General features: G+C 72.8%; 49 protein-coding genes, 1 tRNA gene and 1 rRNA gene (1 of these 51 cut by a window edge). 22 read left to right on the top strand and 29 right to left on the bottom strand.

All coding sequences use genetic code 11. From position 1 onward, the window contains the following. Nucleotides 1-174: 174 nt before the first annotated feature. Nucleotides 175-291, top strand: a 5S ribosomal RNA gene (gene rrf, locus ACGF12_RS05325). A 78-nt stretch (nucleotides 292-369) separates the two neighbouring features. On the opposite strand, the gene ACGF12_RS05330 is transcribed toward rrf, so the two are convergent. Continuing rightward, complete coding sequence (locus ACGF12_RS05330; protein ID WP_393025767.1) at nucleotides 370-831, bottom strand: GNAT family N-acetyltransferase; 462 nt, start codon at nucleotides 829-831, stop codon at nucleotides 370-372. A 101-nt stretch (nucleotides 832-932) separates the two neighbouring features. Continuing rightward, nucleotides 933-1,724: a VOC family protein gene (locus ACGF12_RS05335; RefSeq protein WP_393025770.1), complete on the bottom strand. Its 792-nt coding sequence runs from the start codon at nucleotides 1,722-1,724 to the stop codon at nucleotides 933-935. A gap of 231 nt (nucleotides 1,725-1,955) precedes the next feature. On the opposite strand from ACGF12_RS05335, the gene ACGF12_RS05340 reads away from it, so the two are divergent. The 3 genes from ACGF12_RS05340 to ACGF12_RS05350 all read left to right on the top strand — a co-directional run bounded on the left by ACGF12_RS05340 (nucleotide 1,956) and on the right by ACGF12_RS05350 (nucleotide 6,975). After that, a complete protein-coding gene (locus ACGF12_RS05340; protein ID WP_393025773.1) occupies nucleotides 1,956-4,199 on the top strand; it encodes an ATP-dependent RecD-like DNA helicase in 2,244 nt (747 codons plus the stop codon). 225 nt (nucleotides 4,200-4,424) lie between these two features. After that, a complete protein-coding gene (locus ACGF12_RS05345) occupies nucleotides 4,425-5,714 on the top strand; it encodes a citrate synthase (RefSeq protein WP_393025776.1) in 1,290 nt (429 codons plus the stop codon). A gap of 541 nt (nucleotides 5,715-6,255) precedes the next feature. After that, the gene (locus ACGF12_RS05350; protein ID WP_393025779.1) at nucleotides 6,256-6,975 is read left to right on the top strand and encodes an SDR family NAD(P)-dependent oxidoreductase; all 720 of its coding nucleotides are present in this window, start codon (nucleotides 6,256-6,258) and stop codon (nucleotides 6,973-6,975) included. Nucleotides 6,976-7,040: 65 nt separating this feature from the next. Here the strand turns inward: ACGF12_RS05350 and ACGF12_RS05355 are convergent, their stop codons facing one another. The 3 genes from ACGF12_RS05355 to ACGF12_RS05365 form a co-directional block, all read right to left on the bottom strand. Continuing rightward, on the bottom strand, nucleotides 7,041-9,353 hold the full coding sequence (locus ACGF12_RS05355; RefSeq protein ID WP_393025781.1) for a heavy metal translocating P-type ATPase: 2,313 nt from the start codon (nucleotides 9,351-9,353) through the stop codon (nucleotides 7,041-7,043). Nucleotides 9,354-9,423: 70 nt separating this feature from the next. Then, nucleotides 9,424-9,642 carry a heavy-metal-associated domain-containing protein gene (locus ACGF12_RS05360; RefSeq protein WP_387622602.1) on the bottom strand — a complete coding sequence of 73 codons (219 nt, stop codon included), beginning with the start codon at nucleotides 9,640-9,642 and terminating at the stop codon, nucleotides 9,424-9,426. A gap of 117 nt (nucleotides 9,643-9,759) precedes the next feature. Further along, entirely contained in the window at nucleotides 9,760-10,701 is a 942-nt protein-coding gene (locus ACGF12_RS05365) for a PrsW family intramembrane metalloprotease (protein WP_393025784.1), read from the bottom strand. A 169-nt stretch (nucleotides 10,702-10,870) separates the two neighbouring features. Here ACGF12_RS05365 and ACGF12_RS05370 point away from each other — a divergent pair, with 169 nt between their 5' ends. Next, nucleotides 10,871-12,040, top strand: a complete 1,170-nt coding sequence (locus ACGF12_RS05370) for a PP2C family protein-serine/threonine phosphatase (protein WP_393025787.1) — start codon at nucleotides 10,871-10,873, stop codon at nucleotides 12,038-12,040. 188 nt (nucleotides 12,041-12,228) lie between these two features. Here the strand turns inward: ACGF12_RS05370 and dhaL are convergent, their stop codons facing one another. Next, on the bottom strand, nucleotides 12,229-12,870 hold the full coding sequence (dhaL, locus tag ACGF12_RS05375; RefSeq protein ID WP_393025790.1) for a dihydroxyacetone kinase subunit DhaL: 642 nt from the start codon (nucleotides 12,868-12,870) through the stop codon (nucleotides 12,229-12,231). A gap of 19 nt (nucleotides 12,871-12,889) precedes the next feature. After that, nucleotides 12,890-13,885 (bottom strand): dihydroxyacetone kinase subunit DhaK, encoded by a 996-nt coding sequence (gene dhaK, locus ACGF12_RS05380; RefSeq protein WP_393025793.1) that lies wholly within the window; start codon nucleotides 13,883-13,885, stop codon nucleotides 12,890-12,892. Between the two features lie 234 nt (nucleotides 13,886-14,119). Here dhaK and dhaM point away from each other — a divergent pair, with 234 nt between their 5' ends. After that, entirely contained in the window at nucleotides 14,120-14,512 is a 393-nt protein-coding gene (gene dhaM, locus ACGF12_RS05385) for a dihydroxyacetone kinase phosphoryl donor subunit DhaM (RefSeq protein WP_393025795.1), read from the top strand. 3 nt (nucleotides 14,513-14,515) lie between these two features. Here the strand turns inward: dhaM and ACGF12_RS05390 are convergent, their stop codons facing one another. Continuing rightward, nucleotides 14,516-16,243 (bottom strand): bifunctional 3'-5' exonuclease/DNA polymerase, encoded by a 1,728-nt coding sequence (locus tag ACGF12_RS05390; RefSeq protein WP_393025798.1) that lies wholly within the window; start codon nucleotides 16,241-16,243, stop codon nucleotides 14,516-14,518. A gap of 155 nt (nucleotides 16,244-16,398) precedes the next feature. Here ACGF12_RS05390 and ACGF12_RS05395 point away from each other — a divergent pair, with 155 nt between their 5' ends. Beyond that, entirely contained in the window at nucleotides 16,399-18,423 is a 2,025-nt protein-coding gene (locus ACGF12_RS05395; RefSeq protein WP_393025800.1) for a M3 family metallopeptidase, read from the top strand. Between the two features lie 3 nt (nucleotides 18,424-18,426). Here the strand turns inward: ACGF12_RS05395 and ACGF12_RS05400 are convergent, their stop codons facing one another. Continuing rightward, on the bottom strand, nucleotides 18,427-19,878 hold the full coding sequence (locus tag ACGF12_RS05400) for a cellulase family glycosylhydrolase (RefSeq protein WP_393025803.1): 1,452 nt from the start codon (nucleotides 19,876-19,878) through the stop codon (nucleotides 18,427-18,429). Between the two features lie 115 nt (nucleotides 19,879-19,993). Beyond that, nucleotides 19,994-20,620 (bottom strand): TetR family transcriptional regulator, encoded by a 627-nt coding sequence (locus tag ACGF12_RS05405; protein ID WP_393025806.1) that lies wholly within the window; start codon nucleotides 20,618-20,620, stop codon nucleotides 19,994-19,996. A gap of 146 nt (nucleotides 20,621-20,766) precedes the next feature. Here ACGF12_RS05405 and ACGF12_RS05410 point away from each other — a divergent pair, with 146 nt between their 5' ends. Next, nucleotides 20,767-21,993, top strand: a complete 1,227-nt coding sequence (locus ACGF12_RS05410; protein WP_393025809.1) for an acyl-CoA dehydrogenase family protein — start codon at nucleotides 20,767-20,769, stop codon at nucleotides 21,991-21,993. Nucleotides 21,994-22,010: 17 nt separating this feature from the next. Here ACGF12_RS05410 and ACGF12_RS05415 read toward each other — a convergent pair whose 3' ends face one another. The 3 genes from ACGF12_RS05415 to ACGF12_RS05425 form a co-directional block, all read right to left on the bottom strand. After that, nucleotides 22,011-22,613: a hypothetical protein gene (locus ACGF12_RS05415; RefSeq protein ID WP_393025812.1), complete on the bottom strand. Its 603-nt coding sequence runs from the start codon at nucleotides 22,611-22,613 to the stop codon at nucleotides 22,011-22,013. 127 nt (nucleotides 22,614-22,740) lie between these two features. Beyond that, nucleotides 22,741-23,550 (bottom strand): enoyl-CoA hydratase/isomerase family protein, encoded by an 810-nt coding sequence (locus ACGF12_RS05420; protein WP_393025815.1) that lies wholly within the window; start codon nucleotides 23,548-23,550, stop codon nucleotides 22,741-22,743. 35 nt (nucleotides 23,551-23,585) lie between these two features. Further along, complete coding sequence (locus ACGF12_RS05425; protein ID WP_393025818.1) at nucleotides 23,586-24,275, bottom strand: TetR family transcriptional regulator; 690 nt, start codon at nucleotides 24,273-24,275, stop codon at nucleotides 23,586-23,588. Between the two features lie 187 nt (nucleotides 24,276-24,462). Between ACGF12_RS05425 and ACGF12_RS05430 the strand changes: the two genes are divergently transcribed. Further along, a complete protein-coding gene (locus tag ACGF12_RS05430; RefSeq protein WP_393025821.1) occupies nucleotides 24,463-25,989 on the top strand; it encodes an MFS transporter in 1,527 nt (508 codons plus the stop codon). A gap of 162 nt (nucleotides 25,990-26,151) precedes the next feature. Here the strand turns inward: ACGF12_RS05430 and ACGF12_RS05435 are convergent, their stop codons facing one another. Continuing rightward, a complete protein-coding gene (locus ACGF12_RS05435) occupies nucleotides 26,152-26,703 on the bottom strand; it encodes a GNAT family N-acetyltransferase (RefSeq protein WP_393025824.1) in 552 nt (183 codons plus the stop codon). 77 nt (nucleotides 26,704-26,780) lie between these two features. Here ACGF12_RS05435 and ACGF12_RS05440 point away from each other — a divergent pair, with 77 nt between their 5' ends. Continuing rightward, on the top strand, nucleotides 26,781-27,389 hold the full coding sequence (locus tag ACGF12_RS05440) for a TetR/AcrR family transcriptional regulator (RefSeq protein ID WP_393025827.1): 609 nt from the start codon (nucleotides 26,781-26,783) through the stop codon (nucleotides 27,387-27,389). A 219-nt stretch (nucleotides 27,390-27,608) separates the two neighbouring features. On the opposite strand, the gene ACGF12_RS05445 is transcribed toward ACGF12_RS05440, so the two are convergent. After that, nucleotides 27,609-27,684 (bottom strand) — tRNA-Arg (locus ACGF12_RS05445). Nucleotides 27,685-28,318: 634 nt separating this feature from the next. On the opposite strand from ACGF12_RS05445, the gene ACGF12_RS05450 reads away from it, so the two are divergent. The 5 genes from ACGF12_RS05450 to ACGF12_RS05470 all read left to right on the top strand — a co-directional run bounded on the left by ACGF12_RS05450 (nucleotide 28,319) and on the right by ACGF12_RS05470 (nucleotide 33,942). After that, complete coding sequence (locus tag ACGF12_RS05450; protein ID WP_393025830.1) at nucleotides 28,319-28,912, top strand: single-stranded DNA-binding protein; 594 nt, start codon at nucleotides 28,319-28,321, stop codon at nucleotides 28,910-28,912. Nucleotides 28,913-29,266: 354 nt separating this feature from the next. Next, nucleotides 29,267-30,703, top strand: a complete 1,437-nt coding sequence (locus ACGF12_RS05455; RefSeq protein WP_393025833.1) for a Cys-Gln thioester bond-forming surface protein — start codon at nucleotides 29,267-29,269, stop codon at nucleotides 30,701-30,703. 278 nt (nucleotides 30,704-30,981) lie between these two features. Next, nucleotides 30,982-32,646 carry an energy-dependent translational throttle protein EttA gene (gene ettA, locus ACGF12_RS05460; RefSeq protein ID WP_393025836.1) on the top strand — a complete coding sequence of 555 codons (1,665 nt, stop codon included), beginning with the start codon at nucleotides 30,982-30,984 and terminating at the stop codon, nucleotides 32,644-32,646. A gap of 109 nt (nucleotides 32,647-32,755) precedes the next feature. Continuing rightward, on the top strand, nucleotides 32,756-33,199 hold the full coding sequence (locus ACGF12_RS05465; protein ID WP_393025839.1) for an acyl-CoA thioesterase: 444 nt from the start codon (nucleotides 32,756-32,758) through the stop codon (nucleotides 33,197-33,199). Between the two features lie 50 nt (nucleotides 33,200-33,249). Beyond that, on the top strand, nucleotides 33,250-33,942 hold the full coding sequence (locus ACGF12_RS05470) for a hypothetical protein (RefSeq protein WP_393025842.1): 693 nt from the start codon (nucleotides 33,250-33,252) through the stop codon (nucleotides 33,940-33,942). A 60-nt stretch (nucleotides 33,943-34,002) separates the two neighbouring features. Here the strand turns inward: ACGF12_RS05470 and ACGF12_RS05475 are convergent, their stop codons facing one another. The 11 genes from ACGF12_RS05475 to ACGF12_RS05525 form a co-directional block, all read right to left on the bottom strand. Next, nucleotides 34,003-34,407, bottom strand: a complete 405-nt coding sequence (locus ACGF12_RS05475) for a globin (RefSeq protein WP_393025845.1) — start codon at nucleotides 34,405-34,407, stop codon at nucleotides 34,003-34,005. 123 nt (nucleotides 34,408-34,530) lie between these two features. Next, nucleotides 34,531-35,985, bottom strand: coding sequence for an IS607 family element RNA-guided endonuclease TnpB (gene tnpB / locus ACGF12_RS05480; protein ID WP_393025848.1), 1,455 nt, complete (start codon nucleotides 35,983-35,985; stop codon nucleotides 34,531-34,533). Nucleotides 35,986-36,146: 161 nt separating this feature from the next. After that, entirely contained in the window at nucleotides 36,147-37,292 is a 1,146-nt protein-coding gene (locus ACGF12_RS05485; RefSeq protein ID WP_393025851.1) for an ABC transporter permease, read from the bottom strand. Then, nucleotides 37,289-38,206 carry an ABC transporter ATP-binding protein gene (locus ACGF12_RS05490; RefSeq protein ID WP_393025854.1) on the bottom strand — a complete coding sequence of 306 codons (918 nt, stop codon included), beginning with the start codon at nucleotides 38,204-38,206 and terminating at the stop codon, nucleotides 37,289-37,291. Before ACGF12_RS05490 ends, ACGF12_RS05485 begins: the two co-directional genes overlap by 4 nt. Before the next feature lie 156 nt (nucleotides 38,207-38,362). Next, entirely contained in the window at nucleotides 38,363-39,574 is a 1,212-nt protein-coding gene (locus ACGF12_RS05495; protein ID WP_393025857.1) for an FHA domain-containing protein, read from the bottom strand. Nucleotides 39,575-39,647: 73 nt separating this feature from the next. Further along, nucleotides 39,648-41,003, bottom strand: a complete 1,356-nt coding sequence (locus ACGF12_RS05500) for a VWA domain-containing protein (protein ID WP_393025860.1) — start codon at nucleotides 41,001-41,003, stop codon at nucleotides 39,648-39,650. Nucleotides 41,004-41,100: 97 nt separating this feature from the next. Next, nucleotides 41,101-42,429 (bottom strand): PP2C family protein-serine/threonine phosphatase, encoded by a 1,329-nt coding sequence (locus tag ACGF12_RS05505; protein WP_393025863.1) that lies wholly within the window; start codon nucleotides 42,427-42,429, stop codon nucleotides 41,101-41,103. A 3-nt stretch (nucleotides 42,430-42,432) separates the two neighbouring features. Continuing rightward, a complete protein-coding gene (locus ACGF12_RS05510; RefSeq protein WP_393025866.1) occupies nucleotides 42,433-44,946 on the bottom strand; it encodes a tetratricopeptide repeat protein in 2,514 nt (837 codons plus the stop codon). A gap of 5 nt (nucleotides 44,947-44,951) precedes the next feature. Beyond that, the gene (locus tag ACGF12_RS05515; protein ID WP_393025869.1) at nucleotides 44,952-46,313 is read right to left on the bottom strand and encodes a hypothetical protein; all 1,362 of its coding nucleotides are present in this window, start codon (nucleotides 46,311-46,313) and stop codon (nucleotides 44,952-44,954) included. Nucleotides 46,314-46,525: 212 nt separating this feature from the next. Continuing rightward, nucleotides 46,526-47,470 (bottom strand): glutamate ABC transporter substrate-binding protein, encoded by a 945-nt coding sequence (locus ACGF12_RS05520; RefSeq protein WP_393025872.1) that lies wholly within the window; start codon nucleotides 47,468-47,470, stop codon nucleotides 46,526-46,528. Nucleotides 47,471-47,483: 13 nt separating this feature from the next. Then, complete coding sequence (locus ACGF12_RS05525) at nucleotides 47,484-48,809, bottom strand: hypothetical protein (protein ID WP_393025875.1); 1,326 nt, start codon at nucleotides 48,807-48,809, stop codon at nucleotides 47,484-47,486. Nucleotides 48,810-49,296: 487 nt separating this feature from the next. Between ACGF12_RS05525 and ACGF12_RS05530 the strand changes: the two genes are divergently transcribed. Further along, nucleotides 49,297-49,872, top strand: a complete 576-nt coding sequence (locus tag ACGF12_RS05530; protein ID WP_393025878.1) for a nucleosidase — start codon at nucleotides 49,297-49,299, stop codon at nucleotides 49,870-49,872. 268 nt (nucleotides 49,873-50,140) lie between these two features. On the opposite strand, the gene ACGF12_RS05535 is transcribed toward ACGF12_RS05530, so the two are convergent. Next, nucleotides 50,141-51,058 (bottom strand): sigma-70 family RNA polymerase sigma factor, encoded by a 918-nt coding sequence (locus ACGF12_RS05535; protein WP_393025881.1) that lies wholly within the window; start codon nucleotides 51,056-51,058, stop codon nucleotides 50,141-50,143. 210 nt (nucleotides 51,059-51,268) lie between these two features. Here ACGF12_RS05535 and ACGF12_RS05540 point away from each other — a divergent pair, with 210 nt between their 5' ends. The 5 genes from ACGF12_RS05540 (at nucleotide 51,269) to ACGF12_RS05560 (ending at nucleotide 54,366) form a co-directional block, all read left to right on the top strand. Further along, entirely contained in the window at nucleotides 51,269-51,790 is a 522-nt protein-coding gene (locus ACGF12_RS05540) for a hypothetical protein (RefSeq protein ID WP_393025884.1), read from the top strand. Between the two features lie 202 nt (nucleotides 51,791-51,992). Continuing rightward, the gene (locus ACGF12_RS05545; RefSeq protein WP_393025887.1) at nucleotides 51,993-52,478 is read left to right on the top strand and encodes an SRPBCC family protein; all 486 of its coding nucleotides are present in this window, start codon (nucleotides 51,993-51,995) and stop codon (nucleotides 52,476-52,478) included. 44 nt (nucleotides 52,479-52,522) lie between these two features. Further along, nucleotides 52,523-52,984: an alpha/beta fold hydrolase gene (locus ACGF12_RS05550; protein WP_393026322.1), complete on the top strand. Its 462-nt coding sequence runs from the start codon at nucleotides 52,523-52,525 to the stop codon at nucleotides 52,982-52,984. A 43-nt stretch (nucleotides 52,985-53,027) separates the two neighbouring features. Further along, entirely contained in the window at nucleotides 53,028-53,447 is a 420-nt protein-coding gene (locus tag ACGF12_RS05555) for a hypothetical protein (protein WP_393025890.1), read from the top strand. A 448-nt stretch (nucleotides 53,448-53,895) separates the two neighbouring features. Then, a complete protein-coding gene (locus ACGF12_RS05560; protein WP_393025893.1) occupies nucleotides 53,896-54,366 on the top strand; it encodes a hypothetical protein in 471 nt (156 codons plus the stop codon). 6 nt (nucleotides 54,367-54,372) lie between these two features. Here ACGF12_RS05560 and ACGF12_RS05565 read toward each other — a convergent pair whose 3' ends face one another. Continuing rightward, a complete protein-coding gene (locus tag ACGF12_RS05565; RefSeq protein WP_393025895.1) occupies nucleotides 54,373-54,717 on the bottom strand; it encodes a DoxX family protein in 345 nt (114 codons plus the stop codon). 96 nt (nucleotides 54,718-54,813) lie between these two features. On the opposite strand from ACGF12_RS05565, the gene ACGF12_RS05570 reads away from it, so the two are divergent. Further along, nucleotides 54,814-55,719, top strand: coding sequence for a LysR family transcriptional regulator (locus tag ACGF12_RS05570; RefSeq protein WP_393025898.1), 906 nt, complete (start codon nucleotides 54,814-54,816; stop codon nucleotides 55,717-55,719). A 128-nt stretch (nucleotides 55,720-55,847) separates the two neighbouring features. Here ACGF12_RS05570 and ACGF12_RS05575 read toward each other — a convergent pair whose 3' ends face one another. After that, nucleotides 55,848-56,464, bottom strand: partial view of a TIGR03086 family metal-binding protein gene (locus tag ACGF12_RS05575; RefSeq protein ID WP_393025901.1) — the 3' portion only. It continues 1 nt past the right edge of the window; only the last 617 of its 618 coding nucleotides appear in the window; the start codon is cut by the window's right edge — 2 of its three bases fall inside, at nucleotides 56,463-56,464; its stop codon occupies nucleotides 55,848-55,850.

Raw genomic sequence — 56,464 nt, forward strand, 5'->3', positions numbered from 1 at the left:
GGCTCCCAGTAGACGACTGGGTTGATAGGCCGGATATGGAAGCCCTGTAAGGGGTGGAGTTGACCGGTACTAATAGGCCGAGGGCTTGTCCTCAGTTGCTCGCGTCCACTGTGTTGTTCTGAAACAACGACCCCAACCCGATGGTGGTTGGTGCGGTTGACAGTTTCATAGTGTTTCGGTGGTCATAGCGTGAGGGAAACGCCCGGTTACATTCCGAACCCGGAAGCTAAGCCTCACAGCGCCGATGGTACTGCAGGGGGGACCCTGTGGGAGAGTAGGACGCCGCCGAACAATCATTCAGAAAAGGCCCCACCCGGTTTCCGGGTGGGGCCTTTTCGCTTTTTCGGGGTTTGATTCAGAGGGCTTGATTCAGAGCTTGAGCTTGAATCCGAGGTGCGAGGCCACGAAGCCGAGCCGCTCGTAGAAGCGGTGCGCATCGGTCCGCGTCGCGTTCGAGGTCAGCTGGACGAGGTCGGCCTCCAGCGCGCGGGAGCGTTCGACGGCCCACTGGATCAGTTCGGTGCCGAGCCCGCTGCCGCGTTCGTCGGCGTGGATGCGGACGGCCTCGACGATCGTGCGGGTGGCGCCCGCCCGGGAGAGGCCCGGGACGATCGTGAGCTGCAGGGTTCCGACCACGCGGCCGGCGCGTTCGGCCACCACCAGGTGCTGGTGCGGGTCGCCGTTGATGCGGGCGAAGGCGGTGCGGTACGGGGTGAGGTCGTCGGGGCTCTCCCGCGTGGCGCCCAGTGGGTCGTCGGCGAGCATGGCCACGATTGCCGGCAGGTCGCCTTCGGTGGCCCGTCGAATCGTCAGAGCAGCCGTTTCAGTCATGATCAGAGACTAGAGCGGCCCCGGGAGGCGGACCCACCCCTGTCTACGCCCGTAGCACCCCTTCATGGCCTTTCTGAGGGGCAATGCGCGGTAATGCGGAGTCAGTCCCCGGGCCCGGCACTCGTGATGACGGCGAAGACGGCGCCGTGCGGGTCGAGCAGCTGGGCGAGGCGGCCGACGCCGTGGACGTCCGTCGCGGGGATCCGTACCTTCGCGCCGAGGGTGTCGGCGATGGCGAGGCTGGCGTCCACGTTGGGGACCTCGAAGTAGGGGAGCCAGTGCGAGCCGGTGCCGCGCGCGGTGTGTTCGGGGCCGAGCTGCATGATGCCGCCGTGGGCGTCGTCGGTGCCGCCGCCCGCCGGGGTGAGAACGGTGTAGATCACCTCGCCGAGCGGGACGTCCTGCTCCTGCCAGCCGAAGACCACGCGGTAGAAGGCCTTGGCCCGCTCGGCGTCGATGCTGTAGCACTCGGCCCAGCAGAAGCTGCCCTCGTCGTTGACGAGGTCCAGACCGCGGGTGTCGCGGGGTTGCCAGACCGCGAAGTCGGCACCGGTCGGGTCGGTGTAGCCGGCCATCCGGCCCGCCGTGAAGACGTCGAAGGGGGTGAACCGGACCCGGCCGCCGGACTGTTCCACGAGTTCGGTGGTGCGGTCGGCGTCGAGGGTGGCGAAGTACAGGGTCCAGCCGGGCAGGGCGCCCTCCTCGGCGAGCGGGCCGAGGGCGGCGACCGTGCGGCCGTCGAGCTGGAAGAAGCCGTAGCCGCCGGCCTCGGGGCCGGCCGAGTCGAAGGACCAGCCGAACAGCGCGGTGTAGAAGTCCACGGAGGCCCTGGTGTCGGGGCTGCTCAGGTCGAGCCAGTCCGGGGAACCGGGGCGGAAGGCGGTGTTGAGCATGGCGGCACTGCTCCTCGGACGGGGCCCGTGCGGTCGCGGGCGCGGTCGAGATCCCCTGGACCTCCCAGCCTGACACCTCGGAGGGGCCGGTGCACGGCGGGCTTCCGTGGGATTGCCGGGCTTCCCGGCCGGCCCTCCCGCCGGCTTCCGCGCGGTTCCGGGCTTGTCGGCGGGGGGCGGTACGGTGCGTAACGGAAGGGTCCACCCGTACTGGTCGAAGAGGGGGCTCCGGTGGGCAAGCAGCCGCAGTCGGGGCAGCAGACGCAGCAGGCGCCGCGCCAGCTGGCGCAGGTCGAGGGCGTGCTGGAGCGGATCACCTACGCCAATGAGGAGACCGGCTACACCGTGGCCCGAGTGGACACCGGCCGGGGCGCGAACGACCTGCTGACGGTGGTGGGCGCGCTGCTGGGGGCGCAGGTCGGGGAGTCGCTGCGGCTGCACGGCCGGTGGGGCTCGCACCCGCAGTACGGGCGGCAGTTCGTGGTGGAGAACTACACCACGGTGCTGCCGGCCACCGTGCAGGGCATCCAGCGCTACCTGGGCTCGGGGCTGATCAAGGGAATCGGGCCGCGGTTCGCCGAGCGGATCGTGGAGCGCTTCGGGGTGGACACCCTGGAGGTGATCGAGAACGAGCCGGGTCGGCTGATCGAGGTGCCCGGACTGGGACCGAAGCGGACCAGGAAGATCGCCGAGGCCTGGGAGGAGCAGAAGGCCATCAAGGAGGTCATGGTCTTCCTGCAGGGGGTCGGGGTGTCGACCTCGCTGGCGGTGCGGATCTACAAGCAGTACGGCGACGCCTCGATCGGCGTGGTGAAGAACGAGCCGTACAAGCTGGCGGCGGACGTCTGGGGCATCGGCTTCCTGACGGCGGACCGGATCGCCCAGGCGGTGGGCATCCCGCACGACAGCCCGGAGCGGGTGAAGGCGGGGCTGCAGTACGCGCTGTCGCAGAGCAGTGACCAGGGGCACTGCTACCTGCCGGAGGAGCGGCTGATCGCGGACGGCGTGAAGCTGCTGCAGGTGGACGTGGGGCTGGTGATCGACTGCCTGGCCGAGCTGGTCGCCGCCGAGGGTGTGGTGCGCGAGACGGTGCCGGGCGAGGCGGGCGAGCCGATCACTGCGGTCTACCTGGTGCCGTTCCACCGGGCGGAGATCTCGCTGGCCAACCAGCTGCTGCGGCTGCTGCGTTCGGACTCCGACCGGATGCCGTGGTTCGCCGGGGTGGACTGGCCGGTGGCGCTGGAGTGGCTGGCGAAGCGGACGGGGGCGGAGCTGGCGCCGGAGCAGGAGCAGTCGGTGCGGCTGGCGCTGACGCGGAAGGTCGCGGTGCTGACGGGCGGTCCGGGCTGCGGGAAGTCGTTCACGGTGAAGTCGATCGTGACGCTGGCGCTGGCCAAGCGGGCGAAGGTGGTGCTGGCGGCGCCGACCGGCCGGGCGGCGAAGCGGTTGTCGGAGCTGACCGGGGTGGAGGCCTCGACGGTGCACCGGCTGCTGGAGCTGAAGCCGGGCGGGGACGCCGCGTACGACCGGGACCGGCCGCTGGACGCGGACCTGGTGGTGGTGGACGAGGCCTCGATGCTGGACCTGATCCTGGCGAACAAGCTGGTCAAGGCGGTCCCGCCGGGCGCTCACCTGCTGTTCGTGGGGGACGTGGACCAGCTGCCCTCGGTGGGCGCCGGGGAGGTGCTGCGGGACCTGCTGGCCGAGGACGGGCCGATCCCGTCGGTGCGGCTGACCCGGATCTTCCGGCAGGCCCAGGAGTCGGGGGTGGTGACCAACGCGCACCGGATCAACGAGGGGAAGCCGCCCCTGACGGAGGGTCTGGCGGACTTCTTCCTGTTCGTGGAGGACGACGCGGAGCGGGCGGCCGGGCTGACGGTGGACGTGGTGGCGCGCCGGATCCCGCAGAAGTTCGGCTTCGACCCGCGCCGGGACGTCCAGGTGCTGGCGCCGATGCATCGCGGCCCGGCGGGGGCGGGGAACCTGAACACGCTGCTGCAGGCGGCGGTGACGCCGGCCCGGGAGGGGCTGGCGGAGCGGCGTTTCGGCGGGCGGACGTTCCGGGTGGGGGACAAGGTCACCCAGATCCGCAACAACTACGACAAGGGGCGGAACGGCGTCTTCAACGGCACAGTGGGAGTGGTGACCGCCCTCAGTGCGGACGACCAGCGGCTGACGGTGGTCACCGACGAGGACGAGGAGGTGGTGTACGACTTCGACGAACTGGACGAGCTGGCCCACGCGTACGCGGTGACGATCCACCGCTCGCAGGGCAGCGAGTATCCGGTGGTGGTGATTCCGGTCACCATGTCCGCTTGGACGATGCTCCAGCGAAATCTGCTTTACACCGCGGTGACCAGGGCCAGAAAACTCGTCGTGCTGGTCGGGTCACGGAAGGCGATCGCGCAGGCCGTGCGGGCCGTCAGCGCAGGTCGGCGGCACGCGGCCCTCGATCATCGGCTTGCTTCTGGATGATTATCCAACAGGATGGTTGCCTCTAAGGTTCTCTTGACGTGAAGAGATTTACGGCAGAGCCTAGGGTGGTGCCGATCTTGTCCGGTTCGTACCGGCTGCGGCGGCAGGTTTTGTAGGGGCGGGCCCTTCCGGGCCACCCCGGGTGCGCGACTGTCCTCCGGATGGGGGATGGTAGAGACAGTCAGGGCACCTTGGAAGAGGATTCATTTCGTCGGTGAGGAAGACGTGAGCGACAACTCGGTAGTACTGCGGTACCAGGACGGCGAGTACGAGTACCCCGTCGTCGAGAGCACTGCGGGCAACTCCGGCTTCGACATCTCGAAGCTGCTCCCGCAGACCGGCCTGGTCACCCTGGACAACGGCTTCGGTAACACCGCTGCGTACAAGTCCGCGATCACCTTCGTGGACGGCGACAACGGCATCCTTCGGTACCGCGGCTACCCGATCGAGCAGCTCGCAGCGCAGGGCGGCTTCATCGAGACCGCGTACCTCCTGATCAACGGCGAGCTGCCCAACGCGGACCAGCTGGCGGAGTTCAACCGCGAGATCACCCAGCACACGCTGCTGCACGAGGACGTCAAGCGCTTCTTCCAGGGCTTCCCGCGGGACGCCCACCCGATGGCCATGCTGTCCTCGGTGGTCGGTGCGCTCTCCACGTTCTACCCGGAGAGCCACAACCCCTTCGACGCGGCCCAGCGCCACCTGTCGACCGTCCGCCTGCTGGCCAAGCTGCCGACGATCGCCGCGTACGCGTACAAGAAGGCGATGGGCCAGCCCTTCGTCTACCCGCGCAACGACCTGAGCTACGTCGAGAACCTCCTGCGGATGACCTTCGCGGTCCCCGCCGAGAACTACGAGCTCAACCCGGTCGTCGTCAACGCCCTGGACAAGCTGCTCATCCTGCACGCGGACCACGAGCAGAACTGCTCGACCTCCACCGTGCGCCTGGTCGGCTCCAGCCACGCCAACCTGTTCGCCTCGATCTCGGCCGGCATCTCGGCCCTGTGGGGCCCGCTGCACGGCGGCGCCAACCAGGCCGTGCTGGAGATGCTGGAGAGCATCCAGAAGGACGGCGGCGACGTCGACGCGTTCATCACGAAGGTGAAGAACAAGGAAGCTGGCGTCAAGCTGATGGGCTTCGGCCACCGCGTCTACAAGGCCTTCGACCCGCGCGCCGCGCAGGTCAAGCTGCTCGCGCACGAGGTCCTCGGCCAGCTCGGCAAGAACGACGAGCTGCTGGAGATCGCGCTCAAGCTGGAGGAGCACGCCCTCAAGGACGACTTCTTCATCTCGCGCAAGCTGTACCCGAACGTGGACTTCTACACCGGCCTGATCTACCGCGCCATGGGCTTCCCGACCAGCATGTTCACCGTGCTGTTCGCCCTCGGCCGGCTGCCCGGCTGGATCGCCCACTGGCACGAGATGATCAACGACCCGACCAGCCGCATCGGCCGTCCGCGTCAGATCTACACCGGCACCGCGATCCGCGACTACGTCGCGCTCGACCAGCGCTGACGCACCGCGACTGAACGGAGAGGGGCCCGGCCGCTGCTGAGCGGCCGGGCCCCTTCGCCGTCCCCGCGCCCCGGACCCGGAAGGGCCCGCGCGGGGACGGAACCGTACAGCGCACGACTCCGGGGCTGGCCGCAGCCGGGGACGGCCGCTCAAAGCGTCCCTGGCCCGCCACAACCCCGGCGCCGTGCGCGAAGGCCGTCGAGACCGACGACCGTTCCCGGGGCCCGCCGGAGCCCCGTCGGCGACAGCCGCTGGATGAGGGACGCATTGCCGTTAGTCGCGCCCCGGCCCATCGGAAAAACTGCCGCACTACCAACCTAAGACGTATCAGCGTGCGAGAAGTTACGGCCGAGAGGTGTGAGCTGCCTCTCGCCACGCTCCGTAGGCGCGTCGTTCCGCGCTCATATCACACCTTCCCTCGCGCCTGACGTCACCCTCCCCGCAGTCACGGCAACCGAGCGTGATAGGAATCGTGGCATTCCGGTACGGACCGTCGTGCACCCTTGCAGTGCGGCGGCGGAACTGGGGAGGGAGTGCGCAGATGGCCAGGAACGTCGTCGTCACCGGCGGTGGCACGGGAATCGGGTACGAAGTCGCGCGGCGGTTCGCCGAGGCGGGCGAGCACGTCGTGATCGTCGGTCGGCGCCGGGAGGTCCTGGAGAAGGCCGCGGCCGAGCTCGGACCGAAGGTGACCCCGCTGGTGTGCGACCTCGCCGACCCGGACGCGGTCGAGGCGGCGCTCGGCGGACTGCCCGAGCGGATCGACGTGCTGGTGAACAACGCCGGCAGCCGGGAGACCGTGGTCGGCGGCGGACCGCACGCCCTGCTGGCCCGCTGGCGCGGCGACTTCGAGCGCAACGTGCTGACCGTGGTGCTGCTCACCGAGTCGATCCGGGACCGGCTCACCCCCGGCTCCGGCCGGGTGGTCACCATCAGCTCCATCGCCGCCCTGCGCGGGGCCGGCTCGTACGGCGCCGCGAAGGCCTCGCTGCACGCCTGGAACCACTTCCTGGCCGCCCAGTTGGGGACCTCGGGGATCACCGCCAACATCGTCGCGCCGGGGACGGTCAGCGGCACCGAGTTCTTCGGACCGCGGCTGGACGATGCCGAGGTGGCCCGCCGGGCGGCGCGCACGCTGCTCGGCCGGATCGGCGAGACCGGTGAGGTCGCGGCGGCGGTGCACTTCCTGGCCTCGCCGGAGGCCGGGTTCATCACCGGCGAGATCCTGCACTGCAACGGCGGCGAGCTGCTGGGGCGTTGAGGCACGGCGAAGGCCCCGGACCGGTCGTCGGTCCGGGGCCTTCGTGCTGTTCGGGCTCGGTGTCGTCAGGCGGACTGGAAGCGGCGCAGCCGGAGGCTGTTGGTGACCACGAAGACCGAGGAGAAGGCCATCGCGGCCCCGGCGATCATCGGGTTGAGCAGTCCGGCGGCGGCCAGCGGGATCGCCGCCACGTTGTAGCCGAAGGCCCAGAACAGGTTGCCCCTGATGGTGGCGAGGGTGCGGCGGGAGAGCCGGATCGCGTCGGCTGCCGAGCGCAGGTCGCCGCGGACCAGGGTGAGGTCGCCGGCCTCGATGGCGGCGTCGGTGCCGGTGCCCATGGCCAGGCCCAGGTCGGCCTGGGCGAGCGCGGCCGCGTCGTTGACGCCGTCGCCGACCATCGCGACCGTCCGGCCCTCGGCCTGCAGCCGCTTGACGGTGTCCACCTTGTCCTCGGGCAGCACCTCGGCGACCACGTCCTGCGGGTCGATGCCGACCTCGGCGGCCACCGCTTCGGCCACCGCCCGGTTGTCGCCGGTCAGCAGCACCGGGCGCAGGCCGAGTGCCCGCAGCTTGGCGATCGCCTCGGCGCTGGTCGGCTTGACCGCGTCGGCGACCTCCAGGACGGCCCGGGCCTCGCCGTCCCAGCCGACCGCGACCGCGGTGCGGCCGGCCGCCTCGGCCCCGGCCTTGGCGCGGGCCAGGACGGGCGGCAGGTGCTGCGCGCGGTCGGCGAGCAGGGCCTCGCGCCCGGCCGTCACCGTACGGCCGTCCACGACACCCTCCACGCCCTGCCCGGGCACGTTGCGGAAGTCCTCGACCACCGGCAGCGCACCGGTCCGCTCGGCGGCGGCGGCCGCGATCGCGCGGGCGATCGGGTGCTCGGAGGCGTGCTCCACGGCGCCGGCCAGGCGCAGCGCCTCGGCCTCGGTGACGCCCTCGGTGGTGTGCACGGCGAGCAGGGTCATCCGGCCGGTGGTGACGGTGCCGGTCTTGTCCAGCACGACGGTGTCGACCTTGCGGGTGGACTCCAGGACCTCCGGGCCCTTGATCAGGACGCCGAGCTGGGCGCCGCGGCCGGTGCCGACCAGCAGCGCGGTCGGGGTGGCCAGTCCGAGGGCGCACGGGCAGGCGATGATCAGCACGGCCACGGCGGCCGTGAACGACTCGGTGGGACTGCTGGTGGCGAGCAGCCAGCCGACCAGGGTGGCGAGCGCGATCAGGATGACCACCGGGACGAAGACGGCGGAGATCCGGTCGGCCAGGCGCTGGGCGGCGGCCTTGCCGTTCTGGGCCTCCTCGACCAGCTTGGCCATCCGGGCCAGTTGGGTGTCCGCGCCGACCCGGGTCGCCTCGACCACCAGGCGGCCGCCCGCGTTGACCGTGGCGCCGGTGACGGCGTCCCCGACGGTGACCTCCACCGGGACGGACTCGCCGGTGAGCATCGAGGCGTCCACGGCGGAACTGCCCTCGACCACCGTGCCGTCGGTGGCGACCTTCTCGCCGGGGCGCACCACGAAGCGCATGCCGACGGCCAGCCGGTCCACCGGCAGCCGGACCTCGCGTCCCACCCGTCGCCCACCACCACCCTTGTCCGAGGCCGCTTCGCGGCCGCCCCCCTCAAACTGAAGGACGGCGACGTCCTTGGCGCCGAGGTCGAGCAGGGCGTGCAGGGCGGCGCCGGCCCGGCGCTTGGAACGGGCCTCCAAGTAGCGGCCGAGCAGGATCAGCACCGTGACGGCGGCGGCGGTCTCCAGGTAGAGGGTGGAGGAGGCGTCGGTGTCGCCGATCGACAGCGAGAAGTCGTGGCGCATCCCCGGCATGCCGGCGTGGCCCCGGAACAGCGCCCAGCAGGACCAGCCGAAGGCGGCCAGGGTGCCGAGCGACACCAGGGTGTCCATGGTCGCGGCGCCGTGCTTGAGGTTGGTCCAGGCGGCGCGGTGGAAGGGCAGGCCGCCGTAGACCACGACCGGGCCGGTGAGTGCGAAGGCCAGCCACTGCCAGTTGGTGAACTGCAGGGCCGGGACCATCGACAGCAGGACCACCGGGACGCTGAGCACGGCGCTGATCAGCAGCCGGTCGTAGCGGGGGTCCTGGTCGGCGGGCCGCTCGGTGGCGGTGGCGGCCGGCTCGGGGGCCGGGGGCGGCGGGAGCTCGGCGGTGTAGCCGGTCCGCTCGACGGTGGCGATCAGGTCCTCCACCGAGACGCCGGGGCCGTAGTCGACCCGGGCCTTCTCGGTGGCGAAGTTGACGGTGGCCTCGACGCCGTCCAGCCGGTTGAGCTTCTTCTCGATACGGGCCGCGCAGGAGGCGCAGGTCATCCCGCCGATCGACAGCTCGACCCGGTCCCGGGCCCCGACATCCGGGGCGGACGTGCTCATGCGGATCAGCTCCTTGGTGGGGGCGTACGGCGGGGGCCGTTCGGCCGGGACCCCGCCGTACCGTGGTGGCTCAGGCGCTGTGGCCGACCAGCTCGTAGCCGGCCTCGTCGACGGCGGCGCGGACCTGCTCCTCGTCCAGCGGGGCGGCGGAGGAGACCGTCACGGTACCGGCCTGGGCGTCGGCGGCGACCTCGGTGACACCGGCCAGCGCGGAGAGCTCCTCGCTGATCGCCTTCTCGCAGTGGCCGCAGCTCATGCCGGACACGGTGTAGGTGATGGTGCTGGACATCGGGGGCCTCCGGAGGGTCGGTGCGGGTCTTGCTGTCTCTCGAACAACACAATACCCCTCTGGGGTATTTCTGGGAGGGGTGGGTGAGGTGGATCGCATCGTAGACGACCGGGGTGGTCAGGCCGGGGAGGAGGGGTACTGGGCCGGGATCGGTGCCGTGGGCTCGCGTCGCAGCAGCAGGCGCAGCCAGAGCAGCCCGACCAGGGACACCAGGAGCAGACCGGCCGTGTCGTAGGCGGTGTACAGGTGCACCTGCTCGCTGGTCGGGTCGGGCATGTAGCCGAGGTCGAACAGCGCGCGCTGGAAGGCGCTGGTGGTGGTCCGGGCGACCAGCCAGACGGCGATGCCGCCCGTGGAGTCCCAGAGGGCGTGCAGCAGCGACACGCCCAGGTAGGTGAGCAGGGCCGGGACGGTGAAGCGGAAGTGGCCTCCGTGCCGCTCGCGGAACAGCACCCCGCCGATGATCGCGGTCCACAGGATGTGGCCGACCGGCGCGAGCACTCCGCGCAGGATCTCGGTCTCCACCAGGTCGTTCAGTGAGAGGCCCTGGATGCTCAGCACCGCGTTGAAGGCGTACCCGGCGCTCTCGAAGGCGGCGAACCCGGCACCGACGGTGGCGCCCAGCACCAGCCCGTACCGCAGGCCGCCGACCCGCAGCCGTCGGCTGACCGTCACCAGGGCGGCCAGCTTGACCGCCTCCTCGATCAGGCCGACGCCGACGTACATCCACACCGAGGGCGAGAGCAGATAGCTCTCCAGTACCGAGGCGCCCAGGACGCCGATGATCCCGCCGATGCCGAAGCAGGCGAGGATCCGGTCCGGGCCCAGGTCGGCGGCGTAGCGCTCGTACGCCCAGATCACCACGGTGACCGGGACGAGGAAGCTGCCGAGCAGCACGATCGTCGGGACCAGGTTGCTGTTGTCGGTGAAGAAGGTGACGAGGACGGTGCAGGCCCAGAGTGCCAGGCCGGTCAGGAAGAACGTGAACCAGTGGTGGGGCCTGGCGGCCGTAGCGGCCCGAGGGGTGGAGAGGCGGTGAGTGGGTCGGTAACCGGACACCGGGAAGGGCCTCCTCTGAGTAGCCACGTTGGTCGAACTTTATGACAAATCAGGCAAGTGGGTGCGATCTGGACAGGTGTGGGGAGGGGCGGCGGCCGATCGGGACGAGGGCGGGCCCGATGGGGCGGGCGGGTGGTTCGGCGCCGCGATCGTCCCTTATGTTCGATATGTGTCTCCGATCCGCCGTGCCCAGTCGCCCTCGGCACCCACCGCCGCCGGACTGCCGACGGACCGGCAGCGCGACGCGCTGCTGGCCGCCGACCTCCAGGACGTGCCGTTCTGGCGGCGGGCGACCCCGGCGCTGATCGCCGTCCTGCTGGTCGGACTCGCGGACCTCCTCTCCGGCAAGGACCGCTACCTCGCGCCCCTGATGACCGTCGTCCCGGCCGTCGCCGCGCTCACCCTCAAACCCCGCGAACTGCTCGCGGTCTGCTCGGTCGGGCTGCTCGCGGTCTACGGAGTCAGTCGCTACGACCAGGTCGACAACATCAACGACGCACGCTTCCTCTACGGTGCGATGGTCAGCTACCTGGTTCTGACGGTCTTCTCGGCCTGGGTGGCCAAGATCCGGATGCGGCGGGCGGCGGCCTTCGCGGCGGTCAGTTCCGTCGCCGAGGCCGCCCAGCGGGCCCTGCTACGGCTGCCGGGGCCGGCCGTCGGGCCGCTGCGACTGGCCGTGCGGTACGTGTCGGCGGCGGACGCCTCGCGGATCGGCGGGGACCTGTACTCGGTGCTGGAGACGCCGCACGGGACGCGGGTCGCGGTCGGGGACGTCCGGGGCAAGGGGCTGGCGGCCGTCCAGACGGCGGCGGTGGTGCTCGGCGCGTTCCGTGAGGCCGCGTACGACGAGGCCGGGCTGCGGGGCGTCGCGGCGCGGATCGAGGCCAGCGTCGAGCGGCACGTACCGGACGGGGAGTTCACCACGGCGCTGTTCGCGGAGTTCCGCGCACCCGGGGAGATGGAGCTGCTGCAGTACGGGCACGTGGCGCCGATCCGGGTGGACGGCGACGGGCACGCGCACGTGCTGGACGCGCCGGACCCGTGGGTGCCGCTGGGCCTCGGACGGCTGGCGGCCGGGAAGCCGACCACCTGGGGGCAGCCGTTCGGGGCGGAGGACGTGCTGGTGCTCTGCACGGACGGGGTGATCGAGGCGCGGCACCGCAGGAGCGGGGAGTTCTATCCGCTGGCGGAGCGGGTCGGGCCGCTGGTACGGGGAGCCGCGCGCTCGGCGGGGGAGCTGGAGGCGGCGGTGGGGCGGGTGTACGCGGACCTGCTGGCGCACACGGGTGGGGAGTTGCGGGATGACGCCTTGTTGTTGCTGATCACGCGGACGGATTAGGGGGCGCGGGGCTGGGCGGGGCGCGGCGGGGTGTGGGAGGGCGGGTGCGGGTTGGGGACCTTCCCCCTCGCGGGGGGGGGGGCCGCGCCCCCCCCCCCCCCCCCGCCGCCCCCCCCCCCCCCCCCCCCCCCCCCCCCCCCCCCCCCCCGCGACGGGGTCGGGGGATCCGGGGACGGGGTGGGTGCGGCTCAGCCGGTGGTGACGTCGGCGAGGGCGCGGAAGAGCAGGGCGGTGGAGGTGGCGCCCGGGTCCTGGTGGCCGATGCTGCGTTCGCCGAGGTAGGAGGCGCGGCCCTTGCGGGCCTGGAGGGGGACGGTGTCGCGGGCGCCCCGGTCGGCGGCCTCGGCGGCGGCCGCGGCCGCCTCGGGGAGGGCGGCGCCGGTGGCGGCCGCGTGGCGGAAGGCGGCGACGGCCGGCGTCCAGGCGTCGACGATGGTCTTGTCCCCGGGTTCGGCCTTGCCGAGGGTGCGGATCGCGTCCAGGCCGGCCGCGAGGGCCTCGGCGACGTCGGCCGGGGCGGCGGGCTCGGGGAGGGCGGCGCCGATGGCACGGAAGGCCTTGCCGTAGAGCGGGCCGGAGGCACCGCCGACCTTGGAGATGAGGGTGGTGCCGGTCTTGGTGAGGACGGCGCCGGGGCCCGCCGGCTGGAGGCCGTCCAGAGCGGTCAGGACGGCGGCGAAGCCCCGCTGGAGGTTGCTGCCGTGGTCGCCGTCGCCGATCGCGGAGTCCAGTTCGGTGAGCCGGGTCTGCTCCTTCTCGACGGCCGCGGCGACCGCGCGGATCCAGGCTTCGGCCAGTGGGATGTCGAACAGCGGGGTGTCGAAGTCCATCGCGTCTCCTTCGAACGGCTCAGGCCCGCTTGAGGGCGGGAGTGTCGACCGGGGCGTCCCAGAGTTCCAGCAGCTGGGCGTCGGCCTTGGTGAGGGTGAGTGAGAAGCCCGCCATGTCCAGGCTGGTGACGTAGTTGCCGACCAGGCTGCGGGCCACCCCGATGCCGCGCGCGGCGAGCCGGGCGGCGACCTCGCCGTAGACCACGTACAGCTCCAGCAGCGGCGTCGCGCCGAGGCCGTTGAGCAGGGCGATCACCTCGTCGCCCGGGGTCAGGTGGTGGTCGGTGAGGATGGTCTCGACCACCTCGGCGGCCAGTTCGCGGGCCGGGCGGAGCTTCTCGCGGCGGCGGCCGGGCTCGCCGTGGATGCCGACGCCGACCTCGATCTCGTCCTCGGGCAGGTCGAAGCCGGGCTTGCCGGCGGCCGGGACGGTGGCCGCGGTGAGCGCGATCGCGAAGGAGCGGGAGGCGGCGTTCACCCGCTCGCCCGGGGCGGCCACCTCGTCCAGCGGGGCGCCGCGTTCGGCCAGCGCGCCGGCGGTTTTCTCGACCAGGACGGTGGCGCCGGTGCCCCGGCGCCCGGCCGTCCAGGTGGAGTCCTCGACCGCGACGTCGTCGTTGACCAGAACGGTGCGGACCTCCAGGCCCTCCTCGGCGGCGAGTTCGGCGGCGAGCTCGAAGTTCATCACGTCGCCGGTGTAGTTCTTCACCACGAAGACCACCCCGGCGCCGTTCTCCACCGCCTTGGCGGCGGCCAGCATCTGGTCCGGGACGGGCGAGGTGAACACCTCGCCGGGGCAGGCGGCGTCGAGCATGCCGGGGCCGACGAAGCCGCCGTGCATCGGCTCGTGGCCGGAGCCGCCGCCGGAGATCAGCGCGACCTTCGGGCCGGCCGGGCGGGCGGCCCGGGTGATCACCCGGTTGGGGATGTCGACCGTCAGCTCGGGGTGGGCGGCGGCGACTCCGGCCAAGGCGTCCTCCAGGACGCTCTCCGGGGTGTTGATCAGCTTCTTCAACGCTCTTCGCTCCCTAGGTGGCCTTGAGATCAGGACGCTGTGGCGGACGCTGCTGACGCCGACGCTACGCCAGACGGGGGTGCGGGGCACGGGGTGCGACACGCGCGATTCCGGTCACTCTGTCGGAGCAGCGGGACGGGGCCGTAGGGTCGCGGGCATGAGTGAGCGAAGCGGGCGAATCATTCGAAGGTGCGCGTCTCGCGAAGCGACCGGCGAGCGAAGCGAGGCGGGCGCATGAGCGAACACGTGGGCATTGTTCTGGTTTCGCACAGCGCCAAGCTGGCCGACGGGCTGCGCGAGCTGCTCGGTGAACTCGCCCCGGGCGGCGTGCGGGTGGCGGTCGCGGCTGGGACGGAGGACGGCGGGCTCGGCACCAGCTACGAGCTGATCGCCGGGGCGATCGCGGAGGCGGACGGCGGGGCGGGCGTGGTCGTGCTGCCGGACCTCGGCAGTTCGGTGCTCACCGCGGTGACGGTGCTGGAGGACGAGCCGCGTCCGGGCGTGCGGCTGGTGGACGCGCCGTTCGTGGAGGGCGCGGTGGCGGCCGCCGTCACCGCCTCGACCGGGGCGGGGCTGGCCGAGGTGGTCGCGGCCGCCGAGGACGCGCGTACCTTCCGCAAGCTGTAGGGCTCACTTGGCGTCCGCGTAGCAGTCCACCACCGCCGTGCTGAGCGGGAAGCGCACCGGGGTGTCGCCGAAGACCAGCCGCCGGGCCTCGTCGCCGGCCTCGGCGACGGCGGCGGCCACCTCGTCCGCCAGGTTGGCCGGGGTGTGCACGATCACCTCGTCGTGCTGGAAGAACACCAGGTGCGGGCGGTCCGCCGGGCCCGCCACCGGCAGTTCGCCCAGCCGTCGGCGCAGCGCCGCGAGCAGGGCCAGTGCCCAGTCGGCGGCGCTGGCCTGGATGACGAAGTTGCGGGTGAACCGGCCGCGGGCGCGGGCGGTGCGCCCGCCCGCCTCGCCGGCGGTGTCGGCCTCGGTGAGGTCGAGGAAGTCGGCGGAGGCGGGCGGGCAGACCCGGCCGAGCCGGGAGGCGACCACGCCGCCGTCCTCGCCGGTCCGGGCGGCGGCCTCCACGTAGCCCATCGCGGCGGGGTAGCGGCGGCGCAGGGTGTTCAGCAGCGGGCCGATGTCGCCGCTGGTCTGCCCGTACATGGCGCCGAGCAGACCGAGTTTGGCCTTGTCGCGGTCGCCCTGGAAGGCGTTGGCGGCGAGCGCCTCGTAGAGGTCGCCGCCGGCCGCGGTGCGGGCCAGGCCGGCGTCCTGGGAGAGCGCGGCGAGCACGCGCGGTTCCAGTTGGGCGGCGTCGGCGACGACCAGCAGCCAGCCCGGGTCGGCGACCACGGCGCGGCGCAGGATGCGCGGGATCTGCAGGGCGCCGCCGCCGCGGCTGGCCCAGCGGCCGGAGACCACGCCGCCGACCACGTACTCGGGCCGGAAGCGCCCGCCGCGGGCCCAGGCGTCCTGCCAGGCCCAGCCGTGGGCGACGTGGATCCGGGCCAGCTCCTTGTAGCGGATCAGCAGCTGGGCGGCCGGGTGGTCGATGCCCTTGAGTTCCCAGGAGCGGGTGGAGCCGAGCTGAATGCCGGCCTCGGCGAAGGCGCGCAGCACCTGGGTGTGCGAGTCGGGGTTGAACGGCTTGGCGCCGAGGGCCTGTTGGAGCTCGACGGCGAGTTCGGCGAGCCGCCGGGGCTGGGTGCCGGGGACGGTCGGGCGCGGGCCGAGCAGCTCGGTCAGCAGGTGGTCGTGGACGTCGGCGCGCCAGGGCAGGCCGTCGTGGGCCATCTCGGCGGCCGCCAGCGCGCCGGCCGACTCGGCGGCGACCAGCAGCCGGAAGCGCTGCCGGTCGGCCGGGTCGGCGATGGCGGCGATCCGCCGCTGCTGCTCGGCGTGCACGGCCACCACGGCGGCCAGCGGGTCGGCGCCGGGCGGCAGTTGCAGCCGGTCGGGGGCGAACAGGGTGTCCTGGCCGTCGTCCGCGTCGGCCAGGCCCGGTTCCGGCAGGTCGTCCGGGACGGGCAGGCCGCGCAGCCGGGACCAGGCGGCGCCGAGCGAGCGCGGCGCGCCGAAGCGGCCCTCGTGGCTCAGCAGCAGGGCCTCGACCAGCCGCAGGTCGTGGCAGCGGGCGATCCGGTCGGGCAGCCGGGGCAGCAGCGGGGCGTACCCGGAGTCGGCGGCGGCCCAGACCCAGCGCGGCCCGGGCGGACGATCGCTCCCGGCGGCCTCCCGGGCGGCGACGGCGGCGGCGAGGTCGCGGACGGCCTCCGGCGGGCCGAGCGGCGCCCCGGCGTCGTCCAGCGGCTGGAGGCGGCCGCCGGGGCCGTGGGGGTCGGGCGCGAGGGCGGTTCTGGGGGCCACGGGGGTGTCTCCTCTCCGGCGGGTGGTCCGACGTGCGGGTGGGGGCACGGGCGTGCGGGTCGACAGGTCTGCGGCGTCGACGTTAACGGGTGGGGCCGACAATCGGGATCGGGGGCGTGTGGGCAGGGCGGATGACACCGCGTATGGTCGGCGAAATGACCGAGAACCCGTTCTTCACGCCCAGCCCCCTGGTCTACCAACTGCCGCCCTACGCCGAGATCCGGCAGGAGCACTACCTGCCCGCGTACGAGCGCGGGATGGCCGAGCAGCTGGCCGAGATCGCGGCGATCACCGACACCCACTCGACCCCCACCTTCGAGAACACCCTGGTGGCCCTGGAGCGCTCCGGCGAGCTGCTGAGCCGGGTGGACGCGGTGTTCCGCAACCAGTCCTCCTCCGACACCACCGAGCTGCTGGACGAGGTGGAGGCGACGGTGAGCCCGCTGCTCGCCACCCACCACGACGCGATCCACCTGGACCAGAAGTTGTTCGCCCGGATCGAGGCGCTGTACGAGGCCCGGGCCGGTCTGGAGCTCGACCCGGAGTCGCTGCGGCTGCTGGAGCGCCGGTACACCGCCTTCGTCCGCTCCGGCGCCCGGCTCGGCGCGGCCGAGCAGGCCCGGCTGCGCGAGCTGAACGCCGAACTGGCCGCGCTGGGCACCACGTTCCAGCAGAACGTGAACGCCGCCACCCGGGCCGCCGCGCTGGTCGTGGACTCCGCCGAGGAGCTGGCCGGGCTGTCCGAGGGCGCGATCGCCGGCGCCGCCGAGAACGCCAAGGTGCTCGGCCGTGAGGGCGCGTACGTGCTGAGCCTGAAGAGCACCTCCGGCCAGCCCGAGCTGGCCCAGCTCGGCGACCGTTCGGTGCGCGAGCGGCTGCTGGCGGCCTCGCTCGCCCGCGGTGGCGAGGCCAACGGCCCGCTGGCGATCCGGATGGCCGGGCTGCGCGCCGAGCGGGCCGCGCTGCTGGGGTTCCCGAGCCACGCCGCGTACGTGGTGGCGGACGAGACGGCCGGGACGGTGGAGGCGGTCTCCGGCCTGCTGGCCCGGCTGGTGGAGCCGGCCGTGGCCAACGCCCGCCGGGAGGCCGCCGAGCTGGCCAAGGTGGCTGCCGCGGACGGGATCGAGGAGATCGCCGCGCACGACTGGGCGTACTACTCGGAGAAGGTCCGGCAGGCCTCCTACCAGGTGGACGCGGCGGCGCTGCGCCCGTACTTCGAGCTGGAGCGGGTGCTGAAGGACGGGGTGTTCTTCGCCGCGAAGCTCGCGTACGGGCTGAGCTTCGCCGAGCGGCCGGAGCTGACGGCGCACCACCCGGACGCCCGGGTCTTCGAGGTGTTCGAGGAGGACGGCGGCTCGCTGGGCCTGTTCATCGGCGACTTCCACGCCCGGGCGTCCAAGCGCGGCGGCGCCTGGATGGACGAGCTGGTCGGCCAGTCCGGGCTGACCGGACGGCGGCCGGTGGTGCTGAACAACCTCAACATCCCGCGTCCGGCGCCCGGCGAGCCGGCGCTGCTCAGCTGGGACGAGGTGCGCACGCTCTTCCACGAGTTCGGGCACGCCCTGCACGGGCTGTTCTCGGACGTCACCTACCCGCTGTTCGCGGGTACGGCGGTGCCGCGGGACTTCGTGGAGTTCCCCTCGCAGGTCAACGAGATGTGGATGGTCCGGCCGGAGGTGCTGGCCAACTACGCCCGCCACCACGAGACCGGGGAGCCGCTGCCGGCCGAGCTGGTCGAGCGGATGACGGCGGCCGAGGGCTTCGGGCAGGGCTTCCGGACGGTGGAGTACCTGGCCGCGACGCTGCTGGACTGGGCCTGGCACACCCTGCCGCAGGGCCACGAGGTCTCGGACGCCGGGGAGTTCGAGGAGCAGGCGCTGGCGGAGGCCGGGATCGCCTTCCCGGCGATCCCGCCGCGCTACCGCACGCCGTACTTCCAGCACATCTTCTCCAGCGGCTACAGCGCCGGGTACTACGCGTACATCTGGTCGGAGGTGCTGGACGCGGACACCGTGCGGTGGTTCGAGACCAACGGGAAGTCGGTGCGGGACAGCGGTGAGCTGTTCCGGCGCGAGCTGCTGGCGCGCGGCAACAGTTCGGACCCGCTGGAGTCCTTCCGTGCGGTGGTCGGCCGGGCGCCGGAGACCGGGCCGCTGCTGGAGCGCCGGGGCCTCGCCTGATCGTCAGCGCGGTGTGAGCCCGACCGTCACCGGGGTGCCCGGACGGGCGTGCGGGAGCCGGATCCGTACGGTTCCCGCACGTCCGTCCGCGGGCTGTTCGACCTCGACGCGGGCGCCGGCGGGGGAGACGGCGACCTGGACGCCGTGCGGGAACGCGGTGGGCGGCAGCAGGAGTTCGGTGCTGCGCCCGGTGCCGTCGGCCGTCCAGCGGACGGTGGCGCCGTCGGTGCGGACGTCGGTGCCGGCGACGGCCACCGGGTACGGGCCGAAGGCGGGCTCGTCCCCGGGGGCCGGGTGCCCGGTCGGGTCGAGCGCGCAGTAGCCGCCGGTGCCGTGGCACCAGTACCACATCGTCCAGCCCTCGGCGAAGCCGTCCATCGCGGCGACCTGCCGGCGGACCAGCCGGCGGTTGCCCGGGGTGCGGGAGTCGGGCGGGCCCCACTCTCCGACCAGGACCGGCAGGCGGTTCGCCGTGGGGTAGCCGGTGATCGCGGCGGTGTACTGCTCCACGAAGCCGTCGGCCGGGTTCCAGTCGGCGCCGTTCTCCACCGCAGTGTCGTAGAAGTGCGGGGCGTAGCCGAGCCGGGGCGCGCCCGGGCGGGGGTCGGTGAAGCCGGGCAGCCGGGTGGGCACGCCCTGGCCGACCAGGACGGTCGGTTCGACGAACAGCCAGGCTCGGGAGTCGACCCGGCGTACGGCGGCGATCAGGCGGCGGTACATGTCGGCGAGCCGGCCCTGCTCCAGGGCGGCGGAGGCGGCGGCGAGCACCGCCGGGTCGCTCGGGTCGCCGTCCACCGGGCCGAACGGCTCGTTGAACAGGTCGTAGCCCAACAGGGAGCGGTGGCCGCGCAGTTCGCCGGCCAGTCGGGTGTAGAAGTCGGCCTGCCAGGCGCGCAGGTCGGGGTCGTCGTAGAGGTGGCGGAAGGCGGCCTGGACGGCGGGTTGGAAGTAGCCGGCGAACCAGTCGTTCGGGTCGGCGGTGAAGGGCAGGCCGTCGTCGCGGGTGGCCCAGGGCGGGATGCCGTTGGTGCCGCCACCGAACTTCGGTCCGTAGACGTCCTGGTGGAAGTCGACCAGGACGAGCAGGCCCAGGCGGTCGGCCCAGCCGAGGAGTTGCTGCAGCCGGTGCAGTTCGGTGGGGTCGAGCCGGCCGCGTTCGGGCTCCAGCCTGGTCCAGGAGATCGGCAGCCGGAGCAGGGTGAAGCCTTGGGCCGCAAGGGACTTGAGGTCGGCCTCGGTGGCCTCGGCGTACTTGTCGAGGTTGAAGCCGTGCAGCTGGAGGTGCCGGCCCTGGGCGTCGGTGAGCGCGGTGCGACCGTCCGGGGCGGTGGCCGTTCCGGTGGGGAAGTGGTCCCGGTGCCCGTCGTGGGCCGAGGCCGAGGCTGGGGTGGCGGGGGCGCTCAGGGCGGCGGTGGCGGCGAGCAGCAGGGCAACGGCGGTGCGGCGCAGGCGCATCGGGGACCTCGCACGGCGGGGGGTGGGGCCCCGATGATGCCCGCGGCGCCGGGGGCGGCACAAGGGTCGTGCGCGAAACGGAAGTTCGGCCCGCGGTGGTCCGGCTCGTGGCGGTTCAGTCGGCGGCGGGCTCGGCCGGGGTGGGCGGCAGGACGGCGGTCGGCAGGTCCGCGGCGGCGGCCAGGCGGCCCCAGAGCAGGTCGGCGAGCGCCTGCACCATGCGGGTGCGCGAGCAGGGCTTGGTCTCCAGCCACCAGTCCCCGGCGGCCAGCACCATGCCGGTGATGCCCCGGCCCCAGGCCTCGGCGAGCAGGTCGCGGTCGGCGCCGAGGTCGATCTGGCTCTGCACGGCCCGGGTGATCTCCTCGGCGATCTGCCGGAGGGCGGGGGCGAGCGCGTTGCCGGCGCCGCTCGGGTCGCCGGGCTCGGGGTGGGTGAGCAGCCGGTAGACCTGCGGGCGGGCCTCGATGCCGGCGAGGTAGGTGTCCAGCACGTGTTCGACCCGGTCGCGGCGTTCCAGCGGTTCGGCCAGGGCGGCCCGGATCGCGGCCAGCAGCCCGCCGGTGTGGCGTTCGGTGAGGGCGCTGATCAGCCCGTTCCGGTCGCCGAAGTGCCGGTAGAGGATCGGCTTGGTGATGCCGGCCTCGGCGGCGATGGCGTTCATGCTGGCGCTCGGCCCCTCGCGCTGGATGACCCGGTCGGCGGCGTTGAGCAGTTGCTCGCGGCGGGGCTCTCGGGACATGCGCTGCTCCTCGGGATCGGGGCCGGGATCGGGTCCACGGGGTCTGCGGGGGCGTTGACACCGGTTACCAATCAGTAGCAGACTCCGACGATGTTACCCGAGGTAACACCCCGGTCGGCCGTACCCCTTCTTCGGAGGCATGCACCATGAGCAGCACGTTCTCGCTGGACCCGGGCGCGGACCAGCTCGCCGTACGCGACTGGCTGCACGGCTTCGCCGCCGACGTGATGCGCCCGGCCGCCGCCGAGTGGGACGAGCGCGAGGAGACCCCCTGGCCGGTCATCCAGGAGGCCGCCAAGCTGGGCATCTACTCGCTGGACTTCTACGCCCAGCAGTACTTCGACCCCTCCGGCGTCGGCATCCCGATCGCCATGGAGGAGCTGTTCTGGGGCGACGCGGGCATCGGGCTGTCCATCGTCGGCACCACGCTGGCCGCCGTCGCGGTGCTCGCCAACGGCACCGACGAGCAGATCGGCACCTGGACCCCGCAGATGTTCGGCACCCCGGACGACCTCAAGGTGGCCGCCTTCTGCTCCTCCGAGCCGGACGCCGGCTCCGACGTGGGCGCGCTGCGCACCCGGGCCGTCTACGACGAGGCCAAGGACGAGTGGGTGCTGAACGGCACCAAGACCTGGGCCACCAACGGCGGGATCGCGGCCGTGCACGTCGTGGTCGCCGGCGTCGACCCGGAGCTCGGCACCCGCGGGCACGCCTCCTTCGTCGTCCCGCCGGGCACTCCGGGACTGAGTCAGGGTCAGAAGTTCAAGAAGCACGGCATCCGCGCCTCGCACACCGCCGAGGTGGTGCTGGACGGCGTTCGGGTGCCCGGCAACTGCCTGCTCGGCGGCAAGGAGAAGCTGGACGAGCGGCTGGCCCGGGCCCGGGAGGGCGTCAAGCGCTCGGGCGGCAAGGGCAACGCGGCGATGGCCACCTTCGAGGCCTCCCGCCCCGCCGTCGGCGCGCAGGCGATCGGCATCGCCCGGGCCGCGTACGAGGTGGCGCTGGACTACGCGAAGACCCGGGAGCAGTTCGGCCGTCCGATCATCGACAACCAGGGCGTGGCCTTCCAGCTCGCCGACATGAAGACCCGGATCGACGCGGCCCGGCTGCTGGTGTGGCGGGCGTCCTGGATGGCCGTCAACAACCAGCCGTTCACCGCCGCCGAGGGCTCGATGTCCAAGCTGTACGCGGGCGAGACGGCCAAGTTCGTCACCGCGCAGGCGATGCAGATCCTCGGCGGCAACGGCTTCACCCGGGAGTACCCGGTGGAGCGGATGCACCGGGACAGCGCGATCTACTCGATCTTCGAGGGGACCAGCGAGATCCAGCGGCTGGTCATCGCCCGGGCGATCTCGGGGATGCCGATCCGCTAGGGCCGCTCTCCCGGCGGCTACCGGGCCAGCCAGAAGGTGAGCCCGGCGGTGGCCGCGCCCACCACCGCGCCGACGATCGTCTGCGCGGTGGTGTGGTCCCGCAGCACCACCCGGGACCAGCCGATCACCGCGACCAGCGGGTAGAGCAGCAGCCACAGCGGGCCGAGCGCGATGCCGAGGCAGGTCACCGCGCCGCTGGCCACGGCGGTGTGCACGGAGACCTTCCACCAGACGGTGATCGCCAGGATCGGGAACAGCGAGGCGAACATCGCCGCGACCATCGCGGTCAGGTCGGCGGGGGCGTCCAACCAGATCATCACCGCGAAGCTGGTCAGCACCGAGCCCATGATGAAGGGGATGACGGTCAGCCGGCGCTGCCGGTGGCCGACGTGCCGGTCCTCCAGGGTGCCCTTGCGGATGCCGCGCTGGATGAACAGGGTCGGTATGACGGCGGCGAACAGCGCCGCGAAGGCGGCCCAGCCGAGGCCCGCCAGGCCGTAGCGGAGGCCGCCGATCAGCAGGCAGACCGCGATGATCACGTTCTTCGGCTCGACGCCGTCGGTGACCCGGCGGGCCCAGGTCGTCCGGCTGGTGGGGGCGGTCGTGGCCTCGGTGGTCATCGGGGTCGCTGCTCCGGGTCGTAAGGGCGGTCGGCGGCTCGGTAGGGTCGTCGGCGGCTCGGCGCCGGTCGGATGATCGTACGTGAGCCGTCGGCGCCACCACCCGCCACCGCCCGTCCGGGCCGGCTCAGAAGCGGGGCGGGCGGCCCTCCAGGAACGCGGCCAGGCCCTCGTGCACGTCCGAGGCCTCCCGCGAGCGCCGCTCCCACGGCTCCAGCGCCTCGGCCGCCCGCTCGGCCGGGACGGCCAGCGCGGACTTCACCGCGCCGATGGTCTGGGTCGAGCGGGTGGTCAGCAGCCGGGCGAACTCCAGCGCGGCGGCGTCCAGTTCGGCGACCGGCAGGACCTTCTCCGCGAGGCCGAGCGGCAGCGCGTCCCGGCCGGACACCAACTCGCCGGAGAACAGCAGGTACTTGGCCCGGGCCGGGCCGACCAGCCGGGCCAGCCGCAGGGTCGGCACGGCCGGGTAGACCACGCCGAGCTTGGCCGGGGTGATCCCCAGCCGGGCGTTGTCGGCGACGAAGCGCAGGTCGCAGGCGACGGCCAACTGGCAGCCGCCGCCCACGCAGGCGCCGTGCACCACGGCGATCGTCGGGTGCGGGAAGGCGGCGAGCGCCTCCTCGGCGGCCACGTTGATCGCGTGGTAGGCGTCCGCGCGCTGCGGATCGCCGTACACCTCGGCGAGTTCGGTGATGTCCGCGCCGGCGCTGAAGGTGTTCCCGGCGCCGGTCAGCAGCAGGGCGCGCACGCCCTCCTGCTCGGCGATCTGCGCCAGGACCTTGGGCAGCGCCTGCCAGATCGCCAGGGTCACCGCGTTGCGGCGGTGCGGGCGGGCGAACTCCAGCACCGCGACGCCGTCCTCGCCGACGTAGGCGTTCAGGCCGTCGGCCTGGGCGGGCAGGGTGGAGCGGTCCCGCGTGAGCAGCGGCTGGTCCATGCGTGCCTCCGGTCGGTCGTGGTGCGCCCACTCTCTCAGGCGGCGCCGGCGCAGTAGTCGCCGAGGCCTTGTTCGACCAGGGCGAAGGCGTGGCGGGCCTCGGCGAGGGCGGCGGGCAGGGCGTCGGCGGCGCGCTCGCCTTCCAGCATCCGCCGGTGGTTGTCGCCGATCAGGGTCAGCCGGACGGCCAGCAGCTGGGCGGCGGCGACCCGGGCGGTCAGCTCGTCGTGGGCCGGGTCCTGGGCGGCCAGCTCCGCGGCCAGCAGCGACTGCGCGCGCCGGTCGAATGCGGCGGTGGCGCGGATGGCCAGCGCCGGGGTCTGGTGGATCAGCCGGACCACGTCCAGCACCACCTGGTCGTCGTTCAGGCCGGTGGCCGGGTCCAGGCGCTCCAGCGCGGCGAGGAAGTGCTCGCGCAGCGCCGCAACCGCCGAGGTGCCCGGGACGCGGTCGCGCACCGCCCGGGCGGGCTCGTCGAGGTGCTGCTCCATCGGGCCCATGACCAGGTCTTCCTTGGTGGGGAAGTAGTTGAAGACGGTCATCTTGGACACCTCGGCGGCGGCCGCGATCTCGGCCACCGAGACCTGGTCGAAGCCGCGCTCGGCGAACAGCCCGATGGCCGCGCGGAAGATCCGGATGCCGGTCTGGATCTTCTTGCGCTCGCGCAGCGGGAGCGCGTCGAGGTCGCGGTCGGGGCCGAGGTCCAAGCCGGAGTGGATCGCCATGGGCTGACTGTACCAGGATCAAAGGTTGACCAGGATGAATGATGATCCCGGATGAAAGATAAGCTGGGATGAAAGATTGGCCTGGCCGAAGAATTGACCGAGTCCAAGAATCCTGCCATGGTGGTGACGAGCCCGCCGGACCACGCCGGTCCGGGCCGAACTCCACCGAATCTGGGGGGACTTCCCGATGGCATCCGCCGCTCCGAACGCACCCGCCCAGGCCGGCACCGGCCTGATGACGGAGGCCCAGCGCAGGCTGGGCATGCTGCTCTGCCTGGTCACGATCGTGCTGGCCGTACTCGACTCGAACATCGTGTCGGCGGCCACCGTGCCGATCGTCCGCGACCTCGACCCCGTCCACGGCGTCGACCGACTGCCCTGGTTGGTCAGCGCCTTCGCCCTGGCCGCCACCGCGCTGCTCCCGCTCTACGGCAGGCTCTGTGACGTCTACGGCGCCAGGCGGGTGCTGCTGGGCGCGCTCGGCACCTTCCTGCTCGGCTCGGCGCTGTGCGGGGCCGCGCAGTCGATGGGCCAGCTGATCGCCTTCCGGGCTGTCCAGGGCATCGGCGGCGGCGGGCTGATGAGCGTCACCATGGTGGTCATGGCCCACCTCCAGGACCCGGCGGAGCGCGGCAGCGGCAAGGGCGGCGCGATGGGCGGCATCGTCGCGGGCCTCGGCATGGCCGTCGGTCCGCTGGTCGGGGCGCTGTTCACCGACCACCTCAGCTGGCGCTGGATCTTCTACGTCAACCTGCCGCTCGGCCTGCTCGTGGTGGCCGGCGTCGCCCTGGTGATCAAGCTGCCGCAGACCGCCCGCCGGCGCGGCCTGGACTTCCTCGGCGCCACCCTGGCCGCCGCCTTCGCCACCGGGCTGCTGCTGGTCACCGAGTGGGGCGGCAAGGACTACGCCTGGACCTCCCCGGAGATCCTCGGACTGTCCGCCGCCACCCTGGCCGCCCTCGCCCTCTTCCTGTGGCGCCAGGCCACCGCCGCCGAGCCGGTGCTGCCGCTCTCGCTGTTCCGGATCCCGGTGGTACGGATCGGCTTCGCCGTCCAGGGCCTGGTCGGGATGGGCATGATGGGCTCGATCGTCTACGTGATGATCTACCTGCAGCTCGCCCGGGGGATCGCCCCGACCACGGCCAGCCTCTACCTGATGCCGATGGCGGCCGGGATGACCGGGATCGGCCTGCTGGCCACCCGGCTGATCGCCCGCGGCCACGCGCCGCGCACCTTCCTGGCGGCCGGCGCCGTCTGCGGGACGCTCGCCCTGGTGCTGCTCGGGTTCAGCGGGCCGGACACCCCGCTGTGGGCGGTGGGCGCCGAACTCGCCCTGCTCGGCGCCGGGTTCGGCCAGCTGATCGGGCAGCTGGTCACCCTGGTGCAGGACAGCGCCCCGCGGCACCAGCTCGGCGTGGCGACCACCGGCATCCGGTTCTTCCAGACCCTCGGCGGAGCGCTCGGCGCGGCGTTCTTCGGCAGCCTGCTGGCCCGGGTGTTCGAGGCCGGTGAACCGGGGCGGCCGCTCGGGGCGGTCCGGGTGCTGACCGGTGCGGCCCGGGAGCACGCGGTGCGCAGCTTCACGGACGCGGTGGACGTGGTCTTCCTGTCGGCGGGCGGGGTGATGGCGCTGGTGCTGCTGCTGGCGCTGCGGCTGCGGGCGGCGGAGGCGGCGGCCTCGGAGGCCGCCGGGAAGCCGGTGCTGGCGGCCTGAGCCGACAGTCCGAGCGGGCGTCGGCGGACGTCAGGGGGAAGCGGGGCCCGGTGGACTTCGGGGGAGTCCACCGGGCCTTGCTGTTCGTGCCGGGCCCCGCTGCTCGTGCCGGGCCACGGCCGGGTCGGGCCTCGGCCCGCTCCGGTCGGGCCCAGTCCGGGGTCAGGCATTGGCGGCGGCCCACTCCGGGGCCAGGATCGCCCAGATCTCCTTGTCGTGGCGGACCCCGTTGTGCAGGAACCACTCGCGCAGCACGCCGTCCCGCCGCATGCCGACCCGCTCGGCCACCGCCCGGCTGCGGGCGTTGACGGCCGAGCACCACCACTCGGCGCGGTGCAGGCCGCGGGTGACGAAGGCGTAGTCGAGCAGCTGCCGGACGGCGGCGGTGATCAGCCCGCCGCCCTCGCCGGCCGGCTCGGTCCAGGCGCCGATCTCGCAGTTGCCGCTCTTGGTGTCGAAGTGCACGAACATCACGCCGCCGACCAGCGTGCCGTCCCGCCAGATGCCGTAGATCCGGCGTTGGTCGGCGGCCTGGCCGTCGGCGTAGCCCTGCAGGGTGGCGCGGGCCGAGTCCAGGTCGGTGGAGCGGGTGGCCCACGGGATCCACGGGTCGGTGTGGGCCCGGGCGCGGTCGATGTGGGCCAGGAACTCGGGGGCCTGCCAGGGCTCCAGCGGGCGCAGTTCGGCGTTCTCGGCGAGCGGTACGGAAAACACGGGCGGGCCTTTCATGGGTGCTGCGTGAGCTGTCGGAATCCATTCATAACAAACGTTTGGTATGTACGATAGCCCCCATGACGCCAGCCCGTGGAGACCACGACGCCCGCCGCTCGGAAGTCTCCGAGGGGGTGTGGCGGGTGCTCTCCAGCAAGGGCTTCGAGGGGCTGACCCTGCGTGCGGTGGCCGCCGAACTGGGCGCCTCCACCGGGCTGTTGACGCACTACTTCCCGAACAAGCGGGCGCTGCTGAGCCACGCGCTGGAGGAGCTCGACCGGCGCTCGCTGGCCCGGCCCCGGCGCGCCGCACCCGTCGACGGCACCCCGCCGCCGGTCGGACTGGCCCGGCTGCGGGCCGCGCTGCTCGACGTGCTGCCGCTGGACGAGGCGGCCGTGGCGGGCAACCGGATCTGGGTCGGCTCCTGGGACGTCGCTCTGGCCGACCCGGAGCTGGCGGCCGCGCACGCCGCCCGCTACGCCCGCTCGCGGGTGGCGCTCACGGCGCACGTGGCGGACGCCCAGCGGCTCGGGGAGCTTCCGGTCGGGGCGGACCCGGCCGGGCTCGCGGCGGGGGCGCAGGCCTTCGTGCTGGGGCTGGTGGTGCAGGTGCTGTTCGCCCCGGCGGAGTTCCCGGCCGAGCGGCAGACCGCGCTGCTCGACACCTACCTGGCGGGGCTGACGGGCTGACGGGGCCGGTGGGGCTGGGAGCCGGCCGGGGCCCAATCGCGCCTTCCGGCGGGTCGGTTTAGCGCGGGGGCGGGGGATTCGCCCGGAATTCCGGGAGATTTCGCGGCGGGCATGACACGCATTGTCACGGCTTATGTGCGGTGGGTGCTGGATTACCCGGAGGTTCGAAACGACCACGGAAAGTGTTCGCCGACGCGATGGCCTGCGGGAATTGCAGGGTGGTGCCCCCAGCAGGATTCGAACCTGCGACCTACCGCTTAGAAGGCGGGTGCTCTATCCGCTGAGCTATGGGGGCGGGACGGGCGGCGCCCTTGGCGGGCGTGACCGTGGCCGGGATCGGGCAGCGAGCGCTCGGGGCGCGCGTTGTCCGTCCCCGTACCTGAGGGTGGGGGTGGGGGTTGGTGGGCCCTCGCCCTGTCGGGGACAGGATAAGGGTGTTCAGTTCCTCGGCCGAGTGTGACGACACCGTCGTTGGTGTGTCGGTTCGGTGGAGCGGTCCGATAATCGCAGGTGAACGCCGTGAGTGCAGCGGTATGGCACTCTTCCGCGCCGGACGTTGTGCAGTCGTTACGGGGCTGCCTCCCCACCCGTTATGGATTCGGCACGGAGAATGTGTCGCCGCCGCCGCGGGTGGGGGCCGTATTCGGCTTGTGCCGGTCGGATGACGTGCGCGGACGGCGGCCGGTGCGGCTTCCGCCGCGCCCGGACGGGGGCGACGATCTGCCGGTTTGTTGTCATGGCCGCGAAGAGGTGGCTGCCTGGCGGTGTACGAAGGCTGAAATTCACCCCTGCGGGTGACGGCGGCTTTCCGTTGTGCCGAGTTATCCACAGGATTTCGGAACTCGGTGGCCGGGATTTCCCCCGGAGCGCACTCTCAACTCGCACCGCTCGATTCCGTACGGTGCATCGGCGAGAACGGAGAGTGTGCTGTGAGCGAGGCGCATGTGACGGTGCTCGGCAATGTCGCGACCGAGGTGACCTACGGGGAAACCGCCAACGGCGTGCCGATGGCGAACTTCCGGATCGGCTGCACGGAGCGCCGGTACGACCGCGAGCGGGCGTGCTGGGTGGACGGCGAGACGCAGTGGCTGAGGGTGACGGCCTGGCGGGCGCTCGCGGTCAACCTGATCGGCTCGCTGGCCAAGGGGGACCCGGTGCTGGTGACGGGCCGGCTGCGGGTGCGGGAGTGGACGGAGGGTGAGGTGAGGCGCAGTCGGGCCGAGATCGACGCCAGGTCGGTCGGACACGACCTCACCCGTGGTACCTCGGCCTTCCGTTGGGCGACCGGGGTGCGCGGGCAGCCGCCGGGCGGTGCCGGGCCGGCCGCGGCGGAGGCGGCGGAGAGGGCGGACGAACCGGTGCCGGGGTGGATCGCCAACGCGCTGGAGGCGCGCAGGGCCTCGGCGGTGGCCGCCGCACCGCGGTTGCCCGAGCTGCCGCCGGGTGTGCGGTCGGTGACGGAGCAGCAGGAGGACGTGTCCGAGGGGGAGAGGAGTGATGAAGACCGGGCGACGCTGAGCTGACCGGTCGGTGACCTTCCCTGTCGACAAATGTGTTGATCGAGAAGGTTGTTGTGCCCGCACGTGCAATCTCGGCCGGATAACAGAAAGTGGCGAAGTGATTCTGGTTGATCGTCAGCTTGTGTGGATCCTGAGGGGGTTGATAACGATACAGATACGGAATCGTCCTGATTTCGCATGGCGGTTTCGGGGCCTCTGAGGCTCAATAGGATTCGTCTGGTTCATACCCGCAGCAGTGCCACAGGGGGCACGCGCGGCACGGCAAGTCGGCAGGCTGCCCACTCGGTGTGGCCTGTCCCGGAGGGATCCCAGATGTTCAAGAGGCAGGGGCGGGGTCTGTCCCGCATAACCACTGTCATGCTCACGACCAGCGTTGCGCTGGGTGGAGGCCTGTTCGCGGCTGGTGCGGCGGCCGCGGCGAACACCCCGGCCTCGGGCGTGACCTCGGCGATCATCCAGCAGGACATGGTGTCGGAGACGGTCACCGTCAAGGGCAAGGGCGACGTCAACGCCGGTCTCTTCACCCTCAAGACGGACAGCGGTGTGCTGCAGACCTACTGCATCGACTTCGACAACCCGGTGTACACGGACAGCGGCGCCGAGTACCACGAGGCGGACTGGGGCGCGAGCTCCCTCGCCGCCAACGCGAACGCCCCGATGATCCGGTGGATCCTGGACAACTCCTACCCGCACGTCAACCTGACGGCGCTCGCCGCGGCCATCAAGGTCGACGGCCTGACCCCGGAGCAGGCCGCCGCGGGCACCCAGGCCGCGATCTGGAAGTTCTCGGACAGCAAGGAGGTCACGCTGCCCGACGACAACGCCACGAAGCTGCGCGACTACCTGATCGGGAGCAACAACAAGGGCATCGCCGCCGAGCCGAAGCCCTCGCTGACGCTCACCCCGGACTCGGTCTCCGGCAAGTCCGGCAGCAAGCTCGGACCGTTCGTCCTCAACTCCAGCGCGGGCGAGGTGAAGCTGGCCGTCGCCGGCGCGGCCGCCGACAAGGCCAAGCTGGTCGACAAGGACGGCAAGCCGGTCGGCGCCACCCTGGCCGGTCCGATCGCCAAGGACACCCAGCTGTTCCTGGACGTGCCGGCCGGTACCCCGGACGGTGCGGTCACCCTCAACGCCAGCGCCTCGACCATCGTGCCCAGCGGCCGGGTCTTCATGACCGGTGTGGACAAGTTCGGCAAGCACAGCCAGACCATGATCCTGGCCAGCTCCGACCAGCTGAGCGTCTCCGCCGCCGCCAAGGCCACCTGGAAGCAGGGCAAGGGTGCGCTGGTCGACAGCAGCGCCAAGGTCGAGTGCGCCAAGAACGGTGTGACCGTCTCCGTCACCAACAGCGGTGACGAGGCCGCCACCGTCACGGTCGACAAGCAGCAGGTGGCCGTCCAGCCGGGCAAGACCGAGAGCGTGCTCGTCAAGGTCGCAGAGAAGGCCAACTACGACATCAAGGTGTCCGGCCCGAGCGGTTACACCAAGGACTTCACCGGTGTCCTGGACTGCAAGGTCGGCGTGACCCCGACCGGCGCCCCGACCACCCCGGCCGCCACCGGCACCACCACCGCCACCCCGACCTCCTCCCACTCGGGCACCCCGAGCGCCGGTGCCGGCCAGCCGACCCCGGCGACCACCAGCGCCGCCCCGGGCACCGGTGGCCTGGCCCAGACCGGTGCCGACAGCAACACCCCGCTCCTGGCCGGCGTCGCGGGTGCCCTGGTCGTGGCCGGTGGCGCCGCGGTCTTCTTCCTGCGCCGCCGTGGCCGTCACGGTCGCACCACCGCCTGAACCGCCTGAGCGGGCCGGGGGAGTCGACCTCCTGAGGCCCTGAGCAGCGGAACCGGCCCGGCTCCCCGCGATCGATGCGGGGAGCCGGGCCTTCGCCGTTCCCGGGGCGGGGGAGGGGGCGCCGGATCCGGGGAGGTGGCCGGACGGCTGGAGGGCGGCGGGCCGTGATCGGCGATACCCCGGTGGGGTCACCTGGGCGGTTCGGGGGTTCCGGCCGGGTGCGGCACAATGGAAGGCTGCAAGCCGAATTACTCCCGACGACGCCGGAGCGATCTCACGTGGCGGAATACATCTACACGATGCGCAAGGTGCGCAAGGCTCACGGAGACAAGGTCATCCTTGACGACGTGACGCTCAGCTTCCTCCCCGGAGCGAAGATCGGCGTCGTGGGCCCCAACGGTGCCGGTAAGTCCACCGTGCTGAAGATGATGGCCGGCCTGGAGCACCCCTCCAACGGCGACGCCTTCCTCTCGCCCGGCTTCACCGTCGGCATGCTCCTCCAGGAGCCGCCGCTGGACGAGTCCAAGACGGTCCTGGAGAACGTCCAGGACGGCGTCAAGGAGATCAAGGGGAAGCTCGACCGCTTCAACGAGATCGCCGAACTGATGGCGACCGACTACTCGGACGCCCTGCTCGACGAGATGGGCAAGCTCCAGGAGGAGCTGGACCACGCCGAGGCCTGGGACCTGGACGCCCAGCTGGAGCAGGCCATGGACGCCCTGGGCTGCCCGCCCGGCGACTGGGCCGTCACCAAGCTCTCCGGTGGTGAGAAGCGCCGCGTCGCGCTCTGCAAGCTGCTGCTGGAGGCCCCCGACCTGCTGCTGCTCGACGAGCCCACCAACCACCTGGACGCCGAGTCGGTGAACTGGCTGGAGCAGCACCTGGCCAAGTACAAGGGCACCGTCGTGGCCGTCACCCACGACCGGTACTTCCTGGACAACGTGGCCGGCTGGATCCTGGAGCTCGACCGCGGCCGTGCGATCGGCTACGAGGGCAACTACTCCACCTACCTGGAGACCAAGCAGTCTCGTCTCAAGGTCGAGGGCCAGAAGGACGCGAAGCGCGCCAAGCGCCTCAAGGAAGAGCTGGAGTGGGTCCGCTCCAACGCCAAGGGCCGCCAGGCGAAGTCCAAGGCGCGTCTGGCCCGCTACGAGGAGATGGCGGCCGAGGCCGACAAGATGCGGAAGCTGGACTTCGAGGAGATCCAGATCCCGCCGGGCCCGCGTCTGGGCAGCGTCGTCATCGAGGTGGAGAACCTCTCCAAGGCCTTCGGCGAGAAGATCCTGATCGACGACCTGAGCTTCACCCTGCCGCGCAACGGCATCGTCGGCGTCATCGGCCCGAACGGCGCCGGCAAGACCACGCTGTTCAAGATGCTCCAGGACCTGGAGACCCCGGACTCCGGCAAGGTCAAGGTCGGCGAGACCGTCAAGATCAGCTACGTCGACCAGTCGCGCGCCAACATCGACCCGAAGAAGACCCTCTGGGAGGTCGTCTCCGACGGCCTGGACTGGATCAATGTCGGCCAGGTCGAGATGCCGTCCCGCGCCTACGTGTCGGCCTTCGGCTTCAAGGGCCCGGACCAGCAGAAGCCGGCCGGTGTGCTCTCCGGTGGTGAGCGCAACCGCCTGAACCTGGCGCTGACCCTCAAGCAGGGCGGCAACCTGCTGCTCCTCGACGAGCCCACCAACGACCTGGACGTCGAGACCCTGTCCTCGCTGGAGAACGCCCTGCTGGAGTTCCCCGGCTGCGCCGTGGTCATCTCCCACGACCGCTGGTTCCTGGACCGAGTGGCCACCCACATCCTCGCCTACGAGGGCGAAAGCAAGTGGTTCTGGTTCGAGGGCAACTTCGAGTCGTACGAGAAGAACAAGGTCGAGCGGCTCGGCGCCGACGCGGCCCGTCCGCACCGGGCCACGTACAAGAAGCTGACCCGAGGCTGACATCCAGCTGTCACGACGGCCCGGCAGACTGCCCTCCGGGGCGGTCTGCCGGGCCGCGGCCCGTCGCCGGTCCGTGACGACGGGCAACCGGACACCGAGGAGAACACCCGTGGCTCGCCACATCTACGCCTGCCCGCTGCGCTGGTCCGACATGGACGCCTTCGGGCACGTCAACAACGTGGTCTTCCTGCGCTACCTGGAGGAGGCCCGGATCGACTTCATGTTCACCCAGGCCGCTGAGGCCGGTGCCGGGGAGTTCGCGGGCGGCTCGGTGGTGGCTCGCCACGAGATCGACTACAAGCGCCCGCTGGTGCACCGGCCGGAGCCGGTCACCATCGAGACCCGGGTGACGCACATCGGCGGCGCCTCGCTGACCGTGTCCTACGACATCAAGGACGTCCACCCGGACGGCTCCGAGACGGTGTACGTCCGGGCCTCCACCGTGGTCGTCCCCTACGACCTGGCCGAGGGCCGGCCACGCCGGATCTCGCCGGTCGAGCGGGAGTTCCTCTCCCGTTTCATGGACGAGGCCCCGGCCGTCGCGGCAGTCTGAAAGTCCCACCCCGCACGATCGAACCCCACGACGATTCGAGCTGAGCCGCGTTGACCATCACCGCCCGCCTCGCCCTGACCGACACCGGCGAGGCCGCCGACCTCTCCGCCTTCCTGCTGCGCCTGTTGCGCTTCGACAAGGCGGCGGCCGTGCGGCTGCGGGCGGTGGCCACGGACGGGGACGACGGCGTGCTGGCGGTCTTCGGGCGGCTGCCGCTGGGCACCTCGGGCGCGCTGGCGATCCGCACCGCCCGGCTGAGCGGTCTGGCGGAGCCGGTCGACCTGACGGTCTCGGCCGGTCAGCTGCTGGACGGCGTGGACTCCGAGGCGGGCGCCGTGGCGCTGCCCGCGCCGGTGACCGGCCCGGCCTGGGCCGGGCTGCTGCCGCCGAAGGCCGGCTGGCGGCCGGTCGGGGCCCCGCCGGCGGCCGAGGTGTACCCCGAACTGATGGCCGGGGTGAAGGAGTTCCGCGAGCGCAGCGAGGCCGTCCCGGCGCACCACCGCACCCGCGAGGTGCTGGACCGGCTGGCCGACGAGATCTGGTCCCGCCCGGTCGGCGCGCTGCCGGAGCTGCCGCTGCGCGCGGTGCACGCCGCGTACGTGATCGGCTTCCTGAAGCCCGGCGCCCCGCTCACCGTGCACCGGGCGGGCGGTTGGCTGCGGCTGAGCGCCCCGGCGGGTTCGGTGGTGGTGCGGACGGTGGCCGCGCCGGGCGCGGGGCTGGGGCTCAGCCCGGCCCGGTGACCGTGTCCGGCGGCTCGGCGTACGGCGGCTCGGTGTACGGCGCGTCCGGTGTACGGCGGCTCAGCCCGGGGTGTTGATCATCGACGCGGCGGCGTACGTCAGGTAGTCGAGCAGCTGCCGCTCGTGCTCGGCGGGCAGCTCCAGGCTGTGCACGGCCGCGCGCATGTGGGTCAGCCAGGCGTCGTGCGCGGCCTTGTCGACCTTGAACGGCGCGTGCCGCATCCGCAGTCGCGGGTGGCCGCGGTGGTCGCTGTAGGTGCGCGGGCCGCCCCAGTACTGCATCAGGAACAGAGCCATCCGCTCCTCGGCCGGGCCGAGGTCCTCCTCGGGATACATCGGCCGCAGCAACTCGTCCTCGGCGATGCCCTCGTAGAAGCGTCGGGTCAGGAGCCGGAAGGTCGGCTCACCGCCGACCTGGTCGAAGAAGGTCTCCTCGCTGAACGTGTCTCGCCGGATCTCTGTCACCCGACCATGGTCGCAGACGCCGACGGGGTCGTACACCGGGACAAAAGGCGTACGACCGTTGCCGAGAGTGCCTAGCGTCTCTCGGCAGTCCGGGCGTTTCCGCGCGGACGGTCCGTATCGGTGTCACCAGAGCGCGAGTTGCGCTGTGGTGTCCTGATGACGGTCTCCCGCTTCCTTCTGCCGCTGGTGCGGCAGGGTTGCGCCACCTGCCCGCCCCGGCCCGGCCTTGCGGCCGGGCCGGGTGGTACGGGTCTTGCGGTCGGCTCCACGGGGCTTCGGCGCTTTCACGCCCTGGTCTCCGGCCACTCCGGTACCAGTGATACGGGTTGCCGCGAGAGCGGCGAGGTTGCGAGCCGCGTTCTCATCCCGGTCGATGACCAGGCCGCAGGCGTCGCAGTGGAAGGTCCGGACGTGCAGCGGCAGCTTGGCTTTCACCGCGCCGCAGCCGGAACAGGTCTTGGAGGACGGAAACCAGCGGTCGGCGACCACCACGGTCCCGCCGTTCCATTCGGTCTTGTAGGTGATCTGCCGCCGGATCTCGCCGAACCCGGCGTCTGCGATCCGGCGGGCCAGTCGCCGGTTCCTGAGCATCCCGGCGACGTTCAGGTCCTCGATCACTACCGTGCCGTACTCGGCGGTGATGGTCGTGGTGAGCTTGTGCAGGGCGTCCATGCGCAGATTCGCCACCCGGTGATGGACGCGGCTCAGCTCCGCGTTCGTGTCCAGCCACCCCTTGGACGGCTTCTGCCCGGTGCGCCGGTCCGGTCCCTGACGTCGGGAGACCCGGCGCGCCAGCCGCTTGAGGGTCTGGATCTCCTGCTCGTAGTGGCCGGGATTGGGGATGCGCCGGACGTCCCCGAGGCTGTCGGCGAGAACAGCGAGGCACTTGACGCCGAGGTCCACGCCGACCGCCACGTCCGGCCGGGCCGGGGCACGCCGTGCTCGCTGGATCTCGACCTGGAAGGAGACGAACCATCGACCCCGCTCATGCCGGACGGTCGCCGAGAGGATCCGGGCGGTTCCGTTCGCGATACGGCGTTGCAGCTTCCGTGTGGACTCGTGCGTGCGCACCGTCCCGATCCGGGGCAGCGTCACATGCCGACGGTCCGGCTCGACGCGGATCGCGCCGGTGGTGAACCGGCACGACAGCCGGGCCTTGTGCTTGGATTTGTGGCGGGGCAAGCCCGCTGGCTTGCCCCGGCGGTTGCCGCGCGGGGACCTCGCGTAGTTGTCGAACGCCGCCGCTGCGTTCGACAGCCCGGAGCTGTAGGCCTCTTTGGAGTTCTCCTGCCACCAGTCGGCGAATCGCGGGTCGGTCTTCTTGACCACGTTGAAGACCTTCCGCAGTGCCGGGAGCGACCACAGCCTCCACGGTGTCAGATCCTCCTCGGCAATGCCGTACGACGCCTCGGCCCTTCGCTGCCACCACGATGCCTCTACCCAGGACACCGCCCAGTTGTAAGCGGCGCGCGCCGCGCCGCAGTGCGATCGCAGCTGCCGCTCACCCTCGGCGCTCGGGTCCAGCGCGAAGCGGAATGCCTGCACCACAAAGCCCGGACGTGGCTCGAAACTTCGCACTGAACACCCCCATCCGCACGAGAGCGATAACCACAGTGACCGTAACAGCCGCCACTGACATCGATGAGCGCGTGCAGGGGCCGGCAAGTGGTACGGGGCAGCGGATCGGTGGACAACACCGATCCGCTGCCCCGTACCGGTTCAACAGGGAAGAGCCTCGGTCAGGCGTCTTCCCACTTGAACAGCTTCCAGGCGATGCCGGTGAGAACGGCCGCGAAGAGCAGCAGCCCGCCCATCGTCGGCAGGGCGTCCATCACGCCGCCGCCGCGGGTCAGCACCGACTGGGCGGCTGTCACCAGGTGCTTCAGCGGCATGACCTGCGAGACGGTCTTCAGCCAGCCCGGGGCGCCGTCCAGCGGGAAGAACGAACCGGACAGGAAGGACATCGGCAGCACGATGAGCTGCGAGATGCCGTTGGCCGCCTCCTCGGTCTTGGCGACCGAGCCGGCCAGCAGGCCGATCGACATGAAGGCGAGCGTCGCGCAGGCCACCAGCGGGAGGACCAGCCACCAGTTGCCGGTGAGCTTGAGCCCGAAGAAGCTCGTGGCGACCACCAGGAAGACGGTGGTCTGGAGGAAGGCGGTCAGCAGCGAGACCACGATCCGGGAGCTGACGACCGTACCCGCGCTGATCGGGGCCAGCCGCAGGCGCCGCAGCACCTTGGACTTGCGCCAGCCGACCAGGGTCAGCGCGGCGCCGAACACGGCGCCGGTGGCGACGGCCCAGCCGAGCAGGCCGGGGGTGAGGAACTGGATCGGCTTGAGCGACTGGTCCTCGACCTGCTGGGCGTCCACCACGTAGGCCGGCTTCTGGCCGGTGGCCGCCTGGTTGGCGCTCTGCACCACCGAGTTGACGATGCCCTGGAGCGCGCCGGCGCGGACCGTGTCGGCGGCGCTGAAGCGCAGCTCGACCTTGCCGTCCGGGCCCTGCGTGATCATCGCGTCGAAGTCGCCCTTGCGGACCTTCTGCAGCGTTCCGGCCTCGTCGTCGGTGCGGGTGATGGTGAGGACCTTGTCCAGCTCGGTCCGGCCCTCGCCCTGCATCGAGTCGAACAGCTTCACCGCGCCGACCTGGGCCACCTTGGCGTGCGGGCTGTTGTTGCCCTTGGTCACGCTGCCGAAGAAGACCAGGAAGACCAGCGGGAAGAGCAGGATGAAGAAGGTCGCGGTGCGGTCCCGCTTCATGCCGAGCAGCATCGCGCGGGACAGGCTCCAGAACGCGCTGACCCGCTCCTGCCCGCCGGCGGCGCCGGCCGAACCGCCGCGCGGGGCGGGCACCTTCGGCTCGGTGGAAGTGGAGACGGTCATGCGCGGAACTCCCGTCCGGTCAGCTGGAGGAAGACGTCCTCCAGGGTGGCGCCGCGCACCTCGAGGCCGCGCAGCGCGTTCTGCTCGGCCAGCACGCTGAGCACCGGGGCCGGGTGCCGGGTCGAGACGGAGAGCGAGACGGTGTCGTCCTCCAGGGTGGCGACGTCGGCGCCGACCGCGGCGAGCAGCTCGCGGGCCCGCTCGACCGGCAGCTGGCCGGAGGCCACGCTGATCCGGACGGTGTCGTCGATCTCGCGGATCAGCGCCGCCGGGGCGCCGGTGTGCAGGATCTTCCCGTGGTCCATGATCGAGACCCGGTCGCAGAGCACCTCGGCCTCGTCCAGGTAGTGGGTGGTCAGGACGACGGTGCGGCCCTCGTTGTTGATGTCCCGCAGGAGGTCCCAGAGGTTGCGCCGGGACTGCGGGTCGAGGCCGGTGGTGGGCTCGTCCAGGAAGACGAGCTCCGGGTCGTGCGCCAGTGCGCAGGCGATCGACAGGCGTTGCGCCTGGCCGCCGGACATCTGGTCGGTCAGCGTCTCGGTCTTGTCGGCGAGGCCGACCCGCTCCAGCATCGCATCGGCCCGCTTGGGGCCGACCCCGTAGAACGACGCGAAGGTGCGGATGGTCTCACGGGCCGTCAGTTTCCGGAAGAAAGCCGAGGCCTGGAACTGCACGCCGATGCGCGGCAGCAGTTTCGGATTGCGCGGCCAGGGAGCCATCCCCAGCAGCTCGACCCGACCCTCGTCGGGCTTTCGGACCCCTTCCAGGATCTCCATTGTGGTGGTCTTCCCGGCCCCGTTGGGGCCCAGGATCCCGTAGAACTCGCCGGCCTCGACGGTGAAGGACACCCCGTCGACGGCCTGCACATCCCCGTACCGCTGACGGATGCCGTCAGCGGATATAGCTGCAGTCATGTGCCATGAGAATAGGGCTTTCGGTGCGTCTTGTGCACACCCGGGACGTGAATTTGGGGATTTGCTGAGGAAGCCGGAAGAAAGCCGGGCCGGGCGAAATGTTGAATTCCGCCCGACCCGGCCCGAGTTGTGGTTGATCCACCATCAACAGGGCATTCAGGCGCGGTGCACCGTGATCGTCGTCCAGGCGCCGATGTGGATCCGGTCGCCGTCGTTCAGCGGTACGGCGGTGTGCGGGGTGATCGGTTCCGCGCCGCCGTTCACGGTGGTGCCGTTGGTGGAGTCCTGGTCGACCAGTACCCAGTTGCCGTCCGCCTGCTCGGCGAGCAGCGCGTGCTGGTGCGAGGCGCCCGGGTCCTCCGGCGGCACCGACAGGTCGATCTCCGGGACGGTGCCCCGGTGCTGGCTGCGCCGGCCGATCCGCAGCTGGCCGCGGCCGGTCAGCGGGATACGGCGCTCGGGGCAGTACGGCGGGAAGAACAGGCCGGCCGCCTCGGGGCCGCTGCGGGCCATCATCTCGGTGAAGTAGTCGCGGTCGGCCGAGACCACCGCGATCCAGTTGGACCGGACCGGCTCCGCCGGGACGGCCTCCGGCTGGGGCTGGTGCACCGGCGGGGCGAGGTGGAAGGACGTGCCGAAGTCGCCGCCGCGGTTGTTCGGGCCGGGGCCGGCCGGCTGGGCGTACACCGGGCCGGAGTCCTCGCGCACCGGCGCCTCGGGGAAGGCGCCCTCCGGCGGCGGGTAGCCGTAGGTGTGCGGGTACTCCGGCTGCGGAGGCGCCGGAGGCTGCGGCTGCTGGGGGGCGACCGGGGCCTCGGGAGGCAGGGTGGTGCCGCCGTAGGCCGCCGGGATGTTCAGCGGCGGGGGCTGGGCGGGGCCGGGTGCGGGCGCGCCGGCGGCCGGGGTCTGGCGGCGCGAGGGCGTGGACAGCTCGTAGTCGTAGCCGCACTCCTCGCAGAACCGGCCGGTCTGCGGGCTGCGGCAGATCGGGCAGACGGCCAGGCCCTCGGTGAGGCCCTGCGGTACGCCCGGCGGCACGGTCCCGGGGGGCGGGTAGCCGCCGGGAGGCGGTACCGCGCCGGGCGGCGGGAAGGCCCCGGGCGGGGGGAAGGCGCCAGGGGGCGGGAAGGCGCCGGGCGGGGGCGGCGGGACCGCTCCCGGAGGCATCGGCGGGGGCGGCGGCGCGCCGAAGGACGCACCGCCGTGCTGCGGGTGCCCGGCGGGTGCGCCGGGTGCGGGGTCGCCGCCGGGCGCCCCCGGGTAGCCCCCGTGGGCGCCGGGCGGCGGGACCGGCGGGGTCATCGGGAAGCCGCAGAAGTCGCACCAGTCCTCGGCCTGCGACTCGTGGCCCCTCGGGCAGATCGGCATCAGGTCCCCCTCGTTTCGGGCCGGCACGGTGCGGCGTCGCGCCGGGCGGCCGGCCCGATCACGTCTTCAGCGGTCACTTCTTCACACGTACCGTCTTGGTCGACCGGGTCTCAAGGGTCATCGAGTCGGCCTCGCTCACGTTCTTACGGAATCGAACCGTACCCTCCTTCGGGTCCACCACGTCCACCACCTTCTGCAGCAGCTTGTAGGTGCCCTCGTTCCCGGTCGCGTGCGCGATCCGGACGGCGGCGCCCAGCTTGGCGGTGGCGGTGTCGACGTCCCCGGCGCGGTGGGCCTCCAGACCCTCCTGGATCGAGGAGGCGAGCTCGGCCTGCCCGGTGTAGTGGGCGACCTGCGGGCTGATCCGGGTGGAGGAGGCCAGGTCGTCGGTCCAGACGGCCTTGACCAGGCCCTGGGAGAGCACCTCGGGGGTGCCGCCGCCGACCTGCGGGGGCAGCACCAGGCTGATCCGGGCGGCGAGCATCTCGTTGCCGACCGCGGCGGCCGGGACCTCGACGCAGACGTGGTAGTCGCGGCTCTCGTCACCCCAGGAGCCGGTCGGGTAGTCGCCGGCCCGGGGGCCGGCCTCGGCGCGGCGGGCGGTCAGGTCCTCGACCGCGGGGGCGACCTGCTTGACGAACTTCACGGTGGCGTTGGCCGGGGTCCAGATCCGCAGCGCGACGTCGGCGACCTGCTTGCCCATCGCGCCGGCCATCATCGAGCGGAAGTCCTCGGCCAGGCCGGAGGGCTCGGCGACGATGTCGACGGTGCCGAGCAGCGCTGAGGAGATGGTGCGCAGCTCGTCGATCCGCCAGTCGGTGCCGACACCGCGGCAGTCGGCGGTGAAGTGGCCGGTGACCCGCTCGATGTTGCGGGCGAGGTCCGCGGCCGACTCGTGCTCGTTGTTGCCGTCGGTGAGCAGGATGGCGTGCCGGATGGCGATGTCGCGGCGGGTGAGGAAGAGCTTGTCGGCCTTGGCCAGCCAGGTGCCCATCGCGGTGCCGCCGGCCGCGGTGAGGCGGCGCAGCGCCTCCTTGGCCTGGTCGCGGGTGCTGGGCGAGGCGGTGGCCAGGGTGCCGTCGCCGGGGAAGATGTCGCGGGCCTCGTGGGTGCCGGCCACCACGGCGAAGGCGGTGCCGTCGCGCAGGGCGTCGATGGCGGCGGCGGTGGCCTCGCGGGCGCCGTTGATCTTGGTCTTGGGGTAGTCCATCGAGCCCGAGCAGTCGACCAGGATCACCACGGCCGCGTTGGCGTCGGTGCCCTGGGCGGCGGCGTCGGTGAGGCCGAGCGGGCGGCCGCCGGAGGTGCCGCCGCCGGTGGCGGTGACGGTGACGATGGCGTTGACCTCGCGGGCGCCGTCGGCCAGGTACTCGTTCTGGAAGATCTCCACGTCGAACCTGGGCAGGTTCGGCTTCGCCAGTGTTGCCATGGGGCGGTCGGCTCCCGTCGGGTGAGGGGTGGATGTGATCAGGTCGGTGGGCGGTCCGGCGGTCCGGGGGCCGTCGGGCCGGGCGTGGCCGGGCCGGTCAGGCCGTCGGCGGCTGCGGGGGGACGGGCGGCAGGGGCGGGGCGGCGGGCGGCGCCGGCGGTGCGGACGGGACCGCCGGGGGCGCCGGGGGCGCCGTCGGAGGCGCGGGCGGAACCGGGGGCAGCGGGGCGGCGGGGGAGCCGATCACCGGCAGGTTCGGGAGGGTCGGCTCGTAGTCCTCGTAGTCCTCGTCGTCCTCGGGCGCCCGCGCGGCGGCCGGAACGATGATCGGCAGGTCGAGCGCGGTGGGCGTCTCCTCGACCTCCTCGATGGAGACGGCGGGCGGGTCGATCGGGAGCACCGCGACGGTGATGTTGTCGTGGCCGCCGGCCGCGACCGCGAACTTCACCAGGGTCTGGGCCGCCGCGAGCGGTTCGGTCCGGGCGTCCGGGCGGACGTAGTACGCCAGGTCGGTGGCCGCCTCGGCGTAGTTCCACAGGCCGTCGGTGCAGATCAGCAGCACGCCGGGGACGTGCGGGGTGAAGTCGAGGGTGTGCGGCACGATCTCCTCGGCGTCGGCGCCGAGCCAGCCGGTGATGGCGTGGGCGCGCGGGTCGGAGTAGGCCTCGGCCTCGCTCATCAGCCCGGCCTCGACCATCCGGGCCGCCCAGGAGTCGTCCTGGGTGAGCCGGAAGGGTTCGGCGGCGGCACGGTCGTCCGGGATCCAGTAGGCCCGGGTGTCGCCGACCCAGCCGATGGTCACCCGGCCGCCGGCCGCGATGGCGCTGACGTAGGTGCAGGCGGGGGCGTTGAGGTCGGGGCGGGCCGGGCCGGCGCCGTCGGTGGCGAGGTCGGCGACGGCCTTGGCGGCGTCGGCGATGGCGGCGCGCATCGCCTCGTTCGGGTTCCGGCCGGCCTCCAGGGAGGTCAGCAGGGACTCCGAGGCGGCGTCGACGGCGGTCTCCGAGGCCTCGTCAGGGCGGTCGGAGGAGGAGACGCCGTCGCACACCACGGCGACCACGACCGGCTCGCCGCCGGGCAGCGAGCTGGCGGCGACGGTGAAGGAGTCTTCGTTGCGGTGGTGGCGCACGCCGCGGTCGCTGACCCCGGCGACGCCCGCGAGGGCCTTCTCCATGTGGTCGCGGGGGCGCGGCTGGGCGCTGCCGCAGCCCTCGCAGTAGCCGTCCTCGGTGACCTGCGCCTGCCCGCAGGTCACGCAGACCGGCCCGCGCTGCGGCGGGACGGCCCCACCGCGGGCGGCGGCCCAGCTGGCGGGCATCGAGCCCGGGGCCGCCCGGCCGTCCCGGCCGGTCCCGCAGCGCCCGCAGAAGGCGTCCTCCGGCTCCATCGGCTCGGAACAGCTCGGGCACTCGGTCTGCTGCGGCATCGGCTACACCCACGTCCTGGGGCGGGCCCGGTTGGCCCGTTCCACCATCTCGATCCTGGTCTCGGCCCGGTCGGCCAACCGGGCGAGTACCCGGTAGGACTGTTCCAGGGCGAAGCGCAGTTCCCGCTCCACGGCGGGTCGTCCCAGCACCACGGTGGCGCCGGCCTGCTGGGCGCCCGCGGAGCCGGCCATGACCCAGCCGAGGGCGGCGCCGAGCACCTCGACGGAGAGCTCCTCGCGGCGGCGGTCGTCGAGGCGCAGCGCGGTGAGCTGGTCGGAGCCGGCGGAGAGGTCGGTGGCGAGCGGGTCGGTGGTGGGGCGTTCGCGCAGCCGGGCGCGGACGGCGGCGATCCGGGCGGCGGTGTACTGGCTGGAGGTGGCCGGGACGGACTCCAGTACGCGGACGGCGCCGGGCCGGTCGTCCTCGGAGAGGCGGACCCGGGCGAGGCCGAACGCGGCGCTCAGGTACGAGTGGTCGGTGGCCCACACCAGGCGGTAGAACTCGGCCGCGTCGCCGGCGTCGCCGAGGAGCTCGGCGCAGATGGCCAGGGCCAGCTTGGGCGCGGCCTCGCCGGGGAAGGCGTCGTAGACGGCGTCGAAGGCCTCGGCGGCCGCCCGCAGATCAGTTTCACTGCCGTTCTCGGCAGCCCCGACCAGGGCGACCAAGCCGCGGTACCAGACCACCCGCCAGTCGTCGGGGTGGTCCTTCTCCAGCTCGGCCAGCTCGTTCACGGCCATGCCCTGGCGGCCGAGTTCGAGCAGGGCGCGCAGCTCGCGCAGCCGGCTCTCGATCGAGACGGCGGGAGCGCCGCCCAGTGCGGCGATCGCCTCCTCGGGGTCGGTGGCGAGCAGGGTGGCGAGGAAGCCGGCGTTGGGGTCGCCCGGGTCGACCCGGGGGACGGGCAGGGCGAGGGCGGCGGCGGACGGGTCCAGCGCGGTCACCCGCAGCTGGCCCAGCTGGTCGGTGGGCAGCACCAACTCGGTGTCCACGACGCGCAGTTCCGGGCCGAACAGGGTGGAGGGCGCGGGCCGGGGCCGGTCGTCCTGGAGGGCCAGGACCTCCCGCAGCACGCCGGTGAGCTGGTCGGCCATCTCCTCGGCGGAGGAGAACCGGCGGGCCGGGTCGGGGTCGGTGGCGCGGACCAGGAAGCGGTAGTACGACTCGTACGTGGCGAAGACCTCGACGTCCTCGGGGCCGGGCAGCGAGTCGCGGTAGGTGGTGCTGTAGCCCTGGAAGTCGAAGGTGAGCACCGCGAGGGTGCGGGCCACGGTGTACAGGTCGGAGGCGGGGGAGGGGCCGTGGGTGGCGATCTCGGGGGCCTGGTAGCCGACGGTGCCGTAGATCGGGCCGTCGTGGTCGAGCCGGCAGACCGCGCCCATGTCGATGATCTTGAGGGCGTCGCCGCTCTGGATCACGTTGTCGATCTTGAAGTCGCAGTAGATCAGGCCCCGGGCGTGCAGGTACCCGAGCGCGGGCAGCGCCTCCAGCGCGTACGCGATCGCCACCTCCACCGGCAGCGGCTCGCGCCGGCCGTCCGGGGTGCGGCGGTCGTTGGCGATGTCCTTGAGCGACTTGCCGCCGACGTACTCCATGACGATGTAGCCGTCGGTGGAGCCGGTGCCGATGTCCAGGTGCTCGGCGAAGTTGATGATCCGGACGATGTTCGGGTGGTCCACCTCGGCCAGGAAGCGCCGCTCGGCGACGGCCGCAGCGAGCGCGTCCTCGTCCCCGGTGTTCAGCAGGCCCTTGAGGACGACCCACTTGTCGTTGACCCGGCGGTCCACCGCCAGGTATATCCAGCCGAGCCCGCCGTGCGCCAGGCAGCCGACCACCTCGTACTGCCCGCCGACCAGGTCGCCGCGGCGCAGCTTGGGAGTGAAGGAGTACGGCGTGCCGCACTTGGTGCAGAAGCCGTCCGGGCGGCCCGGACGGCCGTTCTTCTCCCGGCCCACCGGCGTCTCGCACTTGGCGCAGAAGCGCTTGCGCTCGGGCACCTCGGGGTTGGCCAGCACCGCCAGCGACGGGTCGGCCGTTTCCACGGTCGGCACGGTGACCAGGCCGGCGCCCAGCCGGTTGCGGGTGCCCGCGCTGACGCTGCCGCGGGTGGCGCGCACCGAGACCGAGCGGCTGGAGCCGGTGCGGGTCGAGCGGTGCGAGCGGGAGCGGCCGGACATCGAGCGGGAGGAGCCGGTGCGGGCCGACATGGAGCGGATCGAGCCGCTGCGGGCGGAGTCCGGGCTGACCCGCGCGGACGGGACGTAGGGCTGGGTGATGCCGGTGTCGGCACCGGGCGCGGTCAGGCCGCACTCGTCGCAGTAGCCGTCCGCGTCGATGGTGCCGGAGCAGTCGCGCGGGCAGGGCGAGCCGGGGCCGGCGGCCGTCGCCGCCTTCGGCGGCGCCGCGGTGGTGCCGGTGCCGCCTCCGCCCGCCGGCGCCAGCCCGCACTCGTCGCAGTAGCCGTCGGCGTCGATCCTGCCGTTGCCGGAGCAGTCCGGCCGTACGCACGTCTCGCCCATCAACCTCAGCCCCCCTGTACCTGTCCGTCGACCGGCGTCTGGCCGGCCGGGTTGTGCGGTGTCTCCTGCTCGGCCTGGGCCGGGCGCAGCGACTGCTGGAAGCGGGCCACCGCGGCGGCCGCCGCCCGCAGGTCGCAGGGCGCGCTCCACAGCAGCCAGCGCGCCTTCTCGTACCGCTCGATCACTTCCGGGTCCTCGGCGACCCGCATCCGGGCCGCCATCGCCTTGTAGGCGTCCAGCCGGCCGCGCAGCTCGGCCCGGACGGCCAGCGGCTGGGTCACCTCGGTGAGCGAGTGCCGGGCCCGGGCCAGCTCCTTGGCGGCGGCGTCCTCCAGCGCGTCCAGCAGCGGCGCCAGCCGGCCCCACTGCCCGCCCTGGCGCAGCTCCAGCGCGGTGACGATCCGTTCGCGCAGCGCCGAGGCCGGGCCGGGCACCGCCGGGACGTCGCTGGACGCTATCTTCGCCAGCACCTCGCCGCGGGCCCGGCGGGCCTCGGCCAGGGTGGCGTCGGCACGCTGGAGCAGGTCGCCGACGCCCTGGAGGCGCTCCTCGGCGTCGTCGCGCAGCCGCAGCAGGTTCTCCAGCTCCAGCCGGACGCCGTCCAGCGCCCGCCCGGCCCGGTCGAAGCGCTCGGTGTCGACCACCCCGGCGGGGGTGGCGAAGGCCGAGCCCTCGGGCACCGTGCCGCGCTGGGCGGGCACCCGGGCCGGGCGCCACAGCGCGAGCGGGTCCTCGCGGACCTCGGTGCGCAGTTCGGTGAGGTCGCGCTCCAGCCCGGTGAGGTCGTCGCCGAGCGGGTGGGCGCCGGCCCGGACGCCGAGCGAGGCGGCCAGGGTCCGCACCCGGTGGAGTTCAGCCAGCAGCAGGTCGATCCGGGCCGGCAGCGCCGACCAGACCGCGTCGGCGGCGCTGACCACCTCCAGCACGGTGGCGTACCAGGAGTTCATCCGGGCCATCAGCGCGTCCAGGCTGATCCGCTCGACCAGCTTGGCGGGCGCGCCGAGCAGTTGCGGGCCGTCCGGCACCGCGCCGCCCGGAACGGTCACCGCGTCGCCGGTCAACAGCTCGCTGAGCTCGACGAGTTCGGGTGCACCGGGCTTGGCTTTGCGGGCCCGTACGGCGCGGGCCGAGGCCAGTGCCTCGGAGTAGCGGTCGAACAGCGCCCAGAGCAGCGGCAGGCCCTTGCCGGCGACGGCCCAGCGCTCCAGGGTGCGGCCCGACAGCTCGGCGCCGTCCAGCAGCCGCAGGCCCGGGTGGTCCTGCAGGGCGAGCAGCGCCGACTCGACCGCGTCCCGCTCCGCGCCGAGGCGCGCGAGCGCGCGGTCCACCTCCTCCCGGCTCAGTACCGGGCCAGCCGATGCCGCCACCGCGGTGTCCTTCCTTCCTCGCGTGCGATCCCGACGTTCGTGACGCGTGATCCCACGACAACCCCCGTGTCCACCACCGGTCTCCCCGTGGTGATCGTCCCGAACCCTAGCCGGTGGCCGTTCGGGCGGCGCGGGCGCGGGGCGTCAAGACCGCGTCAACACCCCGCGTCCGCACTGGTCCGTACCCGACTCGTGCGGCCCCGGCGCGGGCCTCAGTGCGGCACCGGCCAGTAGTGCTCGGCGTCGCCCAGCATGTACGGCTTGAGCCAGCGGTCGTACGAGCGCCCCCAGTCGCCGTCGGCGTGGTAGTCGGCCAGCACCTGGTTGACCCGGGCGGTCAGGTCGGGGCTGGTCTTGAGCATGGCGACGCCGATCACCTCGGGCTGGGTGTCGCCGTCGACGATCCGCACGGTCTGGTCCTGCGCCGCCTGGCCGGCCGCCAGGCCGTCGTCGGTCATGGTGGCGTCGACCTTGCCGAGCTGCATCAGGACCAGGCAGTCCAGCTGGTTGTCCTCCGCGACGACCTGCTTGGCGGTCTTCTTGGCGTCCAGCACGGTCGCGGCGGTGGAGCCCTTGGCGGCGCAGACGGTCCTGCCGTTGATCGCGTCGTCGAGGTTGGTCGCCGGGCTCGCCTTCGGGACCAGCACGCGCTGGGAGATGCTGAAGTACGGCTTGGAGAAGGCCACGTCCTTCATCCGGTCGCAGTTGACGGTCATGGTGCGGACGATCAGGTCGACCCGGCCGTTCTTCACCGCGTCGACGCGGTCGGCGGTGGCGACCGGCTTGAGCACCACCTGGCCCTGGTTGCCCATGATGGCGGTGCCGATGGCCCTGGCCAGGTCGATGTCGAAGCCCTCGATCTGGCCGGTGTTCGGATTGCGGGAGCCCCAGCGGTAGCTGTTCTGGTCCACGCCGATCACCAGGCTGTGCCTGGCCTTGATGGCCTTCACGGCCGGGCCGTCCACCGTGCTCGGCGGCACGCTGCCGTAGATGTCGCAGGTGTCCGACTGGTCCTGCGTCTGCTGAACGGCCTGCGGCGCGCCGGTCGCGGCGGCCGGTGCGGCGCCGGAGGGGCCGCCTCCGCCGAGCACGGCCGCGCAGGCCGCGAGCACTGTCAGCGCCGCGGCGCTCCTGGTCCGTACGGTTCTGGTGCGCATCTGTCCGTTCCCCTTACCGGTACTCGGCCAGTCGCCGGCCGAGGCCCCGCAGCGCGGCGGCCGCGGCCACCAGGGCGAGCACGGCCGCCGCGCCGGCCGCCAGCCGCAGGTCCGTGGCGGTGCCCTTGGCGGCGTCGGTGAACTGCGCCTGCTCGGCGTCGGCGGCCTGACCGAGGGCCTTGTCGGTGGCGTTGAAGGCGGCGTCCGCCGTGCTGGTGGCGTCGGTGGCCGACACGGTGGCGTTCAGCGCGGCCTGGTAGTCGGCGTTGAAGACCTCCAAGGTCCGTGCCTTGTCGTGCCGTTGGCGCCACTCGTCGTACTGCGCGGCGGCCTCGCGGACGGGCTGGGCGGCGGCCGGCGGGGCGAGCCGGACGGCCTCCGGGAGCGAGCCGCTGCGCCGCTCCAGCGGGACGTCCTTGGCGTTGTCGCCGGACAGGTGCTTGGTGGCGCTCGCCCACTGGTCGGCGTACTTGGTGGTGGAGCCGCGCGCGACCAGGTGCAGGTTCTCCGCCAGCCGGGCGGTCAGCACGTCCACCCGGGCGTTGTTGAGCGCCCGCAGCGGGGTCGCGCCGTCGTGGTCGCTCCGCTCCAGCGCCGAACTGGTGGTCAGCCCGGCCACGGTGAGCCAGAGCGCGCCCGCGAGGACGGCGGCGGTGGCGCCCAGCAGGCCGATGTTGAACACCCGGTTGGTGCGGCGGAACAGCGTCAGCTGCACCCAGCCGAGCGCGGCCAGGGTGAGCACCGCCAGGCCGTACGCACCCCACGGCACGGACTTGGCCCCGGCGTAGTCGTCCGCCAGCTCCTTGTCCTCGAAGCCCTTCAGCTCGGCGGCGGCCGGCAGCAGGACGTTCTGCATCTGTTCGGAGGCGTACCGCAGGTAGGCGCCGCCGAGCGGGATGCCCTGCCGGTTGTCGGCCCGCGCGGTTTCCACCAGGCCGGCGTACACCGGGAGTTGCTGGTTCAGCCGGGCGAGTGAGTCCTGCGCCGGGGAGGTTGACGTGGTACGGGCGGCGGCCTGGGCGATCAACTTGGCGGCCTGGGCGAGATCCTGCTCGTAGCGGTCCCGGACGTCCTTGGGCTCGGTGCCGGCCAGCAGGAAGCCGGTGGCCGCGGTGGTGGCGGCGTCCGCCAGCGAGCGGTGGATCTCGGCCGCGTCCCGGCTGAGCGGCTGGCTGTACGAGACCACCCGGTCGGCGGCCGCGGCCCTGCTCTCCAACTGCCAGGCGGTGAGCCCGCCGAAGGCCACCGTGAGCACCGCGAGCACCACCCCGGCCAGCCGCAGCCGCCCCGGGGGCGTCCGGGTGGCCTGGGCCAGCCGGGCGCGCGCGCCGCGTTCCACGGCACCCGCCCGGGGGCGCTGCGCGGGCCTCCCCGCGCCGGGCCCGGGCGCGGGGAGGCCGGGCGGCGCCGTGCCTCGTACCGCCGCCGGTGCCGCTGCCGGCACGGCCGGTGGACCGCTCGGCCGCGCCGGGAACGCGGCGCCGGGCGCGCCGTTGCCTACTGGTGTTGCCACCCGCCTCATCCTCCCCTGGGTACGGACCCGACACCCGGGGCCCGACCGATGGCAGCAGTATGGCCGTGACTCCTCCCGGCCACACCCGACTTGCGCCGATCTTGAGCATGTCGTGCACGGTTTCCGCACGCTCTCCCACGGTTCGGTACGTCTTGTGCGGCGGCGTACGTCCGGCACGGCGGCGTACAGCGGCGCACGGCTCGTACGGCTCGCGCGAAGAGGTGGCGACCCGTGCGACGCGGGCGGCGCCCCGCGCGGTTCCGTCAAGCGGCTCCCGAGGTGGGGCGCCGACCCGCTCCGTACCATGGGCCCCATGCGACTGCTTGGAACGATCTCACCCGACCGCCCGCTGCTCGTCGTCGCCGTCCGCGAAGAGGCCGCCCACCTGGACGAGCGACTGCCCGTGCTGCTCACCGGGATAGGGAAGGTCAACGCCGCCGTGGCCCTGGCCACCGTGCTCGCCCGGGGTGAGAAGCCCAGCGAGGTGATCAACCTCGGGACGGCCGGCGCGCTGCGCCCCGGCTGGGAGGGCATCCACCACGTGGTCCAGGTGATCCAGCACGACCTGAACACCGAGGTCCTGCAGACCCTGACCGGCCGCAGCTACGGCGCCCCGCTGGTGGTCGGCAAGGGCGACGGCCCGGTGCTGGCCACCGGCGACCTGTTCGTCGACTCCCCGGCCGCCCGCGAGCGGCTGGCCGAGCACGCCGACATGGTCGACATGGAGGGCTACGCCGTCGCCACCGTCGCCCACCGGGCCGGGGTGCCGGTGCGGCTGGTGAAGTACGTCAGCGACGAGGCCGGGGACGGCGCGGCGCACACCTGGCGGGAGTCGGTGGACGACTGCGCCCGGCACCTCGCGGACTGGGCGCACAAGCAGGGCTGGTGACGGTTCACCGGGCCGTTGCCGGTGGCCGGGGTGGGCGGTGACCGAGAACACCGCGCCCGGGCGCGTCGAGCCGAGCAGGCTCCGCGCTCGCCGCGGCCCGATGACGTCGAGGGGCCGTCGCCGCGCCGGGTGCCGGCGCACACGATCGAGGAGACCGGGCGGCCCGCCGGGCGCGCGCGGACACCATCCGCGAGCAGCTGGACGGCGCGATCGGGCGGTGAACCGCGGGGTGGGAGGGTCTTCCGCCCTCCCACCCCTGTGTCGTCCCTCAGTCGCGGAAGGCCGAGAGGTCGTAGGAGGCCAGCCGCTCCGGGTCGAGGATCACGTCGATCGCGGCGATCACGCCGTTCGCGACGGTGAACGCCATGATCGACAGCGCCCGGCCGTTGTCGCCGATGACCACCGCGCCCGCGGTGCCGTTGACCAGCGCCGGGCGGGCGAACGGCGACAGCTTGCCCCACAGGACGGCCTGGCCGGCGACCGTCGCGGCGCCGCTGAGCGCCACGGTGTGCCGGGCCAGCCCGGCCCCGCCGTCCGAGCGCAGCACCACGTCCGGGTCGAGCACCGCGACCAGGGCGTCCAGGTCGCCGTCGCGGGCGGCGGCGAAGAAGGCGTCCACGGCGAGGCGCTGGCGGCCCAGGTCCGGGTCGGGCGCGGGCGCCTGCCCCTGCACCTTGCGGCGGGCCCGGCTGGCGAGCTGGCGGGTCGCGGCCGCCGTCCTCTCGATCAGCGGGGCGATCTCCTCGAACGGCACCGCGAACATGTCGTGCAGCACGAAGGCGACCCGCTCGGCGGGCGACAGCGACTCCATCACCACCATCAGCGCCAGGCCGACCGAGTCCGCGAGCATCACCTCCTGCTCCGGGTCGACCACGCCCTCGCGCCGCAGCAGCGGGTCCGGGATGCGCTCCGGGCCGGTCTCCCCGTCCGGCCCGGTCGGCACCAGCGGCTCCTCGCGGCGCTGGGCGCGGTCGCGCAGCAGGTTCAGGCAGACCCGGGAAGCCACCGTGGTCAGCCAGCCGCCGAGGTTCTCCACCCCGGCGGTGTCGGTGCGGTCGTACCGCAGCCAGGCCTCCTGGAGCGCGTCCTCGGCCTCGCTGATCGAGCCGAGCATCCGGTACGCGACCGCGCGCAGATGCGGCCGGTGCTCCTCGAACAGCGCGGTCCGGGAAGATCTCTCGTCCACCGTGTCACATTCCTTCGACGCCTCGGGTCAGGGCAGCAGGAGTCACCCAACAACGGCTGCGGCGGGGAGATCAACTCCCGGCCCGGGACGAATCGGAGACGATCGTGACGAACGACCCGGTACCGGTAACCGGCGGCACCGGCACCCCGGGCCGGCAGGCCGGAGCGGCTGGCGGCCTGAGTGTCCGTCCGGCCTCCTAAGGTGTCCGCCATGTCTTTCCTCGACCGCCTCCGCGCCACCCCCGTCGCCGTCGACTACCTGCTCTGGCCCGGGGACTTCTCCCTCGACGCCTACTCGCACGTGGAGGAGGTCGTGCTCGCCTCCGGGGAGGCCCTGGAGGAGGTGGCCAAGTGCGGTGCGGGCGGCACCTTCTTCCTCTGCGGGGAGGGCGGCGACGAGCGGCCCGTGCTGTACGCCGACTCCGAGGGCGGCGCGGCGGTGATGGCCGCCGGGCTGGAGGAGATGGTCCGGCTGCTGCTGGCGGTGCCGTGGTGGCGGGACTGCGTGCGGCTGACCGAGCAGGAGAGCGCGGAGGCGGCCGAACAGTACCTGGAGGACGAGCCCGACCTGTTCGCCGACCGGGACGCGGCGGCGGCCGCGCTCGGGCTCGAAGTCCCCACGGTGGCCGAGGCGTTGGCGCGGCTGCGGGAGGCCGCGTCCGGCCTCGGGGAGCGGTACGCGCTGCTCAACGCGGTGGAGGGCAACGCGTACGAGCCGCTGTTCAGGCCTTAGCGGCCCGGAGCAGGGCCTCCGTGGCGACCACCTTGGCGAAGCGCATCGCGTGCAGGGTGGTCGCGGTGGCGCGGGCGAGTTCGGTGGCGGGGACGGTGGTGCCGTCGGGGACGGTGGTGCCGTCGGGGCCGGTCAGGGCCGGCCCCGGGAGGAAGGATAGCTTCGGGGGCCCGAACGCCCGTCCGTCACACGAGGAGATCCGATGGCCTGGTTCACGCTCGAAGGCTTCGACCCGTCCTTCTTCGAGACCGCGCCGCACCGGCACTCGTACACCATGGACCTGCCGGTCGCCCCGGAGACGGTCTGGCAGGGGCTGGCCGGGGACGCGCCGCTGGCCTGGTGCCGCGGCCTGGCCGGGGGGCGCTACACGTCTCCCGCGCCGCACGGGGTCGGCACGACGCGGGAGATCACCGCGCTCGGACTGCTGCGCCTGCGCGAGGAGTTCGTGCGGTGGGAGGAGGGGACGCGGCACTCGTTCCGCGTCACGGAGGCCAGCCTGCCGCTGTACCGGCGCTTCGGCGAGGACTACGTGGTCCGGCCGCACGCCCACGGCACCCGGTTCACCTGGACCTTCGCCTACGAGCCGAACCCGCTGCTGGCCCGCCCGGCCGCGCTGACGGACCTGCCGGGGACGTCGTTCCTGAGGAAGCTGATCGCCGACACCAAGCGGCACTTCGGCGCGGCCTGAGACAGGAACCGGCGTTGCACGGGAGCCGACCCGGCCGACTTCCCGTGCAGGTCGGCCGCTCAGCTGCTCCGGTTCCCCGGCACGCGGACGAACTCCGGGGTGAGTGGCGGGTGATCGCGCCCGACCAGCGTGGTCAGGGCGAGTCCGAGCGGGCCGCGGACTACTCGCGGGAGGGCTACCTCGCCGACATCGAGGCGCTGCTCGACCACCTGGGACTGGAGAGGGTCGTGCTGCTCGGCCACTCCCTCGGCGGGATCAACGCCTACCAGCTCGCCACCCGCCACCCCGAGCGGGTCGAGGCGATCGTCGACATCGAGGCCCAGGTGGAGCTCGGCCTGGAAGGGCCGAACCCGCTGGCCTTCCTGCTCGATCTGCCCTACGGCGCCCCGAGTTGGGACGAGCTGATCGCCGCGCTCGGCCCGGCCGCCCCGTACTTCGTCGACCGGCGCGGTAGCACGGCGGAACGGCTCGGTCCGCGTGGTGCCCGGTGCCCCGGCGGGGTATAACGGCTCCTTGACAGGCAGAGCGTCCATTCCGTCGGGGGAAACCATGGACCAGGAACTGACTTCACTCGCGGGCGTCGCCGCCGCCGCGGTCGTCCAGCAGCTGACCACCAGCGCCTGGGAGCGGATCCGCTCCGCCATCGGGGAGTTGTGGCGGCGCCGGCACCCCGAGCGGGCCGAGACGGTGCTCGCGGAGCTGGGCGAGGCCCGCGAGGAGGTGGCCGAGGCGCGCCGCGCCGGGGACGGGCAGGCCGAGCAGGAGGTGGTCGACCTGTGGGGCGCGCGGCTGCGCCGACTGCTCGCCGCGGACCCGGGGGCGGCCGAACAACTTCGGTCACTGGTGGAGGAGTTGACCGGCTCGTCGGCGCCCGCCGCGGCGCAGCCGTCGGTCAACTTCCAGGCGCACGCCTCCGGGCGGGCCCGGATCAACCAGGCCGTGGGGGACATCCACGTCAACGAGCGGTGACGGCCGGTGAGCCCGCAGAGTTCCGGTTCCGGTCCGGACCGTTCGGACGACGGCCGCCTGACCAGCGTGAACATGAGGGCCACCGCCAGCGGCCACGGGCGGATCAACCAGGCCGGGCGGGACCAGCACATCAGCGTGACCATCCCGCTGGTCGGGGCGGCGCTGATGGTCGGTCTCGCGGTGCTGGTCCTCTGGAAGCCGTTGCAGCAAGTGACGGGCACCCTGGTGGAGGCGACCCCCACGGCCTCGGTGTCCGTCGCCGCGCCCTGGACCCCACCGCAGCACGTCAACCCGCTGCCGAACCCGCCCGCCCCCACGCACACGCGCACGCCTGACCCGGTGCCGCCGGTGGTGTCCACGCCCACGCCGGTGGTGCCCACGCCGACACCGGTGTGGACCCCGCCGCCCGTGCCCAAGTACACCCCGCCACCGCCCCCGCCCGACCCCGGTGGACACGGCCTTCGCCGCCATCCGCGGCGGAGACTGCCTCGACGTGTACAACACCGGGATGGGGCAGTGGAGCCGTACCGCACCGGTCGCGGTGGACTGTCGCGGGGGCAGCGCCTTCAACCGGGTCGGTGCGGTCGCCACCGCGGCGGCGAGCTGCCCGTCGGGGGCCGGGCGTGCAGCCTTCGCGCACCAGAACCGCGACAACTCGGTGACCGTGCTCTGCATGGAGCGGCAGTTCCGCAACGGCCAGTGCTTCCCGGCCGCGACGAGCGACTACCGGCAGTACAACGGCACGCTGACCGTGGTGTGGGACTGTCGCGCCGGGCAGGTGCCGAAGCCCGCCAACGTCCTCATGGCGATCGCGGCCGTCGTCACCAGCCGGGACGTCTGTCCGCCGCACAACGGCCGGTACGGTGCCGAGTTCCCGGTGCTGGACGGAAGCACCAAGGTGTGCGCGGTGGTGGTGTGAGGCTCATCAGACGGCCAGGGCGAGGGTGGCGACGGCCAGGGCGAGGTAGCAGCCGGGGAAGTAGATGTTGTGGAGGACCCCGGTCCGCACGTGGGTGATCACGGCGCCGATGTAGAACAGCACCAGGCCCACCGCGGCGGCGGTGCCGAGGGGCGGGAAGGCGACCAGGCCGATCAGCAGGCCGGCGGCCCCGGCCGTCTTGAGCGCGGCGAGCCACGGGACCCACTGCGGCTGGACGTTCACCTCGACGGAGTTGGCCAGGACGAAGGGTGCCTTGGCGAAGTCCGCGGCGGCGATTCCGGCGTTGGCGACGATGGCGACGACGGCCACGATCACGTAGGCGGTGGACATGGGACTCCTTCGGTGCTGACGCGGATGCTTCCTCGTCCTCCAGCCTCGTCAGCGCCTCGCCTTGGCGTCCAATACCTGCTTCCATAACCTGATGGAATGGATGTGGACACCCGGCTGCTGCGCTACTTCACCGCCGTCGCGGAGGAGGGCAGCCTGACCCGCGCGGCCGAACGGCTGTACGTCTCCCAGCCCGCGCTGACCAAGCAGATCCGGCAGCTGGAGACCGGCCTCGGCACCCAGCTGTTCGTCCGCTCCCGGGCCGGGATGGCGCTCACCGAGGCCGGCCGCGCCCTGGCCGCGCGGGCGCCCGGGCTGCTGGCGGCGTGGGACGCCGCGCTGCGGGAGACCAGGGCCGCGGCGAGTCGGGCCGAACGCGTCCTGCGGGTCGGCTTCCTGGCCAGCGCCGCCAACGAGGCCACCCCGCGGATCGTCGCCGAGTTCACCCGCCGCCGCCCGGGTTGGCGGGTCGACATGCGGCACGCCACCACCTGGTCGGACCCGACGGCCGGCCTGGCGGAGGGGGACGTGGACGCGGCGCTGCTGCGGCTGCCGTTCCCCGGACAGGAGCGGCTGCGGGTGGCCGAGCTGTCCACCGAGCCGCGCTGGGTGGCGCTGCCCTCGGCACACCCGCTGGCCGCCCGCGAGGTGGTCCCGTTCCGGGAGCTGTGGGACGAGCCCTTCGTCGCCGCCCCGTCCGAGACCGGAGCCTGGCGGGACTACTGGACCGCCGCCGACGAGCGCGAGGGGCACCCCGTCCGGATCGGTGCCGTGGTCGACCAGCCGGACGACTGGCTGAGCGCCATCGCCAACGGCTACGGGGTTGCTCTCGCCCCCGAGTCCACGGCCCGCTTCTACGCCCGGCCCGGGATCACCTACCGGCCGGTGAGCGGCGTCAGCCCCAGCCGGGCCGGGGTCGCCTGGGCGCCGGTGGACGACGACAACCCGGTGGTGCGGGACTTCGTGCAGTGCTGCCTGGAGTCCCTGGACGGCCCGGACGAGTGAGCCTCGGCGGGCGGAGGGGTGGCGGCCCTCAGCGCCGCCACCCCCCGTTGGCTTCTCGGCAGCCGGGCGGTGGTTCGTTGAGCCAAACCCCACGGTGGGGTGACATCCGGCAGGGATCCGCGCGGGGTTCAGTGCGGTTTGGGTGAGCGTCCCATCCGGTGGAGCAGCCGGGTCTGCCGGGAGGCGCCGGCGGGGGGTTCGCCCTCGGGGGCGGCGAAGAAGCGGTGGGTGGTGTCGGGGGCGACGGGGGTTTCGGGGAGTCCGGCGTAGATCGCGTCGAGGTGGTCGCAGATCCAGGCGACCAGGCCGGGGTGGAGGGTCTCGTCCGCGCCGAGGGCGGTGGCGAGGTCCCAGGTGTGGATGACGCTGTCCGTGATCCGTACCGCGAGGGCCTGTCGGCCGGCGAGCGGGCCGAGGGGGTAGTCGAGGATCCGGCACAGGGCACCGGATTGGCCGAAGGCCTCGGCCAGCCGACGGACGGACGCGGTGTAGGCGGCGAGGGGGTCCGGGCCCAGGGCGTCGGCCTCGCGCAGGCGCAGGAAGTCGGCGCGGTCGCCACCGTTCAGCAGGAGCAGGTAGTTGAGGTTCCCCCGGGTCATGTGGTTCGCCAACTGCCGCACGTTCCAGGCGGTGCAGGGGGTGGGCAGGGTCCACTGCGCGGGACGGACGGCGCGCAGGTGCCGCTCGAACTCGGCACCGGCGAGCAGGAACCGGTCGAGGAGGCCGTCGAAGGCGCCGCTGGTCA

The organism is Kitasatospora sp. NPDC048296 (assembly GCF_043201815.1).
Taxonomy (GTDB): domain Bacteria; phylum Actinomycetota; class Actinomycetes; order Streptomycetales; family Streptomycetaceae; genus Kitasatospora.

Excerpts from the sequence above, each read along its gene's own strand:
- ACGF12_RS05330 (WP_393025767.1), bottom strand. The coding sequence starts at position 831 with ATGACTGAAACGGCTGCTCTGACGATTCGACGGGCCACCGAAGGCGAC.
- ACGF12_RS05335 (WP_393025770.1), bottom strand. The coding sequence starts at position 1,724 with ATGCTCAACACCGCCTTCCGCCCCGGTTCCCCGGACTGGCTCGACCTG.
- ACGF12_RS05350 (WP_393025779.1), top strand. The coding sequence starts at position 6,256 with ATGGCCAGGAACGTCGTCGTCACCGGCGGTGGCACGGGAATCGGGTAC.
- ACGF12_RS05355 (WP_393025781.1), bottom strand. The coding sequence starts at position 9,353 with ATGAGCACGTCCGCCCCGGATGTCGGGGCCCGGGACCGGGTCGAGCTG.
- ACGF12_RS05360 (WP_387622602.1), bottom strand. The coding sequence starts at position 9,642 with ATGTCCAGCACCATCACCTACACCGTGTCCGGCATGAGCTGCGGCCAC.
- dhaL (WP_393025790.1), bottom strand. The coding sequence starts at position 12,870 with ATGGACTTCGACACCCCGCTGTTCGACATCCCACTGGCCGAAGCCTGG.
- dhaM (WP_393025795.1), top strand. The coding sequence starts at position 14,120 with ATGAGCGAACACGTGGGCATTGTTCTGGTTTCGCACAGCGCCAAGCTG.
- ACGF12_RS05395 (WP_393025800.1), top strand. The coding sequence starts at position 16,399 with ATGACCGAGAACCCGTTCTTCACGCCCAGCCCCCTGGTCTACCAACTG.
- ACGF12_RS05400 (WP_393025803.1), bottom strand. The coding sequence starts at position 19,878 with ATGCGCCTGCGCCGCACCGCCGTTGCCCTGCTGCTCGCCGCCACCGCC.
- ACGF12_RS05405 (WP_393025806.1), bottom strand. The coding sequence starts at position 20,620 with ATGTCCCGAGAGCCCCGCCGCGAGCAACTGCTCAACGCCGCCGACCGG.
- ACGF12_RS05410 (WP_393025809.1), top strand. The coding sequence starts at position 20,767 with ATGAGCAGCACGTTCTCGCTGGACCCGGGCGCGGACCAGCTCGCCGTA.
- ACGF12_RS05415 (WP_393025812.1), bottom strand. The coding sequence starts at position 22,613 with ATGACCACCGAGGCCACGACCGCCCCCACCAGCCGGACGACCTGGGCC.
- ACGF12_RS05420 (WP_393025815.1), bottom strand. The coding sequence starts at position 23,550 with ATGGACCAGCCGCTGCTCACGCGGGACCGCTCCACCCTGCCCGCCCAG.
- ACGF12_RS05425 (WP_393025818.1), bottom strand. The coding sequence starts at position 24,275 with ATGGCGATCCACTCCGGCTTGGACCTCGGCCCCGACCGCGACCTCGAC.
- ACGF12_RS05430 (WP_393025821.1), top strand. The coding sequence starts at position 24,463 with ATGGCATCCGCCGCTCCGAACGCACCCGCCCAGGCCGGCACCGGCCTG.
- ACGF12_RS05440 (WP_393025827.1), top strand. The coding sequence starts at position 26,781 with ATGACGCCAGCCCGTGGAGACCACGACGCCCGCCGCTCGGAAGTCTCC.
- ACGF12_RS05455 (WP_393025833.1), top strand. The coding sequence starts at position 29,267 with ATGCTCACGACCAGCGTTGCGCTGGGTGGAGGCCTGTTCGCGGCTGGT.
- ACGF12_RS05485 (WP_393025851.1), bottom strand. The coding sequence starts at position 37,292 with ATGACCGTCTCCACTTCCACCGAGCCGAAGGTGCCCGCCCCGCGCGGC.
- ACGF12_RS05490 (WP_393025854.1), bottom strand. The coding sequence starts at position 38,206 with ATGACTGCAGCTATATCCGCTGACGGCATCCGTCAGCGGTACGGGGAT.
- ACGF12_RS05495 (WP_393025857.1), bottom strand. The coding sequence starts at position 39,574 with ATGCCGATCTGCCCGAGGGGCCACGAGTCGCAGGCCGAGGACTGGTGC.
- ACGF12_RS05500 (WP_393025860.1), bottom strand. The coding sequence starts at position 41,003 with ATGGCAACACTGGCGAAGCCGAACCTGCCCAGGTTCGACGTGGAGATC.
- ACGF12_RS05505 (WP_393025863.1), bottom strand. The coding sequence starts at position 42,429 with ATGCCGCAGCAGACCGAGTGCCCGAGCTGTTCCGAGCCGATGGAGCCG.
- ACGF12_RS05510 (WP_393025866.1), bottom strand. The coding sequence starts at position 44,946 with ATGGGCGAGACGTGCGTACGGCCGGACTGCTCCGGCAACGGCAGGATC.
- ACGF12_RS05520 (WP_393025872.1), bottom strand. The coding sequence starts at position 47,470 with ATGCGCACCAGAACCGTACGGACCAGGAGCGCCGCGGCGCTGACAGTG.
- ACGF12_RS05530 (WP_393025878.1), top strand. The coding sequence starts at position 49,297 with ATGCGACTGCTTGGAACGATCTCACCCGACCGCCCGCTGCTCGTCGTC.
- ACGF12_RS05540 (WP_393025884.1), top strand. The coding sequence starts at position 51,269 with ATGTCTTTCCTCGACCGCCTCCGCGCCACCCCCGTCGCCGTCGACTAC.
- ACGF12_RS05545 (WP_393025887.1), top strand. The coding sequence starts at position 51,993 with ATGGCCTGGTTCACGCTCGAAGGCTTCGACCCGTCCTTCTTCGAGACC.
- ACGF12_RS05555 (WP_393025890.1), top strand. The coding sequence starts at position 53,028 with ATGGACCAGGAACTGACTTCACTCGCGGGCGTCGCCGCCGCCGCGGTC.
- ACGF12_RS05565 (WP_393025895.1), bottom strand. The coding sequence starts at position 54,717 with ATGTCCACCGCCTACGTGATCGTGGCCGTCGTCGCCATCGTCGCCAAC.
- ACGF12_RS05570 (WP_393025898.1), top strand. The coding sequence starts at position 54,814 with ATGGATGTGGACACCCGGCTGCTGCGCTACTTCACCGCCGTCGCGGAG.